Raw genomic sequence first — 57,671 nt, forward strand, 5'->3', positions numbered from 1 at the left:
ACGACGACCTTGGAGGCGATGTCCTTGGCCAGGTCCTTGCTGATGTACCTGCCGACGACGAACGCGGCAGCCCCGCCGATACCGGCCTTGACCAGGCAGTTCTGGACCGCCTTGGTCATCTTGTTGTTGTGCAGGAGCGAGGCGCACGCGTACTTGTCGTGGTAGACGGTGCACATCGACCGCACGTCTTCCCTCGGGTCGACCCCGACCACCGGCGTCGAAACCTTGGCGACGCGCTGCGACTGCGGAGCGGCCGACGCGGTCCCCGCACCCATCATGAGGGCGCCGCCGAGAAGGGTGACGGACAGCGTGCTCGATATCACGCGCTTCATGTTGAAAAGATCCCCGATTCGTCTGGTTTGGATAAGCGGACTCTGGTCAGGAGCCTCGCCTTCCGGTCACGCAGAACGCTACAAGCAAGATCACTCAGGGAAGAAGGGAGTTGAGGAAGATCTGAGTCTCTTTGCGGGTGGTTCTGAAATTCAACAGAATTGACCTTCGCCGAGGCGTCCCCCGGAGCGCCGTCCGACGTGCAGCCGCGCTGCCGGAGCGGACGAAGCCTTCGTCCTTGAGCTTCACTCGTAGGACTCAACCTGTCCTGTCCTGAGCTTGGTTGACGCTCCCGGTTCCTACTCTGCGATCACAGCGGGAACCCAGGAGGCGAGGCGGGGACGGAGTCGGGCGCGGATCCGGGCGCGGGTGTGGAGGCGGACTCCAACGGGGAGTTCCTGCGCTGCTTCGGCCGCCAGGTGGAGCTGTTCCGCGAGACCGCCGGGCTCACCCAGGCGCAGTTGGGCGAGCGCGTCGGGTACGGCGAGGCGCAGATCGCGGCGGTGGAGCAGGGACGGCGAATCCCGAGACCGGAACAGGTGGACGCGGTCGACCGGGAGGAGGAGACGATCGAGCAGGGGGCGGCCACGCGGACGGAGCGCCGGAAACCGTTCTCGCGCCGGCCCGAGCCGCTGCTGAGCCTCGTCATCGAGGAGCACGTACTGCGGAGGCCACTGGGCGGCCCGGAGGTGCTGCGGGGGCAGCTGGAACAACTGCTGCTCGACGGGCCCGTGCGGCACAACAGGTCCCCTGCCTTGCCGAGCAGGGGGCCGGTCCCTCGGGCGGTGCCTAGATCTCCAGCGCCTCCAGCGCCCCCAGTTGGCCCATCAGCCCCAGCTGGTCGTGCTGCCACCAGGTCTCGGCGATCTTCCCGTCGGCCGTGAACCTGAACAGCGTCATCCCGGTCATGGTGACTTGCTTGCCGGTGGAGGCGATCCCCAGGAACTCGCCCTTGTGCGTGGCGTTCCAGGTCCAGCGGGCGCAGACCCGGTCGCCCTGGGCGATCAGGTCCTCGATGGCGAAGGTGAAGTCGAAGGCGTCCCGCCACATCCGGTACTCGCGCCGGACGGCGTCCAGCCCGATGGTGTCCTGCGGGTTGACCGGGTCGTGGCTGTGGCAGTCCTCGTCCAGCAGGTCGTTGAGCGGCGGCAGTTCACCGGGGGCGGCGAGGGTCTCGAACAGGCGCCGCGCCGTCGTCGCGCACAACGGCTCGTCCCGTACGACGTCCAGGTCCGTGAAGGTCGGTTCCTCGTCGCAGAGGGCGACCAGGTCCTGGAAGATGCGGCCGGTCTCGGGCAGTTCCGAGTTCCGCATCGCCTCCTCGTACGAGGGGAACTCCACGATCTCCACGATGTGTGATCCGTCGGAGCGGTCCCTGCCGACCAGGTCGTGCGTCGCCGTCCGCTTCCCCCGGGTCTGCTCGACCCAGGCGTCCATCAGCCGGTTCATCTCGTCGAACCGGCTCGTCCTGCACTCGATGAGCTGTACGAAGGTCATCACGGCACCTCCGGCCCCCCTGGGTCCGGTACGTCAGGGCCCATTTTTCCACCGCAGCGGCGCCCTGACCTCCGTACCGGCGCCGCGGCCGGAACCGGTGGCGGGGGCGTCACTGGGGCCCGTACTTGCGGCCCGTCTTCGAGGAGATCCCGCCGAGCAGCGAGCGGGGCGTCACCTTCACCAGGCCCATGAGCGCCTTGTAGCGGGGGTCCGGGATCGACAGGGTCCGGCCGCGGGCGAGGTCCGCCAGCGCCGCCGCGACCAGTTTGTCCGCGTCCAGCCACATCCAGTTCGGGATGTTGTCCGTGCCCATCCCGGCCCGCTCGTGGAACTCGGTGCGGACGAACCCGGGGCACAGCGCCATCAGCCGTACGCCGCTGCCGGCCAGGTCCCGCGCCGCGCCCTGCGTGAACTGCACGACCCACGCCTTGGACGCGCCGTAGGTGCCCCGGGGCACGAAGGCCGCCACGGAGGCCACGTTGACGACCCCGCCGCGGCCCCGCTCCCGCATCGCCTCCGTCGCCGCCGACGTCAGCCGCAGCACCGCCTCGACGTGCACCTTGAGCATCCGCAGCTCGTCGTCCATCGAGACGTCCAGGTAGCGCCCCTTGTTGCCGAAGCCCGCGTTGTTGACCAGCAGGTCGACGGGGTGCTTGCGGTCGCCCAGGCGCGCGGCGACCGCCTCGATGCCCGCGTCCGTCGCCAGGTCGGCGGTCAGCACCTCCGCCTCGATGCCGTGCCGGTCGTGCAGCTCGGTCGCCTGCTCCGTGAGCCGCTCGGTGTCCCGCGCCACCAGCACGAGGTTGTGCCCGTCGGCCGCCAGCCGCCGCGCGAACGCGGCACCGATGCCCGCGGTCGATCCCGTAATCAGAGCCGTTGTCATGGCGAAAGATTAGTGGCCCGGACCGCCCGGTTCCGATCTCTGCACAGGTCCTCCCGATCGGTGCCGGTCGGATGCGGTGCGGACGGCTTCCTTCCGGCACCCTTCCGGCACCTTCTCAGCGTCCCTCCGGCGTCCTTCCCCGGCCCTCTCCGGCCCTCTTCCGACGTACAGCCGGTGGCCTTCCGGCGGTCACCAGGAACGACCGCGCGCTGACGTCCGCTCAGCCGCCGTGGGCCGCCGCGTACCTCCGTGCCGCCGCGAGCGACTCCGGGTGCAGCGCCCTGCCCGCCGCGAGCAGCCGGGGCAGCAGGGTGCGATCGGTCGTGGCGGCCCGGAACTCCAGGGCCACGGTCACGTCGTGGTCCGGCCGGTGCACCACCTCGATCGCGTCGCCCGCGCGGATCTCACCGGCCTCGATCACCCGCAGATACGCCCCCGGCGCGCCCCTGAGCGTGAACCGCTTCACCCAGCCCTTCTCCGCCAGATGACCCTGGAACGTCCGGCAGGGAATCCGCCCGCAGGTGACCTCCAGCACCACCGTGGGGCCCACCCGCCAGCGCTCGCCGATCAGCGCCCCCGATATGTCGAGGCCCGCCGTGGTGAGGTTCTCGCCGAACGCGCCGTCGGTCAGCGTCCGCCCCAGCTCGCGCTCCCAGGCGTCGAGGTCCTCCCGGGCCATCGCGTACACCGCCTGGTCGTCGCCGCCGTGGTGCCGCGTGTCGCACACCGCGTCCCCGGCCAGACCGCTCGCGCCCACGCCCTTCGGCCCGGGCGCCGCCACCCGCACCGCCCCGTCCGCCGGCCGCTTGTCGATGCCGGTCAGACCCTCCGGCTGGTCGGTGTACGGCACGGCGCGCGGTCGGCCCAGATTCACTGACAGAAGCTTCATGCCCGCACGGTAGGGGAGCAGGAGCCAAAGCGTCGACGCATTATCGGAACGAAGACCCAAGTCTGGCTTATGCTCAAGGGGTGATCGAGGCTCGTCATCTCCGAGTGCTGCGCGCCGTGGCCGCCACCGGCTCCTTCTCCGCGGCGGGGCGCGAACTGGGCTGCACCCAGCCCGCCGTCAGCCAGCAGATGAAGGCGCTGGAGGCCTCCGTCGGCACCCCGTTGCTCGTGCGCAGTGGCCGTGAGATGCGTCTGACCCAGGCCGGCGAGGCGCTCGTCCGGCACGCCAACGGGATCCTCGCCGGGCTCACCGCCGCCGAGGAGGAGGTCGCCGCCATCGCGGGCCTGCGGGCCGGGCGCGTCCGGCTCGTCTCCTTCCCCAGCGGCAGCTCCACCCTCGTGCCCACCGCGCTCGCCGCGCTCCGCGCCGCGCACCCCGGCACCCGGGTCTCCCTGGAGGAGGCCGAGCCGCCGAGCTCCGTGGAGCTGCTGCGCGAGGGCGACTGCGACGTGGCCCTCGCCTTCCGCTACGAAGGGGCCGCGGGCGCCGAGGAGTGGGAGGACCTGGTCGTACGGCCGCTGCTGACCGATCGGCTCGTGGCGCTGGTGCCGGAACGGCACCCGCTGGCCCACGCCGGTTCCGTCGCGATCGGGGAACTGGCGGGCGAGCCGTGGATCGCGGGCTGTCCGCGCTGCCGCGGGCAGCTGGTGGCGGCGTGCGAGAGCGCCGGCTTCACCCCCCGCATCGACTTCGCGACCGACGACTATCCGGCGGTGATCGGCCTCGTGGGCGCCGGGCTGGGCGTCGCCGTCCTGCCCCAGCTGGCGATCGAGTCCGTACGGCCGCGGGGCGCCTGCACGATGGCCCTGGAGCCGGCGGTGCGGCGCGAGATCGTCGCGCTCACCCTTCCCGACCTGGCCCAGGTGCCGGCGGTGGCGGCCACGCTGGACGAGTTGGCCCGTGCGGCGTCCCGCCAGGACCGGGAGACGTAGCGACCGCGGACGCGGGGCCGACGCGCGCGGGCGCGAAACACAAGGGCACGCGTGGGCGTGCCCTGCTGTGGCAGAAACGTTCCTTCAATTGTTCGAGGCGGAGTCCCCGCCGGTCGACGACGTCACCAGCCGGTTCCGTGCCCGCCCCATGAGCTCTTCGCGCTCGTCCTCGGTCAGGCCGCCCCACACCCCGTACGGCTCGCGCACCGCCAACGCGTGCGCCGCGCACTCCGCACGGACCGGGCACCTCATGCAGACCTCCTTGGCCGAGTTCTCCCGAGCGCTCCGAGCCGCACCGCGCTCGCCTTCCGGATGGAAGAAGAGCGAGCTGTCGACCCCGCGGCAGGCCGCCAGCAGCTGCCAGTCCCACAGGTCCGCATTCGGACCGGGAAGGCGCGAGAAATCTGCCATTACGTGACCCCTTGTAGCCGTTCGTGGCGGATACGGTGCCAACGACCGTACATCTCCGATCTAAGGAGATGAAAATATGACTCATTGCGAATCTAGCTCCAGACACCGTGAAACGGGAAGAAAAAGGGCCGAACGGGGCATTGCTTGTGATGAAAAGTTGAGGGCCTGGCGGGCATGTCTGCACTGTGTCCGCTTCCTCACGTAGAGTGCCGAAGATGGCACACAGCCCCGTAACTCTTTCGAGTGACCGTCGTTGAGAGTGCGGAGGCGGTTGAGAACACAAGCGCTCGGGCGGGCGTCCGAGACGGTCGACCGCACAGGTGACGATTTCGTACCAGCCTGGAGGCTCAAGGTGACGCGCATCAGCTGCGGAGGACGGCCATGACATCCGTCCTCGTCTGCGACGACTCCCCGCTTGCCCGAGAAGCGCTCCGCCGCGCGGTCGCCACCGTGCCCGGCGTCGAGCGCGTGACGACGGCGGCCAACGGCGAGGAAGTTCTCCGCCGCTGGGGCGCCGACCGCTCGGACCTCATTCTGATGGACGTGCGCATGCCCGGCCTGGGCGGCGTCGAGACGGTCCGGCGCCTGCTGTCCGCGGACCCCGGCGCGCGGATCATCATGCTCACGGTCGCCGAGGACCTCGACGGCGTGGCGCTCGCCGTCGCCGCCGGCGCCCGGGGATATCTGCACAAGGACGCCTCGCGCGCCGAACTGCGGGCCACGGTGACCCAGGCCCTGGCCGACCCCACCTGGAGGCTCGCCCCGCGCCGGCTGCGGTCCGCCGAGATGGGGGCCGCGCCCACGCTCACCGCGCGTGAGATCCAGGTCCTGGAGGGCATGAGCCACGGGCGGTCCAACGCGGAGATCGGCCGTGAGCTGTTCCTCTCCGAGGACACCGTCAAGACGCACGCCCGCCGCCTGTTCAAGAAACTCGGCGCCTCGGACCGTGCGCACGCGGTGGCGCTCGGCTTCCGGTGGGGTCTGGTCCGCTAGGGCCTTTCCTTCGGATCGGGCCGGCTCCGGGCGAGGGTGCCTTCTGAGGTGCCAGGGCCCGCGACCCACGGCAGGATCCGAAAGAGAGGACCTGGGAGCCGCACACGCGGCGACGCCCCCACGCGCGGCATCGAGCATCGAGCGTGGGGGGCGTCGGCCCGTACGGCACCCGGGTTCCGGGTCTTTGGCGCCCAGGGGCTGCACGCCCCCGGGGCTCCGAGTCCCCGGGTGCCCGGGGCCTCTGCCGTCCCCGGGCGACCTCCGGTGGGGGCAGGCCTCCCCGGGCCTGCGGGCCCCCGGACTCGCGCGTACGACAGAAGCGGACCCCCGGATTCCGCCCCCTGCGGCGCCGCCGGGTACTCTCCGGCGGCGGCCGGTTCGTGCGGTTCATGCATGCGGTCGATGCAGACGCCCGGACCGGTGGTGACCGGCGTCGCCGGCGGCCGATGCGGTCTGCCGGAGGGGGCCGCGGGCGGTCGCGGGGTGGTCCCGGACGGTCGTGACGGCGTGTCGTCGGGGGTTCCGCCGGGTGGTTCCGTCCGCAGTCCCCTCGAGGGGCGCGGCGCGCGGGAACCGCACGGTCCGTCGAGCGGCACGCACGGAGGCCGTACGGAGGTCGCCGAGAGGTCGGAGAGGTCGATTTGCCCGGGCAGGAAGCGCCGTTCGCCGTGGTGCCGGAAAGCGCTGGTGTCAGGGCCGCCCGCGCCGACGCCCGGTACCGGGCGAACGCCTGTGGCAAGGCGGCCCGCCGTGCGCGCGCTGCTCGTTTCGCCGCGGATGCCGCATCCTTGAGGTGTGGAGTTCCTCGGGGACAAGTCGGTCGAGCGGAAGAGGAGGGCGCAGGGGATGAGTTCCGGCGCACCTGCTCATAACGCTTCGGTGCACAACCACGGAGGCGGTGCCGCGGACGCTGCGCGGCCAAGGCACCATGGACCGATGCGTGACGACGAGGCGGCACTTGCCCAAGGGCAGATCGGTGCGCTCGTCCACCGCGCGGTCGACGGGGACGAGCAGGCCACGCACGATCTGCTCGCCCGCGTCCACCCGCTCGCGCTGCGCTACTGCCGCAGCCGTCTGACCCGGCTGCCGGGCGACGCGCGCCACTTCGTCGAGGACCTCGCGCAGGAGGTCTGCGTCGCCGTCCTGCTCGCCCTGCCCCGCTACCGGGACACCGGCCGCCCCTTCGAGGCGTTCGTCTTCGCCATCGCCTCCCACAAGGTCGCCGACCTGCAGCGCGCGGCGATGCGGCACCCCGGCTCCACGGCCGTCCCGTCCGACGAGATGCCCGAGCGGCCGGACGACTCACTCGGCCCCGAGGAGCGCGCCCTGCTCAGCAGTGACGCGGAATGGGCCAAGAAGCTGCTGGCCAACCTGCCCGAGAACCAGCGCGAGCTGCTCCTGCTGCGCATCGCCGTGGGCTTGACGGCCGAGGAGACGGGTCAGATGTTGGGAATGTCACCGGGAGCGGTGCGCGTGGCCCAGCACCGGGCGCTGAGCAGGCTCCGGGCGCTGGCGGAGCAGTAGCGCCGGCCGCTTCCCGCGCGGCAACCCCTTGCCCGCAACGGCCGATGGGGCGGCCGATGAACGGGCGTCCACCCGATCCCGTACGAACATACGAAGCCGTAGGCCTCCCCGGACCGTGGAATAAGCCTGCCGCGCTTCCCGCTAGCATGGACATCCGCACCGATCAGGGCCATTTGGGGAAGGTGTCATGACTGCCAACGTCGACGGAGTGCCCGGTAAATTCGCGACACTCGGGCTGACCTACGACGACGTGCTGCTGCTGCCGGGCGCATCCGAGGTGCTCCCCAACGCGGTCGACACCTCGTCCCGCATCTCCCGCAACGTCCGGGTCAACATCCCGCTGCTGTCGGCGGCGATGGACAAGGTGACCGAGTCCCGCATGGCGATCGCGATGGCCCGGCTGGGCGGCGTCGGCGTGCTGCACCGCAACCTCTCCGTCGAGGACCAGGTCAACCAGGTCGACCTGGTGAAGCGGTCCGAGTCCGGCATGGTCACCGACCCGATCACGGTGCACCCGGAAGCCACGCTCGCCGAGGCGGACGCCCTGTGCGCCAAGTTCCGCATCAGCGGCGTCCCGGTCACCGACCCGGCCGGCAAGCTGCTCGGCATCGTGACCAACCGCGACATGGCCTTCGAGTCCGACCGCAGCCGTCAGGTGCGCGAGATCATGACCCCGATGCCGTTGGTCACCGGCAAGGTCGGCATCTCCGGGCCCGAGGCCATGGAGCTGCTGCGCAAGCACAAGATCGAGAAGCTGCCGCTCGTCGACGACCAGGGCGTCCTCAAGGGCCTGATCACGGTCAAGGACTTCGTCAAGGCGGAGAAGTACCCGAACGCGGCCAAGGACGCCGAGGGCCGGCTGCTCGTCGGCGCCGCCGTGGGCGCGAGCCCCGAGGCGCTGGAGCGCGCCCAGGCGCTCGCCGAGGTCGGCGTGGACTTCCTGGTGGTCGACACCTCGCACGGCCACAACAGCAACGCCCTCAGCTGGATGTCGAAGATCAAGTCCAGCGTGAACATCGATGTGATCGGCGGCAACGTCGCCACCCGCGACGGCGCCCAGGCGCTCGTCGACGCCGGTGTCGACGGCATCAAGGTGGGCGTCGGTCCCGGCTCCATCTGCACGACCCGTGTGGTCGCCGGCATCGGCGTCCCCCAGGTCACCGCCATCTACGAGGCCTCCCTCGCCGCGCGCCCGGCCGGCGTCCCCCTGATCGGCGACGGTGGTCTGCAGTACTCCGGTGACATCGGCAAGGCGCTCGCCGCCGGTGCGGACACGGTCATGCTGGGCAGCCTGCTGGCCGGCTGTGAGGAGTCGCCGGGCGAGCTGATGTTCATCAACGGCAAGCAGTTCAAGTCGTACCGCGGCATGGGCTCGCTGGGTGCCATGCAATCCCGCGGCCAGGGCAGGTCGTACTCGAAGGACCGCTACTTCCAGGCCGATGTGACCGCCGACGAGAAGCTCGTGCCCGAGGGCATCGAGGGCCAGGTGCCCTACCGCGGTCCGCTGTCCAACGTGCTGCACCAGCTCGTCGGCGGACTGCGCCAGACGATGGGCTACGTGGGCGCCGCCACCGTCGAGGAGATGGAGTCCAAGGGCCACTTCGTCCGGATCACCTCCGCGGGCCTCAAGGAGAGCCACCCGCACGACATCCAGATGACGGTCGAGGCGCCGAACTACAGCAACAAGGACTGACGTACGCGCGCGTGCGACGCGTGAAGGCCGTTCAGGGGCGGCCCCGGGTCCTCCGGGGCCGCCCCTGTCGTGTCCGTCGGCGATACTGGAAGACGCTGAAACGCATCAGGGAAAGGCCACAGACGTGACTGAGATCGAGATCGGGCGCGGCAAGCGCGGCCGCCGGGCGTACGCCTTCGACGACATCGCCGTCGTCCCCAGCCGCCGTACGCGGGACCCGAAGGAGGTCTCGATCGCCTGGCAGATCGACGCCTACCGCTTCGAGCTGCCCTTCCTGGCCGCCCCCATGGACTCCGTCGTCTCCCCGGCCACCGCGATCCGCATCGGCGAGCTCGGCGGCCTCGGCGTGCTGAACCTCGAGGGCCTGTGGACGCGGCACGAGGACCCGCAGCCGCTGCTGGACGAGATCGCCGCGCTGCCCGCCGAGCGGGCCACCCGGCGCCTGCAGGAGATCTACGCGGCTCCCGTCAAGGAGGAGCTGATCGGCAGGCGCATCAAGGAGGTGCGCGACGCGGGGGTGGTCACCGCGGCCGCGCTCTCCCCGCAGCGCACGGCGCAGTTCTCCAAGGCCGTGGTGGACGCCGGCGTGGACATCTTCGTCATCCGCGGCACCACGGTGTCGGCGGAGCACGTCTCCTCCTCGCACGAGCCGCTCAACCTGAAGCAGTTCATCTACGAGCTCGACGTCCCGGTGATCGTCGGCGGCTGCGCCACGTACACCGCGGCCCTGCACCTGATGCGCACCGGCGCGGCGGGCGTCCTGGTCGGCTTCGGCGGCGGCGCCGCCCACACCACGCGCAACGTGCTGGGCATCCAGGTCCCCATGGCCACGGCCGTGGCCGACGTCGCCGCCGCCCGCCGCGACTACATGGACGAGTCCGGCGGCCGGTACGTGCACGTGATCGCCGACGGCGGTGTCGGCTGGTCCGGCGACCTGCCGAAGGCGATCGCCTGCGGCGCCGACGCGGTGATGATGGGCTCCCCGCTGGCCCGTGCCACGGACGCGCCCGGCAAGGGCCACCACTGGGGCATGGAGGCCGTGAACGAGGAGCTCCCGCGCGGTCAGAAGGTCGGCCTCGGCACGGTCGGCACCATCGAGGAGGTCCTCACGGGCCCGTCCCACACCCCCGACGGCTCCATGAACTTCTTCGGCGCCCTGCGCCGCGCCATGGCCACCACCGGCTACAGCGAGCTCAAGGAGTTCCAGCGGGTGGAGGTCACGGTCGCGGACTCGCAGCACCGGCGGTAGCCCGACAGCGCTCCCGCCAGGGGCCCGGACACTCCCAGAGGTGGGTGCCCGGGCCCCTTCGCATGCGGGGGCCTGCCCAGGTGGGGACGCGTGTCGCGGCACGGGGGCGCACGGTTGCCTTCGGGCCCGGATGCGCGAGGTGCGGCCGTGCCGGGTCGGTAACGTCGTGACCGGCGACCCGGTTTCTGGGGCGCCCCCTTCCAGGGACACGGTCCGGACCCCGCCCTCGGGGCCCGGCCCGAATTCCGACGGAGCCGCAAGGTACCCGACCCACTGGATCTACGACTGATGAGCGGCCGAGTGCCGGCAGCCCCTGGAGCCCGCTGCCGTACGCGCCCCCCTTCACAACCGGTGCGCCGCCCCCGTCGGCGCGGCTCCCCGGGTGTCCAGCAGGAGCTGGGCCTTCACCGACAGGCCCTGGAGGTCGTACGTGCGGTGGTGCTGGAGCAGGATCGTCAGGTCGGCGTCGGCCACCGCCTCGTAGAGGGAGTCCGCGCGGGGGACCGGGCGGTTCAGGACGCTCCAGGACGGCACGTACGGGTCGTGGTAGCTGACGGAGGCGCCGAGCTCCATCAGCCGGCCGGCGATCTCCTGGGCGGGCGTGCCCTGGAGGTCGGCCAGGTCGGGCTTGTAGGTGACGCCGAGCAGCAGCACACGCGCGCCGCGGGCGGACTTGCCGTGCTCGTTCAGCAGGGCGGCGGCGCGTTGGATGACGTAGCGCGGCATCCGGCTGTTGACCTGCTGGGCCAGCTCGACCATGCGCAGTCCGCGGCCCGCCGCCCCGGTCAGGTCCAGCGGGAGGCCGTGGCCGCCCACGCCGGGGCCGGGCCGGAAGGCCTGGAAGCCGAACGGCTTGGTCTCCGCGCACCGTACGACGTCCCACAGGTCGACGCCCAGGTCGTGGCAGAGCACGGCCATCTCGTTGACCAGGGCGATGTTGACGTGCCGGTAATTGGTCTCCAGGAGCTGCACGGTCTCCGCCTCGCGCGGCCCGCGCGCGCGGACGACCTTGTCGGTGAGCCGCCCGTAGAAGGCGGCGGCCGACTCGGTGCAGGCGGGGGTGAGGCCCCCGATCACCTTCGGCGTGCCGGCCGGGGTGAACTCGCGGTTGCCCGGGTCGACGCGGCTCGGCGAGTAGGCGAGATGGAAGTCGCGCCCCGCGCGCAGTCCCGACCCCTTCTCCAGCAGCGGCCGCAGCACGTCCTCCGTGGTGCCCGGGTACACGGGTGACTCCAGGATCACCGTGGTGTGCGGGCGCAGCTGTCCGGCGAGGGTGCGGGTGGCGGTCTCCACCTGGCTCAGATCGAGCCCGCCGTCGGCACCCCGCGGGGTCGGCGCGCAGATGACCGCGGTGCGCACCCGGCCCAGTTCGGCCGGGTTGCTGGCGTGCCGGAAGCCCCCCGAGAGCATCCGGCGCACCTCGGCGGGGCTCAGGGAGCCGGCCTCGGCGCCCGTCCGGTACCCGAGGGTCGGGATGCCGGCGGCGACGGCGGCCTGGGCCAGAGGCAGGCCGAAAGGACCGAGTCCGATGACGGCGAGATCTGCGGGCATGGCGTGGGCCGTCCTTCCCAATAACCGAGGCGGGGCAGGTGCGCAAGCCCTGTGGACAGAACGAGCGAGCGCAATGTCAGACTAGGAGTAAATATGACCGTTTTGTGGGATTGACCAGCGTGTTTCTCGGTGTGCCGGGGAGGGTTGTCCACAGGCTGGGGGCGCCTGGTGGCTGAAGTAGGGCGAGACGGTCAGAATTTGGGCATGGGGAGGAAGAGAACGGCAACCGGAACGGGAACAGCAGCGAAGAGAGCAACGGGAACGGGCTTCGCCCGCCGGGTGCGGCCGGCGCGACCGACAGCGGGAGGCGGCAGTGAGGACAGCGACACTCGGGCCGGCGCAGCGCGCCGAGTCCCTGGCGGGAATGGCCGAGCGCGAGCTGGACGTACTGGTCGTGGGCGCGGGCGTGGTCGGTGCGGGCACGGCCCTCGACGCCGCGACGCGTGGCCTGGACACGGGCCTGGTCGAGGCCCGCGACTGGGCCTCGGGCACGTCCAGCCGGTCCAGCAAGCTGATACACGGCGGACTGCGCTATCTGGAGATGCTCGACTTCGCGCTCGTCCGTGAGGCACTCAAGGAGCGCGGCCTGCTGCTGGAGAGGATCGCCCCGCACCTGGTCAAGCCCGTGCCGTTCCTGTACCCGCTCCAGCACAGGGGCTGGGAGCGCCTGTACGCCGGATTGGGCGTCGCGCTCTACGACGCCATGTCGATGGCCCGCGGACAGGGCCGGGGCCTGCCCCTGCACCGCCACCTGACCCGCCGTCACGCCCTGCGGGTCGCCCCCTGCTTGAAGAAGGACGCGCTCGTCGGCGCGCTGCAGTACTACGACGCCCAGGTCGACGACGCCCGCTTCGTGACCGCCCTGGTGCGCACCGCGGTGTCGTACGGCGCGAAGGCCGCCAACCGCGCCCGCGTCACCGGCTTCCTGCGTGAGGGCGAGCGCGTCGTCGGCGCCAGGGTGCGGGACGTGGAGGGCGGCGGCGAGTACGAGATCCGTGCCAAGCAGGTCGTCAACGCCACCGGCGTGTGGACCGACGACACCCAGGCGATGGTGGGCGAGCGGGGCCAGTTCCACGTCCGGGCGTCCAAGGGCGTCCACCTGGTCGTGCCGAAGGACCGCATCAACTCCACCAGTGGGCTGATCCTGCGCACCGAGGAGTCCGTGCTGTTCGTGATCCCGTGGGGACGGCACTGGATCATCGGCACCACCGACACCGACTGGGACCTCGACAAGGCGCACCCGGCCGCCTCCAGCGCCGACATCGACTACCTGCTGGAGCACGTGAACTCGGTGCTCGCGGTGCCCCTCGGCCGCGACGACGTCCAGGGTGTGTACGCGGGTCTGCGCCCGCTGCTCGCCGGCGAGTCCGACGCCACCAGCAAGCTGTCGCGCGAGCACACCGTCGCCCACCCGGCGCCGGGGCTCGTGGTGGTCGCGGGCGGCAAGTACACGACGTACCGGGTGATGGCCAAGGACGCGGTGGACGAGGCCGTGCGCGGGCTGGACATGTGCGTGGCCGAGTGCGTCACCGAGGACGTCCCGCTGCTCGGCGCGGAGGGCTACCGGCCGATGTGGAACGCGCGGGCGCGCATCGCCGCCGAGACCGGCATCCATGTGGTCCGCGTGGAGCACCTGCTGAACCGGTACGGGACCGCGGCGCGGGAGGTCCTGGACCTCATCGCCGGCGACCCGTCCCTCGGCGCGCCGCTGCGGGCGGCCGACGACTACCTGCGCGCCGAGGTCGTCCACGCCGCCTCGTACGAGGGCGCCCGCCATCTGGACGACGTGCTGACCCGGCGGACCCGCATCTCCATCGAGACGTTCGACCGCGGCACCCTCAGCGCCCGCGAGGCCGCCGAGCTGATGGCGCCGGTGCTGGGCTGGGACGAGGACCAGATCGAGCGCGAGGTCGAGCACTACGAGAAGCGGGTCGAGGCCGAGCGGGAGTCGCAGCGCCAGCCCGACGACCTGACGGCCGACGCGGCACGGCTGGGGGCACCGGACATCGTGCCGCTGTAGCGGTGTGAACGAAAGACGGCCGGGCAGATGTTGTCGTGTGCGGGACGACGGAGACGGCGCGGGGTATGGCCGGAAGTGTCCGAAGGGTCGGCACCCGTGGGTGCTTCCTTGTCACGGGCCGTCATCCCGCCTCGCGTGAACCGCCGTTCACGCGCGACTCGGGGCGTGTCCAGGGGCACCCTGGGCGCCGAGCACTTGTCGGGTGAGAGACAATGGGGGCTCTGTCAGGGCGGGTTGCATGAGGGGACGCATGTCGGAGCCGGAGCGGGCGGGGACATCCCGTCAGGACACTCGTCAGGACAACCACGGGCGTCTTCTCGCCGGGCGGTACCGGCTGGGGGACGTGCTGGGCCGCGGCGGCATGGGCACGGTGTGGCGCGCCGAGGACGAGACCCTCGGCCGTACGGTCGCCGTGAAGGAGCTGCGGTTCCCGACGAACATCGACGAGGACGAGAAGCGGCGCCTGATCACGCGCACCCTGCGCGAGGCCAAGGCGATCGCGCGGATCCGCAACACCAGCGCGGTGACGGTCTACGACGTGGTCGACGAGGACGACCGGCCGTGGATCGTGATGGAGCTCGTCGAGGGCAAGTCGCTCGCCGAGGTCATCCGTGAGGACGGCGTGCTGGAGCCCCGGCGGGCGGCGGAGGTCGGACTGGCGATCCTCGACGTGCTGCGCTCCGCGCACCGCCAGGGCATCCTGCACCGCGACGTGAAGCCGTCGAACGTGCTCATCGCCGACGACGGCCGCGTGGTGCTCACCGACTTCGGTATCGCGCAGGTCGAGGGCGACCCGTCCATCACCTCCACCGGCATGCTCGTCGGCGCCCCCTCCTACATCTCCCCGGAGCGCGCCCGCGGGCACAAGCCGGGCCCGGCGGCCGACCTCTGGTCGCTCGGAGGCCTGCTCTACGCGGCGGTCGAGGGCGTCCCCCCGTACGACAAGGGGTCGGCGATCGCCACCCTGACCGCGGTGATGACCGAGCAGCTGGAGGAGCCCAAGAACGCCGGGCCGCTGCGGGACGTCATCTACGGGCTGCTCAGCAAGGATCCGGCCCAGCGACTCGACGACGCGGGCGCCCGGGCGATGCTGAACCGCGTCCTGCGGTCGCCCGCGACGAAGCAGACCGAGCCGGAGCCCCCGGCGGACGCGACCAAGGTCGTACCGCTGCCGGAGCAGCCCGACGGGCCCGAGGGCGGGGTCGGCTCGAAGGCCTCCGGCGGCAAGCGCGGCGAGGAGGCGGGCGAGCGGCTGCGCGGGGCGCTGCGCTCCGTGCGCAAGGCCGCGGGGGCGGCCGGGGTGGCCACCTCGGCGGCCGCGGCCCGCACCAGGACGGGCACCGACGGCGCCGGTTCGGCGGGCTCCGGAGAGGGTTCCGCAGCTGAGTCGGCGAAGGCGGCCGAGCCGGCTGCATCGTCGAAGACGGCGGGTGCGGCCGGCTCGGCGGAGAAGGCGGAGCCCGGTACGCCGGGTGCCGTCGCGACCGGGGCCGCGGCCGGTGCCGGGAGCGCGACGACCTCCTCCGACGGTGCCCCCGCCCAGGGCGGGCGGACCAGTTCCGGGTGGCCCGTGGTGCCGCCGCCGGACCTGCCGCCGCGGCCGGCCCCCAGGGCGCCGCTCACCGACGTCGTCCCGCGGCGCACGCTGGTGATCATCGCGGTGGTCGTGGCGCTGGCCGTGATCGGCGCCGTCCTTTGGCTCACCCTCGGCGGCGGCGACGACGGCGGGAAGGGAGCCGGGGGCAGCGCGGGCCGCACGTCCGCGGGTGCCTCCGCCTCCGCCGGGCCCTCGACCAAGAAGGACCCGAGCGGTGGGACCCAGCCGGGTTCCGGGTCGGCGGGGGCCGGCACACCGAGTGCGAGCGGTGCCTCCGGCACCCCGGGCGACGGCAACTCCGGCTCGGGCGGCTCGGGCTCCAAGGGCGGCGACGGGGCGGTGTCGACGTACAAGAGCGCCCAGGGCTTCTCCCTCGGGCTGCCCGCGGGGTGGAAGTACGCGGCCACGGACTCCGCGGGCGTCCGCTTCACCGGCCCCGACGGGCAGAAGCTGCTGGTCGCCTACACCTCGACGCCCAAGGACGACCCGGTGGCCGACTGGAAGAACCAGGAACGGTACATGGCGCGTCCGCAGTACCACCGGATCCGTATCGAGAAGGTGGAGTACCGCGGCTGGAACACGGCCGACTGGGAGTTCACCTACTCCGACGGCGGGACCGGCTACCACACCATCGACCGCGGCTTCGTCGTCAACGACCATCTCGGACATGCCCTGATGTACACCGCGAAGGACGCGAACTGGGACAGCGGACTGCGCAAGAACACATGGCAGACGCTGACGAAGACCTTCGAACCGAAGTCCTGAGGCCGCCGGACCCCGGTTTGCGGTGCGAGATCCGGCATCCCCTCTCTGCGGGTTGCCCGGGGCACGTATCGTGAGTGGTTGCGGACCGTAAGCGGCGTGAACGGGACGCGTCACGAACGGAACTGACCGACCGTGGGGCCGGGGGAGGCAACGTGGACGACTATGCGGGCCGGGTGCTCGCCGATCGCTACCGCCTGCCGCTGCCCCCGTCCGACGAGTACGAACTCACCGAGACCCGGGCCTTCGACACCTACAGCGGACAGGAAGTCCTCGTCCGCCAGGTGCCGTTGCCGGAGGTGGTCGAGGCGGAGGTGCTCGACGCGGACGGGCTGCCCGCCGGGTTCACGGCCCGCGACGGTTCCCCGCGGCGGTCCCCGGCGCGGGCGGCGACACGGCGGCCCGCCGATCCCGTGGTGCGGCGGGCGGTGGAGGCCGCGCAGGCCGCGGCGCGCATCCCCGACCATCCGCGGCTCGACCAGGTCTTCGACGTGTTCGCCGAGGGCGGTTCGCTGTGGATCGTCAGTGAGCTGGTCGCCGCGCGGCCGCTGGCGGCCCTGCTCGCCGAGCGGACCCTGACGCCCTACCGCGCGGCCGAGGTCGCCTCCGACGTCCTCATGGCCCTGCGCGTGCTGCACGCCCACGGCTGGGTGCACCGCAACATCACCGCCCGCACGGTCCTCGTCTGCGACGACGGCCGGGTGATGCTGACCGGCCTCGCGGTCGGCGCGGCGGAGGAGGCGCTGTGCGGGTACGACCCCGTACCGGCGCCGGACGAGCAAGCCGACGGAGTCCCGGGGGGCGGCCAGGACCACTCGGACCACGCCGGCGACCCCGATCGCTTCGGCGGCTCGGACCGCTCGGACCGCTGGGGCGGTTCGGAGCGCTCGGGTGGCTCGGATCGCTTCGGCGGTGGTGTGCGCGGTCCGGACGGGCGCGGGGGTTTCCCCGGCGGTGGTGGCGGTGGCTCGGCGGGCCGCCCTGGCGGTGCCGGGGGCCCTGCGGGCGGCGGTGGATTCGCCGCCGGGGATCCCGAGGCCGCGCGGCGGGCGGCGATCGAGGCGCGGGCGGCAGGCGGGCTGCCCGGCACCGGGTCCGGCGCCGGGGCCGATCCGGCGGGCGGCGGCGGATCGTCGGGTGCGGTCGCCAGGCGCGCTGTGGAGAGCGGCGGGGACGTCCGGGCGGCGCGGGCCGGGGCGATCGCCGCGTACCGCGCCGGAGCACGGGCCGCGGCCCGGGTGCAGGAGGCGCAGGAGAGCACACGCGTCGCGCTGCCCTCCGCCCGGCCGCCCGCCGACGGCGGCGCCCCGGCCGGCACCCCCGGCGGGCAGCCGTACGCCCCGGGAGCGCCCGGGGAGCCGGGGACCGGCACCACGCCCCCCGGCCGGATCGCCGACCCCTACGGTGTGCAGCCCCCGCCCTGGAACGGCGCACGTCCCGGCAGTGGTCCTTACGTCCCCGGGGCCGGTACGGCCCCTGGGTCCGGCAGCGGTCCGTACGTGCCCGCTCCCGGTACGGCCCCTGGGTCCGGCAGCGGTCCGTACGTGCCCGTTCCCGGGTCCGGCAGGGGTCCGTACGGCCCCGCGCCCGGCGCAGCCCCCGCGCCCGGTGCCGCCCCGGCGGCCGGCGCTCTCGGGCACGGTTCCTCCTTCGGTACGGCCGGTCCCGCCGCCGGGGCCCTCCCCGTGTCCGGGGCGCCCGAGACCGCGAGCGGCGCCGCCCGTACCCCCGGCCAGGCGGCCGCCCGCTGGGACGACCTCGTGGACGGCACCGCCGCCGCGCGGCGCGGTCCCGCCACCGCGCTCGCCGCCGAGCGGGCGCGGCAGGCGCGGATGACCGTGGTGGGACCGGTCACCGAGCGCTGGGCGCCCGAACAGGCCGGCCCCGTGCACGAGAACTGGCAGCTCGCCGCGCCCATCGGGCCCGCGACCGACCTCTGGGCCCTGGGCGCCCTGCTGTTCCGGGCCGTCCAGGGGCACGCCCCGTACCCGGAGGAGTCGACGGCCGAACTGGTGCAGATGGTGTGCGCCGAGCCGCCCGCCTTCGCCGAGGAGTGCGGGCCGCTGCGGCCGGTGGTGGAGTCGCTGCTGCGTCAGGACCCCACCGAGCGGCCCGACTTCGAGGAACTGCGCGGCTGGCTGCGCTCCCTGGTGCGTTCCGCGCCCGAACCGGACGCCGGCGCGCACGTCGTCGCCGCCCCGCCCACCGACCCGAGCCGGCTGCCCATCGTCCGCCGTCGCGGCGAACTGGTGCGGCGGCGGCGCGCCGGGCTGCCCGCACCGCACGGGCGGCACAAGCGAGCCAGGCGGGAGGCCCGTTCGCCGCGCAGCCTCGGCCGTGCCCTGCTCCTGCTGATCCTGCTCCTGCTGGCCGCCGCGGTCGCCTACGCGACGCTGTTCATGCCGAAGTCGGGGGAGAACGGCGCGTCCGGGACCGACCGCACCTCGGCCGCGGGTGACGCGTCCCCCGCCCCGGCCCCCTCGGGCGGCGACGCGAGCGGCGCGCCCGGGGACGGCCCGTCCTCACCGGGCCCCGGCAACAGCCCTTCGCCATCCACCGGTTCGGCCGAGACGCAGACCACCGACCCCGGTGTCGCCGACGGCTTCGCCCTGCGCAAGGACGCCGAAGGCTTCCAGGTCGCCGTCGCCGAGGGCTGGAGCCGCACCCCACGGAACGACCGGGACCAGGTGGTGTACTCCCGCGGCGGCTTCGAGCTCATCGTCGTGCCCGGCCGGGACAGCGTCGCCGAGTTCGGCAGCGACCCCATGGCCTACCAGCGGGAGAAGGAGACCGAGTTGCGGGACTACCGCGACTCCAGCTGGGCCACCTCCTCCGGGATGCGGACCATCCAGGTGGGCGGACGGACCATGGCCGAGGGGCAGTTCACCTGGACCGACGCGAACGGACGGGCGCTGTTCGTGCGGAATCTGGCCATCCTCCAGGACGGCCGGTACCACGTGGTCCAGGTGCGCGGCCCGGAGAGCCAGAAGGACCAGGTGACCAAGCTGTACGAGCAGGCGTCCGCCACCTACCGGTTCACCGGCTGAGCCGAACGGTTCCCGCCGCCCCGGGAAGCGACAACCGTCACAGTGCGGTTTCCTTGGCACCCCTCAGGTTCCCAGTTCGAGAGCCTGTCCTTACGCTGACCCTGACAAGAACATTGCGGGGAAACGTGAATCAGATGCAGGGCCTGCTCCTCGCGGGCCGCTACCGGCTTGCCGACGCCATCGGCAGCGGCGGCATGGGCCGGGTGTGGCGGGCGCACGACGAGGTGCTGCACCGGGCCGTCGCCATCAAGGAGTTGACCGCCGCGCTGTACGTCTCCGAGAGCGACCGGGCGGTCCTCCTCGCGCGCACCCGGGCCGAGGCCCGCGCGGCCGCACGGATCAACCACTCCGCCGTCGTCACCGTGCACGACGTACTGGAGCACGACGGCCGCCCGTGGATCGTGATGGAGCTGGTCGAGGGCCACTCCCTCGCGGACGCGGTCAAGGAACAGGGCCGCCTGGAGCCCACGGAGGCCGCCCGGATCGGCCTGTGGGTGCTGCGTGCGCTGCGCGCCGCGCACACCGCCGGGGTGCTGCACCGCGACGTCAAGCCCGGCAACGTACTGCTCGGCCGGGACGGCCGGGTGCTGCTCACCGACTTCGGCATCGCCCAGATCGAGGGCGACACCACCATCACCCGCACCGGAGAGGTCGTCGGCTCGGTCGACTACCTCGCCCCCGAGCGGGTCCGCGGCCACGACCCCGGCCCGGCCTCCGACCTGTGGGCGCTCGGCGCCACCCTCTACACGGCCGCGGAGGGCCTGTCGCCGTTCCGCCGCACCTCTCCGCTGACCACCATGCAGGCCGTCGTCGACGAGGAGCCCCGCGAACCGCGGACCGCTGGCCCGCTCGCGCCCGTCATCACCGCGCTGCTGCGCAAGGATCCGGCCACCCGTCCCGGCGTCGACGAGGCGGAGCACATGCTCGCGGAGGCCGCGGAAGGGCGTCGGCCGGACGCCGCGCAGGCCTACGTCCCCACCCAGCGGGTCGGCGCCCAGTCGGCCGGCACGGTGCGGAACCCGGCCGGCCGTCCCGGGCCGGACCCGTCCGCCACGACGCCCCACTCCCCGGCGACCGGCCCGACCGCGGTCGGCCCCGGCCACGCCCCGGCGACCGCTTCCGGGCCGTCGAAGCACCGCCGGCTGCGCACTTTCGCGCTGGTGGTGGCGCTCGCCGCGGTCATCGGCGGCGGCACCGCGGTGGCGCTGCAGAAGTGGGCCGACACGCGCCGGCAGCCCGCCACCGCCACGTCCGGGTCACCCGCGCCGAGCTCCAAGTCCAGCCCCACGCCCCGCCCGAGCAACGTCTCGGGCGACAACCTCCCGGCCGGCTGGGTGCGCCGCGACGACCCCTACGGCTTCAGCGTCGCCGTGCCCGGCGAGAACTGGACACGGACGGTGTTCGACGAGGCGACCCACCAGGTCGACTACACGCCGGACGGCGGCGAGCACTTCCTGCGCATCGCCGTCGACACCTCGCCGGACTTCGCCGACCCGCACGACCACCAGAACGACCTGGAACAGCAGCTCCACCGGCTGGTCGACTACCGGCGGGTGACCCTGCGGCCCAACACCTACCGCGACCGGCGGGGCTCCCTGTGGGAGTACACCTGGACCGCGCTGTCCAAGGACACGCCCTACCCCGGGCCGCGCCATGCCGCCGAGGAGACCTACGTGTCCCGCGAGGGCGTCGAGTACGCGATCTACATGTCCTCGCCCGCGGCGGACTGGCCCACCGCGGAGAAGCAGTTCAGGTCGGTGCTGCAGAGCTGGCGACCGGACGCGGGCTGAGGCGGGCGGGGTCGCGTCCCGCGCCGGGGCGAGGCCGCCGGGCGGGCGTCGCGCGTCGGAGTGAGGCGGGCGGGCGGCTCGTTCACGTCGGTGGCTTGGCCGGTCAGCGCCCCGGAACCGGGTCGTCCGATGCGGCATGATGGGGCGCATGGGGACCGAGGGGGACGACTGCCGTGTCATCGCGGGCCGCTACCGCCTCCAGGCCCGGCTCGGGCGCGGGGGCATGGGTGTCGTGTGGCGGGCGACCGACCAGCTGCTCGGCCGTCAGGTGGCGGTCAAGGAACTGCCGTTCGACGAGACGCTGTCCGCCGAGGAGGCCCGACTCCGGCGCGACCGCACCCTGCGCGAGGCCCGCGCTGTCGCCCAGTTGCGCCACCCGCACATCATCGTCGTCCACGACGTCGTGGAGCAGGACGAACGCCCCTACATCGTCATGGAGTTGGTCGACGGCGGCTCACTCGCCGACCGGATCGCCGCACGCGGCCCCGTCGACGCGGGCGAGGCGGCCCGTATCGGCATCGCCCTGCTGAGCGCGCTGCGCACGGCGCACGCGGCCGGCGTGCTGCACCGCGACATCAAGCCGGCCAACGTGCTGACGGAGGCCGGCACCGACCGCGTCGTCCTCACCGACTTCGGCATCGCCCAGGTCGCGGGCGCCACCACGCTCACCGAGACGGGCTCCTTCGTCGGCTCCCCCGAGTACACCGCGCCCGAGCGGATGTCCGGGTCCCACACCGGCCCGGCGTCCGACCTGTGGTCGCTCGGCGCGCTGCTGTGCACGGCCCTGAGCGGCGAATCACCCTTTCGGCGCGACTCGTTGGGGGGAATTCTGCACGCGGTCGTCTCCGACGACATCCGCCCGCCGGCGCAGGCCGGGCCCATCCTTCCCGTCGTACGGGGGCTGCTGGAGCGGGATCCGGATCTGCGGCTGGACGCGGCCGAAGCGGAACGGATGCTGCGGGCCTTCCTCGACTCGGGGCGCACCCCGCAGCCGCCGGCCCGCTACACGGCCACCCAGCGCGACCTGCCCCGGCCGGGACCCGCGCCCACCGCCGAGGCCCGGACGGAGGAGGCCCCCGCCCGGCCCTCCACCCGGGGTGTGCTGGTCGCGGCGTTGCTGGTCGCAGCGATGGCCGGGGCGGGGGTGTCCGCCGCGGCCCTGCTGATGCAGGGGAGCGGGGGCGGGGGCGGCACTCCGACGAGTCCGGCACCGCGCCCGTCCGCGAGCGGCCCCGCGAGCACGGCGCCCTCGACCCCCGGTCAGCCCTCGCGGCCGACCACCCCCGCCTCCACGGTCACCGTCACACGGTCCGCCGCGCCCGCGGTCAACGCCCCCACCGCGCCCTCGGGTTACCACTCGGTCCGGGACCCCGCCGGCTTCTCGCTCGCCGTACCGGACGGCTTCAACCGCAGACCGCAGGGCGAGCGGATCTTCTACCTGTCCCCGGGGGAGATCTTCCGCCTCGGCATCAAGGTCACCGGCCCCGGCACCGGCGGCCCGCTCGCGGTGATGCGCCGGTCGGACGCACAGGGCCCGACCACCAACCCCGGGTACCACGACGGCCGGGTCACCGCCACCACGCACGCCGGACACCCTGCCGCCCTCTGGGAGTTCAGCTGGAACGGCTTCAGCGCGGCGGAGGGCCCCCGCCACACCTACGATCTGTGCTGGGAGCAGGACGGGCGGATGTACGACGTGTGGGTGTCGGCGCCGGTCGGGAAGGTGCGGGAGGCCAAGGAGCACTTCGACGTCGCCCTCGACACCTTCACCCCCGGGTAGGCCTTCCCCCGTTGGTCACGGGTGTGTGACCGCCGGGCCCACACGGTGGAGACGCCGGCGGCGGTCGCGATATGGATGGACCCATGAGCAACGACGGGGGAGCCCGCCACGAGTCCGAAGAGCCGACGAGTTTCGTTCTGCGGCCGCCCGACGCGCAGGTGCGGGTGCCTCACCCGCAGAACCCGTACGCCGCCCCGGTGCGGGGCAACAGCACCACGCGGTCCGGGGATCCCGGCGCCGGACGGCTGATCGCCGGGCGGTACCGGCTGCTCGCCAAGCTCGGACACGGCGGGATGGGGACCGTGTGGCGGGCCAAGGACGAGACCGTGGACCGCGAGGTCGCCGTCAAGGAGCCCCGCGTCCCCGACCACCTTCCCGAGCGCGAACGCGCCAACGCCTTCGAGCGGATGCGCCGCGAGGCCCGCGCCGCGGCCCGGCTCGACCACCCCGCCGTCGTCACCGTCCACGACGTCGCCGTCGTCGACGGACAGCCGTGGATCGTCATGGAGCTGGTGCACGGCCGCTCGCTGGGCAGCGCTTTGCAGGAGGGCACGCTGGACGCGCGTGAGGCGGCCCGGGTCGGCCTGGAGGTGCTCGGCGCGCTGGAGGCCGCGCACGCGGCGGGCGTCCTGCACCGGGACGTGAAGCCGGACAACATCATGCTGGGCCGGCACGGCCGGATCGTCCTCACCGACTTCGGCATCGCCCAGATCGAGGGCGAGACCAGCCTGACCGACACCGGCGGCTTCGTCGGCTCGCCCGAGTACATCGCGCCGGAGCGGGTGCTGGGCCGGCGCCCCGGCCCGGCCTCCGACCTGTGGTCGCTCGGCGTGGTGCTGTACGCGGCCACGGAGGGCGTCTCCCCGTTCCGCCGGAGCAACACCCCGGCCACGCTCCAGTCGGTGCTCAACGCCGTGCCCGCGGCGCCGGCCGCCGCGCGGGGGCCGCTCGCCGAGGCCGTCACCGGCCTCCTGCACAAGGACCCGGCGCACCGCCCGGACGCCGCCCGGGTGCGTGCCCTGCTGGAGGCGGCCGCCGCCCCGCCGGACCCGGTGCCGACCCAGGTGGTGGCGCACCCCGAGGGAGTGGGGGAGGCCGGGGGCGCGCGGCGCCGGCTCCGGTTCGGGCGCGGGGCGTGGCTCGGGCTCGGCGCGGCGGTCGTCGCGGCCGCGGTGACGGCGTACCTGCTGGTCGCACGGCCGTTCGCGGGTCCGCTGCCGGACGACTGGCGGACCCATCACGAGAAGGACGTGGCGGCCACGCTCGCGGTGCCCGGGGACTACCAGCGCACGGTGCCGGACCGGAAGACGGACAAGACCCACTGGGTGGCCTACAGCGACTGGAGCGGCAGCATCCGGGTCGCCCTGACGCTGGTGCGGAAGTCCGAGGACGACAGCCACACCATCAAGGGCTCCGCGGCCGCCCAGATGTACGACGACGACGGCACGTTCAAGCAGTCCGGCGACTACAACCTCGGGATGCCCGAGAACCCGCGGACCCGGCCCAGGGAGTCGGCGTACCAGGGCAGGAAGGCCGCCGAGAACACCGTCGTCTACACCACCACCGACAGCCAGAACCCGCTCCCGCGCGAGGTGCGGATCCTCTACTACAAGAGCTCGGCGGGCGACCTGTACAAGTTGGTCGTGAGCTACCCCGGCAAGGGCGACTTCACCGGGCGCGGGCGCGAGGTGGCGCAGACCGCGATCACGAACCTGGACGTCGACGCGCTCTGACCCGCACGGCTCGGCCGTCCCGGGCCGTTCAGGAGCGGGCGGCCCGGTAGCGCCCCGGAGTGATCCCGAACTCCCGGCTGAAGGCGTGGGAGAGGGCGTACGGGCTGCTGTAGCCGGTCTCCTGGGCGACCTTCACCAGCGGGGCGTCCGTGTCCCGCAGGCGGGCGGCGGCCAGGGTCAGCCGCCACCAGGTCAGATAGGCCATCGGCGGGCGGCCGACGAGCGCGGTGAAGCGGCGGGCCAGCGTGGCCCGGGAGACGCCCGCCGCGCCGGCCAGGCGGTCGTTCGTCCAGGGGGCGGCGGGGTCGGAGTGCAGGGCGCGCAGCGCCGCCGTCGTCACCGGGTCGTCGAGCACCGCCGGCCAGGCGCCGGCCGCCGCCTCGGTCATCCAGGCGCGGACCATGTAGATCAGCAGGAGGTCCAGCAGGCTCGGCAGTGCGAGGCAGGCGCCCGGGCGGCGCTCGTCCACTTCCCGGGCCAGCAGGTCGAGCGCGGAGCGCAACTCCGGGTGGACGCCGACCCGGTGCGGCAGATGCACCACCTGGGGCAGCTCGGCCAGCAGCGGGTGCGTCCGGCTGCGGTCGAGGCGGTACTTCCCGCACAGCAGCTCGACCACGGGCCCGCGCCCGCCCTCGTCCCCGCGGTCACCCTCGTCCGCGCCGCCGCCCACGCCCCCGTCCGCGCGCCGGGCGCCACCCCGTACGTCACCACCCCGGGCGGCACCCTCGCGCACCTGCTCGAACGGCACCGCACGCGCCACCTCCGCCGCGTCGGCGGGCCGGTCGGCCAGCACGTGCCCGGCGCCGTGCGGCAGCAGCACGACGTCGCCCGTGTTCAGCGTCACCGGGTCCCCGCCCCCGTCCGGCAGCAGCCAGCAGCCGCCCGCGAGCACGACGTGGAAGCCCGCACCCTCGTAGGGATCGAACCGGGTGCACCAGCGCCCGCTCACCCGCAGCCGGCTGGAGGAGGGCCGTCCGACCCGCACGGCGGAGATCGCGTCGCTCACCACGTCCATGACGGCAGGGTACGGCACTCTCCGGCACATGGCTGAGACGGTCTCGTATCCAATTGATCATTTCACGCATTGGAACGTTCATCGCCTCCGCCTAGGCTCCGGGACATGACTGAGGAGAACACGCAGCGTTTCGTGATCGGTGACCTCGAGGTGCTCCGGGTCGTCGAGTGGCAGGGCCCCTACGTCCCCGCAGGCACCCTTGTCCCGGACTGCGCCCCCGAGGTGTGGCGGGAGCACGAGGACGAACTCGTCCCCGACCACCGGGAGCCCGGCGGTGACCGGGCCGTGGTGACGCTCCAGACGTGGGTGGTGCGCGGCGGCGGGCGGACGGTGCTCGTCGACACCGGCGTCGGCAACGACCGGGAGCGCCCCGGCAGTGCGCTGTTCCACCGGCGGCAGGGGGACTTCCCGGGCCGTCTGGAGCGGGCCGGGGTCCGGCCGCAGGACGTCGACGTCGTCGTCAACACCCACCTCCACGGCGACCACGTCGGCTGGAACACCCGGGACGCCGGTGGGGAGTGGGTGCCGTCCTTCCCCCGCGCGCGCTACCTGGTCCCGGCCGCCGACGACCGCCACTTCGGCCCGGCGAACGGCTACGCGGGCGGGGCGCGGCCCGACGACCGGCTGATGTACGAGGACAGCGTGGCGCCGGTGCACCGCGCCGGGCAGTCCGTGCTGTGGGAGGGGGAGTACCGGATCGACGACCACCTCACCCTGGAGGCGGCCCCGGGCCACACTCCCGGCTCGTCGGTGCTGCGGCTGGAGTCGGGCGGCGAGCGGGCGGTCTTCGTGGGCGACCTGCTGCACAGCCCGGTGCAGATCCTCCGCCCCGAGTGCAGCAGCTGCTTCTGCCTCGACCCCCGGCAGGCGGCGGCCACCCGGCGACGGGTGCTCGAACGGGCGGCCGACGAGCGCGAGTTGGTGATCCCCGCGCACTTCGGGGGGTCCGGTGCGGTGGAGGTCCGGCGGAAGGGCGGGGGATTCGCCATGGCGCCCCGCCCGGTGGACCGCCCGGTGAACCCTCCGGCGTCCCGTCCGATGTCTCGTCCGATGTCCGGCCCAACGCCCTGATCAGCGCATTCGTTGCCAGTGATCGCTGGCGCCGTGTGAGCACTCGGTGAATCCCTATTACCGACGGGTACACAAAGCTTGCGGTCCGGCATACTCTGCGCGTCATGACGGACTCGCAGGCCCCGGAAATGACCGGAACGAATCCCCTGGCCCCCGCCCCCGCGGGTGCTCGCACCGCCGCCGACGTGGTGACCCCCGAGCTGGTCGCGCAGCTCACCAAGGGTGTCGTCGGATCCGGCCGGACCGCCAACCACTCGCCCTTCACCGGCGAGAAACTCGCCGACCTGCCCGAGTCCACCCCCGAGGACGTCGCCACCGCCTTCGAGCGGGCCCGCGCCGCCCAGGCGGTCTGGGAGCGGACCCCGGTCCGGCAGCGCGCCGCCGTCCTGCTCCGCTTCCACGACCTGGTGCTCGCCCGTCAGGCCGAGGTCCTCGACCTGATCCAGCTGGAGACCGGCAAGGCCCGTCTGCACGCGCACGAGGAGGTGCAGGCCGTCGCCGTGGCGGCCCGGCACTACGGCCGCAGGGCCGCCTCCTACCTGAGGCCCAAGCGGCACGCCGGCGCCATGCCCACCCTCACCCGCGTCACCGAACTGCGCCACCCGCGCGGCGTCGTGGGCCAGATCGCGCCCTGGAACTACCCCCTGGAACTGTCGGTCGGGGACGCGCTCCCCGCCTTCGCCGCGGGCAACGCGGTCGTCATGAAGCCCGACACGGAGACCTGCCTGACCGCCCTGTGGGCCCGGGACCTGCTGATCGAGGCCGGGCTGCCCGCCGAGGTCTTCCAGGTCGTCATCGGCGACGGCCCGGTCGTCGGCCCGGAGATCGTCCAGCACGCCGACTACGTCTCCTTCACCGGCTCCACCCGCACCGGCCGCGAGGTCGCGCAGGGTGCCGCCGCCCGCCTGGTCGGCGTCTCCCTCGAACTCGGCGGCAAGAACGCCATGCTGGTCCTCGAGGACGCCGACGTCGAGAAGGCCGCCGCGGGAGCGGTCCGCGCCTGCTTCTCCTCCGCGGGCCAGCTGTGCATCTCCATCGAGCGGCTCTTCGTCCACGAGTCTGTCGCCGACGCCTTCCTGGAGCGCTTCGCCGCCCGGACCAGGGCCCTGCGCCTGGGCACCTCCCTCGCCTACGGCGCCGACATGGGCTCGCTGGTCGGCGAGCGGCAGCTGGAGACCGTGACCCGGCACGTCGAGGAGGCCGTCGCGAAGGGCGCCCGGGTCGTCGCCGGAGGCGTCGCCCGCCCGGACATCGGCCCCTACTTCTTCGAGCCGACCATCCTGGACGGTGTCGAGGCGCCGATGTCGGTGTGCACGGAGGAGACCTTCGGACCGGTCGTCTCGATCTACCGGTTCGCCACCGAGGACGAGGCGGTCGAGCGCGCCAACTCCACGCCGTACGGCCTGAACTCGTCGGTCTGGACCACGAACGCCCGGCGCGGACGCGAGGTCGCCGCCCGGCTGCGGACCGGCACGGTGAACATCAACGAGGGCTACGCCCCCGCGTACGGCAGCGTGCAGTCCCCGATGGGCGGCATGAAGGACTCCGGCCTCGGCCGCCGGCACGGCTCCGAGGGCATCCTCAAGTACACCGAGGCCCAGACCGTCGCCCACCAGCGGCTGCTGCCCATGGCCCCCTCGCTCGGCATGGACGACGAGAAGTACGCGGCGTTCATGAGCCGGAGCCTGAGGCTGATGAAGACCTTGCGCTTCCGCTAGGACCGAGCGGCCCCGAGGGCGCACCCCCCTGGAGCGCACCCCCCACCGACAGCACCCGTTCTCAACGAGGAGAGCACGTGGCACAGGAGAAGTCCGTCCAGACCCGGGACGAGGACGGGTACGACTACGACGTCATCGTCGTGGGATCGGGGTTCGGCGGATCCGTCTCCGCGCTCCGCCTGACCGAGAAGGGGTACCGGGTCGGCGTCCTGGAGGCGGGCCGCCGCTTCACCCGCGAGTCGCTGCCGAGGAACTCCTGGGACCTGAGGAACTACCTCTGGGCCCCGAAGCTCGGCATGTACGGCATCCAGCGCATCCACCTGCTGGGCAATGTGATGGTGCTGGCCGGCGCCGGGGTCGGCGGCGGCTCGCTCAATTACGCCAACACCCTCTACGTACCGCCCCGGCAGTTCTTCGACGACCCGCAGTGGCGGGACATCACCGACTGGCAGGATGAGCTGGAGCCGTTCTACGACCAGGCGCGGCGGATGCTCGGTGTGCGGCTCAACCCCACGATGACCCCGTCCGACGTGCACCTGAAGGCGGCGGCGGAGCGCATGGGCGTGGGCGACACCTTCCACATGGCGCCGGTCGGGGTGTTCTTCGGCGACGGCGAGGACGCCGACGGCACCGCGAAGGCCCGGCCGGGGGAGAAGGCCGCGGACCCCTACTTCGGCGGCGCGGGACCGGAGCGCAACGCCTGCACCGAGTGCGGCGAGTGCATGACGGGCTGCCGGCACGGCGCGAAGAACACCCTCAACGAGAACTACCTCTACCTCGCCGAGAAGGCGGGCGCCGTCGTGCACCCCATGACCACGGTCGTCTCGGTCACCGGCGACTCCCGGGGCGGGTACGCGATCGCGACCCTGCCCACGGACGCCAAGAAGAAGGGCGAGGGCCGGATGTTCACGGCCCGCCGAGTGGTCCTCGCGGCAGGCACCTACGGCACCCAGACACTACTGCACCGCATGAAGGCCGGCGGCCAGCTGCCCTACCTCTCGCCCCGGCTGGGCGAGCTGACCCGCACCAACTCCGAGGCGCTGGTGGGCGCCCAGACCGACAACCGGCGCTACCGGAAGGCGACCGGCGAGGCGCGGGCGGACTTCACCCGGGGTGTCGCCATCACCTCCTCCATCCACCCCGACGAGAACACCCACATCGAACCGGTCCGCTACGGCAAGGGCTCCAACTCGATGGGCGGCCTGTCGATCCTCCAGGTCCCCTACGCCGAGGGCTCCTCCCGGGTCGCGGCCTGGCTGCGGAACGCCGCCCGGCATCCGCTGCTGGTCCTGCGCTCGCTGTCCAACCGCCGCTGGTCGGAGCGGACCATCATCGGCCTGGTGATGCAGTCCCTGGACAACTCCCTGACGACGTACCTGAAGCCGGACGGTGTGGGCAAGGGCCTGCTCACCGCCCGCCAGGGCCACGGGTCCCCCAACCCCAAGCAGATCAAGGCCGCGACGGAGGGCGCCTCGGCGCTGGCCGCGGAGATCAACGGCTTCGCGGGTTCGAACGTGGGCGAGCTGATGGGCACCCCGCTCACCGCGCACTTCCTCGGCGGCTGCCCGATCGGCGCCTGCGCCGACTCCGGTGTGATCGACCCGTACCACCGGCTCTACGGCCACCCCGGCATCTCGGTCGTGGACGGGGCCGCCGTCTCGGCGAACCTGGGCGTGAACCCGTCCCTGACCATCACCGCGCAGGCCGAGCGGGCGATGGCGTTCTGGCCCAACAAGGGCGAGGCCGACCGGCGTCCGGAGCAGGGCGCGGCATACCAGCGCCTCCGCCCGGTCGAGCCGAAGGCCCCGGCGGTCCCGGCGGACGCCTTCGGCGCGCTGCGGTTGCCGTTCCTCGGGATGCCGGCGGTACCGCCCAAGAAGTGACCCGCGGAAGTACCGCATCGAAGAAGAAGGACCTGCGCCCCCCTCCTGGCGCAGGTCCTTCTCCTCTTGCGGTGGCCTCAGGCCACGTCACGCACTACGCGTCACGCACCCGCCTTGCGGCGGCGCACCACGACCACGGTCCCGGCGCCGGCGACGACGGCGGCACCGCCGACCAGGCCGATCATCGGGAGCGCGGAGCTCGAACCGGTGGAGGCCAGGCTGCCGGTCGGCGGGATCTCCTTGGCGCCGCCCTGCGGCTCCTTGCCGCCGGCCGGCTTGTGACCCTTGCCCGGCTTGGCGTGACCGGGGTCGTGGTTGGGGCTGCCGGGGCTGAGGACGGTGAACTCGTAGTAGGCGAAGGAACTGTGGACGCAGTTCTTCTCCTGGTCGATGTAGCCGCCGAGGCCCACGGTGTAGCCGGCGCCGGCGGGGGCCTTGGCGGTGATGTTCACGCGCAGCTGGATGTCGACCGTCTGCCGGGGGCCGAGCGGCGTCTCACCGAAGTAGATGCCGTTGCCGATCTGGTCGGCGAGGGACTCCCACGCCCTGGTCGCCGGGTTGTAGTACTCGACCAGGGCGTAGGTGCTCAGCCAGTCCTTCTCGTTGTCGCTCATCGAGTCGTTGTCGACGACCGCGAGCCACTGCACCTGGCCGAGGGCCTGGCTGCTGTGGTTGGCCGCGGTGAGCGTGAAGTTGTGCCAGCCGCTGCCCGCGACGATCTTCCCGGGCAGGCCGGAGACCGAGAGGGACAGCTGCGAGTCGGGGTCCTCGAGCCCGTCCGTGCACGGCGTCGGCTCGGCGGTGGGCTCGGTGGACTCGCCGGCCGACGCCGACGCCGACGCGGACGCCGAGGAGGAGGCCGAAGCCGAGGAGGAGGCGGAGGACGAGGCGGAGCTGGAAGCGTCGGCGTCGGCGTGCCCGTCGGCCGGGGCGGACTGGCCGGCCTCGGCGGTCCCGGTCGTGTCGTCCGCGGGCGACTCCGTGGCGGTCGTGTCCGTGGCCGGCGACTCGCTCTCGGTAGCCGTCTCGTCGGCCCCGACGCTCGCGCTGGCCGAGGAGGTCGGATCGTCGGACGCGAACGCGGCCGGCGCCGAGAGCAGTGCGAGTGGGGCTATCGCGGCCGTCGCGGCTGCTGCGGCCATGACACGGCGGAGCTTCATGAAGACCTCGGAGAGTCCGGCGTACCGCTGCACCGCGGTACGTGCTGGGGGAGGCCTCCGCGTGTGGGGCGCGGGCGTGGCCCTTGGTTCTGCTGGTGTGACCCGGCAGGGCAGCAAAGGGTTGTGCCCCATTCGGCGACGGTTTTCTGTGGGCTGCGTCACAGGCGGTACGGCGAAGGGCCCCGCGGGGCGAGCCGCGGGGCCCTTCTTCTCGTCAGCACCGACGTCAGGGCAGCGCCGGTGCCTGAGGAGCGGCGCCGGGGGGTTGCGCCGCTGGTCTCGCGTGCCTCGGCCGGCTCCCCGGTCGCACCCGGGGGGTCGCGGCCGGTCTTGACCTCTGGCGGTCCTGCGGTGCACTGCAATGCGGTTGCCCGCACGGGGACTTGGGTTCGGGGGCTTGCTACGCATCGTGCTGGACGGACGCGGTGCCCGCAACCGTTTGACCCAGCCTCGTGCATTCTTCTGTTTTCCGCCGGCCGGCCCCGGGCGTCCCCGGGGCCGGCCGTCAGTTGGGTGACCGGGCTGCTGTCCCCTGCCGTCCGGCCACTTCCCCGGAGCGAGGTCCCACGACGCACGGCGCGATCCGCACGTCTCATCGCTCCGGAGAGCCACGCGTGGTTCTTTCGGGCCCGCCCCTGGCTGGCACGGACACCGGGACCAACGACCCACCGCCCGGGACGGTCACGCGCCGTACGGGTGAGGGCGGGCCCGAACTCAGATGCGACCCCGGCACAGTTCGAGCAGGGTCATGCCGAGGGAGGTCCCCGGCCTGCCCAGGGCCTCCCTGTAGTGCTCGAGGATCTCCATCTCGCGGGAGAGGCTCACGCGCCGCCCTCCGGAGGTGATGCGGGCCTCCTGGATCACGGCGGACACGGCGATCCGTTCCTGGATCAGCCCGATGATCCGGTCGTCGAGCGTGTCGATGCGCTCGCGCGCGCCGTTGATCACGTCGGTGGCCTCGTCGGTGCGGGCGCCGGTCTTCTCTGCGGGGGTGACGGACATCTCGGGGGCTCCTCGTCGGTTCGGACACGGTGCCCCGGTACGGCAGGACCCGGAGAACGACAGGCGCCCCGGGCCTTGTCGGCCCGGGGCGCCTGGTAAGTCGCTCGGCAATTCGCTCAAGCAGCACGACCATGGCAGCCGGCGGGCCGGTCGCCATAGGTAAAGAAGAAGGTCGTCTGCGCGAACATGCGGCCAGTATGTCACGGCGCCCCGGTGCCTTCATGCCCGAGCGGGTCGGGTGCTGGGTTGGTGTGGGCCGGGGGCCCGTGGGTGGCAGCCCCCGCGACGACGGCGAGGTCACCCACGGCCACCCCGGTAGACTCGGCCGCACAAGACCCCCGCCCGACCCGCCGGAAGGCACCCCGTGTCATCAGCGACCCCCGCTGCCGCCGCCACCGACACCGTCCTGGTCGTCGACTTCGGCGCCCAGTACGCCCAGCTCATCGCCCGTCGCGTCCGCGAGGCGCGGGTCTACAGCGAGATCGTGCCGAGCACCATGCCGGTCGCGGAGATGCTCGCCAGGAACCCCGCGGCGATCATCCTCTCCGGCGGCCCCTCGTCCGTGTACGAGGAGGGCGCCCCCCGCCTCGACCGCGCGCTCTTCGAGGCCGGCGTCCCCGTCTTCGGCATGTGCTACGGCTTCCAGCTGATGGCGCAGGTCCTCGGCGGCACCGTCGACAACACCGGCGCCCGCGAGTACGGCCGTACCGACCTGCACGTCTCGCGGACGTCCTCCACCCTCTTCGAGGGCACCCCGGCCGAGCAGCACGTGTGGATGTCGCACGGCGACGCCTGCTCCGCCGCCCCCGAGGGTTTCACCGTCACGGCCTCCACGGACGTCGTCCCGGTCGCCGCGTTCGAGAACGACGAGAAGAAGCTCTACGGCGTCCAGTACCACCCCGAGGTCATGCACTCCACGCACGGCCAGCAGGTGCTGGAGCACTTCCTCTACCGCGGGGCGGGCCTGACCCCGTCCTGGACCACGGGCAACGTGATCGAGGAGCAGGTCGCCGCCATCCGCGAGCAGGTCGGCGACCGGCGGGCGATCTGCGGCCTGTCCGGCGGCGTGGACTCCGCCGTCGCGGCCGCCCTGGTGCAGAAGGCCATCGGCTCCCAGCTGACCTGCGTCTACGTCGACCACGGCCTGATGCGCAAGGGCGAGACCGAGCAGGTCGAGAAGGACTTCGTCGCGGCCACCGGCGTGCAGCTGAAGGTCGTCGACGCCGAGGAGCGCTTCCTCACCGCCCTCAAGGGGGTCTCCGACCCCGAGGAGAAGCGGAAGATCATCGGCCGCGAGTTCATCCGGGTCTTCGAGCAGGCGCAGGCCGAGATCATCGCGGACCAGGGTCCCGCGGTCGAGTTCTTGGTCCAGGGCACGCTCTACCCGGACGTCGTCGAGTCCGGCGGCGGCACCGGCACGGCGAACATCAAGTCCCACCACAACGTGGGCGGTCTCCCCGAGGACCTCGAGTTCCAGCTGATCGAGCCGCTGCGCAAGCTCTTCAAGGACGAGGTCCGCATGGTCGGCCAGGAGCTCGGCCTGCCGGAGGAGATCGTCCAGCGCCAGCCGTTCCCCGGCCCCGGCCTCGGCATCCGCATCGTCGGCGAGGTCACCAAGGAGCGCCTGGACCTGCTGCGCGAGGCCGACGCCATCGCCCGCGAGGAGCTGACGGCGGCCGGCCTCGACCGGGACATCTGGCAGTGCCCGGTGGTCCTGCTCGCGGACGTGCGCAGCGTCGGCGTCCAGGGCGACGGCCGCACCTACGGCCACCCGATCGTGCTGCGGCCCGTCTCCTCCGAGGACGCGATGACCGCGGACTGGTCGCGCCTTCCGTATGACGTGCTGGCGAGGATCTCGACCCGGATCACCAACGAGGTCCGGGACGTCAACCGGGTCGTCCTCGATGTGACGAGCAAGCCGCCGGGCACCATCGAGTGGGAGTGAGCCCCCGGCTCACCTGCGCCTGAGCGTGCGCACCGGCGCTCCGGGCCGCCAGACCTCGGTGACCAGGTACGTGTCGTCCTCGACATGGGTTCGCACGACCTCGGTCAGCTCGGTGCGGAAGAGGTGGAACGGCTCCGGCGGTTCCACCTCCTTCACGTATGCGCCCTTCGTCTGCGGGTCCGTCGCCTCGACCGCCCGCCCGCCGACGCGCACGTCGCCGCCGCCCATCCCGGTGCCCGGCCCCGGATTGGCCTGCAGGGCGAACCGCGCGTCCCGGCGCAGATCGAGCGCCTTCATCGAGCCCGGCATCATGCCGAACCACAGCTCGCCGTCGAGGAAGCGAACCTCGAGACCGCAGGTGCGGGGGGAGCCGTCCTTGCGCAGGGTGGCGAGGACGTGGTGCGTGAACGCGCCGAAGCGCTCCTCCACGGTCGCGGCCAGTCCGGGTTCGGCGGCGGCGAAGGCCGCCCAGTTCGTTGCCATACGGCGAGTGTGGCGCCGAAACCGGACAACCTCTGTCGGGTATCGCGGCCGGACCCTCCCGGATGCGCGGCATCTTTACAAACGGGCGCTGTCATCCTGGCGCGACCGGGGGTACGTTCCGGCCCGTACGTCGATCCAGCGCCGGAGGACCCATGCACGGCCCCACGCCGCCCCCGCCCCTGCCCACCGACCGGCTGCGGTTCGCGATGCCGCCGAAGCACGAGTCGGTCGAGGACGAACGCCGCCACCGCAAGGAACGGCTCGCGGGCGCGCTGCGGATCTTCGGGCGGTCCGGACTCGAGGACGGTGTATCCGGGCACATCACCGCACGCGACCCCGAGTTCACCGACTGCTTCTGGGTCAATCCGTTCGGGATGTCCTTCCGGCACGTCACCGTGAGCGACCTCGTGCTCGCCAACCAGGACGGGCAGGTGATCGAAGGCCGCTACCACGTCAACCAGGCGGCGTTCACGGTGCACGCCCAGGTGCACGCGGCCCGCCCGGACGTCGTCGCGGTCGCCCACTGCCACTCCGTGCACGGCCGGGCCCTGGCGGCGCTCGGCGACCTGCTGGAGCCGATCACCCAGGAGAGCTGCGCCTTCTACGAGGACCACGCCCTCTACGACTCCTACTCCGGGGTCGCCGTCGACACCGAGGAGGGCCGCCGGATCGCGGCCGCGCTGGGCTCCGGCAAGGCGCTGGTGCTGCGCAACCACGGACTTCTGACGGTCGGGCACTCGGTGGACGCGGCCGCCTGGTGGTTCCTGTCCATGGAGCGCTCCTGCCAGGTGCAGCTCACCGCGCGGGCGGCGGGCCGGCCGGTCCTGATCGACCACAAACTGGCGGCGGCGACGCGGGAGCAGCTCGGCGGTGACCTGGTGGCGTGGATCAACTACCAGCCGCTCTGGCAGGAGATCAGCCGCAGCGAGCCGGACCTGCTCAGCTGAGGAGGCGCCGGTACGGAGCGGGGAGTGCGGGTGCGGATGGGGGGGCGGGTCCCGCCGGGGAGGCGCGGACGCGGCCGGAGGAGGTCAGAAGCCGCGCAGCACGACCGCCTTGGTCCGGGCGAACTCCTCGTCCGTGAGCACCCCGTCCCGGTGCAGTTCGCCCAGCTCGCGCAGACGGCGCAGCAGCACGTCGTGGTGGGCGGCGCGCGGCGCCCCGGCACCGGCGCGCTCGACCGGATCCGCGGCCGCGCTTCCGGTACGGGCCGACGGGTGCGGCAGCCGGGCGGTGACCGCAGTGGCGACCAGGGCCGTGAGCAGGTTCCGGCGGGCGTTGCCCCACAGGTCGAGGGCGTAGGGGTCCTTCTCGGGCGGCAGTTTGGAGAACGCGGTCTCGCGGGTCACGAAGCGCAGGAACCCGTCCTCGTAGCCGGAGCCGGGCAGCCACTCCACCTGCACGACGTCGTCGACCGCGATGATCCGGGGCCCGGTGGCGCGCTTGACCCGGTCGGAGGTGTCGGCCCAGTCGATGCGGACCTGGACGCCGTCGAAGGAGACGGTGCCGTCGGAGGAGCGGACCGAGACCGGCACCGGCGGCCCGGGCAGCAGATAGGTCCGGGCGGGGCCCTTGGGGATCTGGTCCAGGAGCAGGGCCCGGCGGATCTCCTCCGCGACGTACTCGGCGGCTCCGGCCCGGTCGAGGTCCACCAGCAGCCGGTACGGGTCGGCCGCGTCCGGCAGCCGCCCCCCGGTCGCCCGGAGCAGCGGATCGGCGCCCTCCCGCAGCCGCAGGCGCAGCCGGCAGCGCCTGCGTTCCGGCTCGTGGACCACGTCGGCCACGGCCTCCAGCGGCACCGCGACCTCGCCGTACGTCTGCCGGAACAGCGGCACGGAGCGGTGCAGTCCCGGCGTGATCCGGACCGTGCTGCCGTCGAAGGCCCAGGTCCCGTCACGCTGGATGATCTCGGCCATATGGGAATTCTCGCAGCCCGGTCAACCCGACGGTCCGAGCTTCACCCGCGCCCAGGGGACCTGGCGGCCGTGGGGGCCGGTGGTGTAGGGCACAATTCGCTTTCGGCGTAGGGGTGTTGTTCCGGGTGCGTTGGGGAAGGCGGGCGTCGCGCGTGGCGGTCCAGGAAGCGAGAGACGGCGCGGGGGCGGCCCACGAGGGCGGCTGCGCCTGCGGGGACTGCCCGCACGGGGCACGGGCGGGACATCGGCGCGCGGTCGCCGCGTTCCTGCTCAAGCGGGAGGAGTTCGCCGCCGGGCAGGGGCTGCCCGCGGCGGTGGCCCACTCGGTGTCGGCCTCCCGGCAGTGGGTCTCGGAGGAACTGACGCAGTCCGCGGAACTCGTCGCCGCACGCGGCCGCGCCGAGGGCGAGGCCTGGCTCGCGCGGCTGTGGCGCCGTACCGCGGGCGCGGTGTGGGCGGCGGTCGTGCTGCTGTTCCTGGCCCAGGCGCTCACCGCGATCGGCGCCGGCTGGACAGCGGCCCGGACGGCGGGGCTGCTGGCCGCGGTCCTGGTGGGCGGGGCGCTGACCGCCGCCTCGTGGTTCCACCGGGCGCGCGGCGGGGTGCTGGCTCCGGTCGTCGGCGAGGACAACCGGCTCTCCACCTCGCGGGTGGTGGCCGCGGTGTGGGTGCTGTTCGTCGTGTACGCGGTCCTGGTGCTGGTGGGCCGGCTGGCGGCGGCCTCGGACCACGCCGAGCGCGACGCGCTGATCTCCGGTCTGGAACTGGCCCGAGGGGCCGGTGTGGTGACCGTGCTCGCCGTGGCGTGCGGCATCGCGGTGCTGGTGCGCCGGGTGGTCGGACTGCGGGTGCAGGGGCAGCGGCTGCAGAAGGTGCGCGCGGACCGGCCCCGGGCGGCGGACCTGCTGACCGACGACGCGGGCCGGGGCACCTTCGCCGACATCCAGTACGTCGTGATCGGCGCGGTGGCGGTGGCCTTCGCCGCGGTACGGCTGGCCCGGCGGCCCGACCAACTCCCCGACCTGCCCTGGGGGCTGGCGGTGCTGGTGCTGGTGTCGGCGGCGACCTATCTGGCGGGCAAGTACGCCGAGGGCGGCCGGGCGGTGATCCTGTCGGTGGTGCGCGCCCGGGAGGCCGGCGACCTGGACGGGCCGATCCGCACCGGGGACGACATCGAGATCCGCGGGACCGGGTTCGTCCCGCCGGGCGCGCAGGGCGCCGACCGCCTGTCGCGGATGGTCGTCCGCATCGGCGCGGTGAACGTCCACGCCCCCCTGGTCCCGGTGGCGGGCGGCTTCAGCAACCCCACGGACACGGTGCTGACCGTGCCGGTGCCGGCGGACGTGGAGCCGGGCCGGGTGGAGGTGCAGGTGGTGACGGCCGCGGGCGTCGAGACCAACCGGTACGCGATCGACGTGCTGGACTGACGCGCGCCCGTCCGGCGGGCGGTACAGACGGCGACGAACGCCGCGTTCGCCGGAAAAAGGGTCCCGCGGAGGTGAGCCGGTCGCGCCTGCCGTCCGTATGGTCTGGTGAGGGCACTCCGCTCGGCGGTGAGAGGCGGCTGACAGCGATGACCTACGGCGTTCCCACGGACTCCCACACCTTCCCGGCGGACCACCGGGGCGAGAGCCGGCCGGAGGCCGCCGCCCGGTACGCCCTGCTGCCGCTCCGGATCTTCCTGGGCGTCACCTTCGTCTACGCCGGGCTCGACAAGCTCACCGACAGCGCCTTCATGAAGAGCGGCGGCTCGGGGTCGATCGGGGACACGATGCGCGCGGTCCGCGACTCCTCCGCCGTCCCGGCCCTGGTCGACCTGGCCCTCAGGAACCCCGTCGGCTTCGGCTACGCCATCGCCTTCGGCGAACTGGCCGTCGGCCTCGGCATCCTGGTCGGGCTGCTGGGCCGGCTGGCCGCGCTGGGCGGCGCGCTGATATCCCTGAGCCTGTGGCTCACGGTCAGCTGGGCGACCAGCCCCTACTACTACGGCAACGACCTCGCGTACCTGATGGCCTGGCTGCCCCTGGTCCTGGCCGGCACGCCGATGTACTCCCTGGACGCCGCACTGCGCGCCCGGCGCCGACGGCGGGCGGGCGACTGGTAGGCCTCCGGGGACCGAGGACCGGGGGCCGGTCCGGAGCCGGGGGTCGTCAGACCGCCCGCCCGGTCCGTCCGTCGACCCGTCACCCCGCCCCCTCCGTGCGGGGCGCCCCGCGCCCGCGCAGGCCCCGGTTCAGGACCGCCACCGCGCCCGCCAGACACAGGCCGCCCACCACGAGGGGGAGCGCCGCGAACCACGGGACCCGCCAGGCGTCCGCCGCGTCCCCGGCGTAGGCGACGCCCGCCGCGGTGACGAAGAGGCCGGCGACCAGCTTCCCGGGCTGAAACTCATGACGCAGCACGGCTCACCTCCGCCTGTCCCAGGCCGACCCGCAGGTCGAGGTCGAGTGTTCCGGCACGGCTCGCGCCGGCCGCCGGCGGCAGGATCACCCGCTGGCGCTTGTTCGGCGCGACGTCCACGTCCTGGGGGCGGTCGCCCGGCAGCTGGACGTCGCCGAGGCCCACCTCGATGGTCGCCCTGACGGTCACGCCCTCCGGGACGATCACGCGCAGCCGTCCCAGGCCCACCCGTGCCCGCGTGCTCACCGTCCGGTCCCTGCCCGGGTGCAGGCGGGTGAGGTCGAGGGTGCCCTCGCCGGTGCCGAGGTCGTAGCTCTGCCGTACGTCCGTCGTCGCGGCGGGCTGCCAGGTCCGGTGCGCCCACCGTGTGCCGATGTCCTGCGGGAGCACCGCCGACGCGGCGAGCAGGGCCGCCGTGACGATCGCCAGCAGGACCGAACCGGCGCCGGTGCGGCCGAGGAAGGCGCTCACCGCGATGCCCAGTCCGAGCACCACGAGCGCACCGGACAGACCGGCCTGGAGACTGGCGCCGAGCGCGTGGTCGTCCCAGGCCAGGCCCGTGCCGAGGCCCCCGGCGAGAAGGGCGAGCAGGAAGACCCAGCCGCCGATCCCGCGCGGGCCGCGCGGCCGGCTCGGCACGGGGCGCGGCGCGCCGGCCGTCCGGCCGTCTCCGGCGCCGCGGCCGAGGTCGGCGGCGGCCGCCACGTCCCGGTCCCGCGTGTCCGCCGGGCCCCACAGATAGCCCGTACCGCCCACGTGGGTGCCGTCCTTGACGATCGGGTCGCGCCACCAGGAGGGGTGGGCGGCGGGCACCGGCGGCGCCTGCGCCTCGGGCGGGGCGTCGGCGACGGCCTGCGCGGCCAGGGGGTCGGGGTCGGGGGCGCCGCGGTACCGCGACCAGTAGCCGGCGCCCGCGAGGAGCAGGGAGAGCACGACGGCGAAGGTCAGCACGCTGCCGTTGCTCAGCATCGACAGGAACACCCCGCAGCCGACCAGCGCGAACAGCACGGCCGCGAGCGCCGGGCCGTCGACCCGGCCGGTGAGGAGCTTGCGGACCTCGTTCTCGTCCTCGTCGTCGGAGGGGACGAAGAGCCAGGCGAAGCCGTAGAAGAGCAGGCCGATGCCGCCGGTCGCGGCGAGCACGGCCAGGGTGATCCGGAAGATCACCGGGTCCATGTCGCACTGCCGCCCGAGCCCCGCGCACACCCCGGCGATCAGCTTGTGCCGCCGGTCCCGCCGGAACCGCGCGGGGGACCGGGGGCCCGCCGCATCCTCCCCGGCCCCCGCCCGCCCGGCCGCCGCGCCCCCGCCGGGCACGGCGTCCGCGGGCCCGGCGCCGGGCCCCGGACCCGGCGCGGCGTGCTGGTGGTTCGTCATGGGTCCATGGTGACGGGCGTGCCGCCGCCGCGGCAGCCGGTACGACCCTGGTCGAACCCTGAATTCGCCCCTGATCCGGGACCGGCCGCCCGGGGGGACGGCCGCGGGGCGGAAGATCGGGGAGGGAGATCAGGGGAGTATCCGGGGCCGACCCTGATGCTCCGCTCCCGCGCGCGTGTGACCATCGGTGACATGCCGGAAGCCGCAGCCCTGCCCCTCGACGACCCGAGGCCGCCGCGCAAGCTCTACCGCAGCAGCGACGGACGCTGGCTCGGCGGTGTCGCGCGGGGCCTCGCCGGGCACCTCGGGCTGCCGGTGGTCTGGGTGCGGCTCGTCTTCGTGGGGCTGTTCCTGGCCGACGGCCTCGGCGCCCTGCTGTACGCGGCCTTCTGGTTCTTCGTCCCGCTCGGTGTCGGCGGGGTGGGCGGCGTGGGCGGCCGGCGGCCCCCGTCCCTCGTCGCCACGGAGACCTCGCCGGACGGCCGCCGCAGACTCGTCGCCCGCAAGCCGGACAAGGGCCAGATCGTCGCACTGCTCCTCATGGTCGTCGTGGCCATGGTCTTCGTCGGCAGCGTCGACCTCGGCAGCGGCGCCAAGGCCTACCTCCTGCCCGCCGTCCTGGTCGGCGCGGGCGTCGCGCTCGTCTGGCGCCAGGCGGACAACGCCCGCCGGGCCCGCTGGGTCGAGGTCGGCCGCCGCCGTCGTACGCTCACGCTGCTGCGCGCCGGCGGCGGCGTCCTGCTGGTCACGGCCGGCGTCTCCGGCATCTTCGTCCTCCAGGGCTCCACCGCCCACCTCGGCTCGCTGCTCCAGGCGGCGCTGGCGGTCCTCGTCGGCGTCACCCTGCTCGCCGGCCCGTATCTGGTGCGCATGACCCAGGACCTGTCCGAGGAACGCCTGATGCGCATCCGCGCCCAGGAGCGCGCCGAGGTCGCCGCCCACGTCCACGACTCCGTGCTGCACACCCTCACCCTGATCCAGCGCAACGCGGAGAACGCGAACGAGGTGCGCCGCCTCGCCCGCGCCCAGGAGCGCGACCTGCGCGCCTGGCTCTACCGGCCCGAGGGCACCGGCAAGGACGAGGCCGACGAACCGGACACCCTCGCCGACGCGGTCAAGCGCAACGCCGCCGAGGTCGAGGACAAGCACGGCGTGCCCATCGAGGTGGTCGTGGTCGGCGACTGCCCGCTGGACGAGCGCACCGGCGCGCAGATGCAGGCCGCGCGGGAAGCCATGGTGAACGCCGCCAAGTACGGTGGCGAGGGGGGTGCCGTACAGGTCTACGCCGAGGTCGAGGGCAGGACGGTGTTCGTGTCCGTCCGGGACCGCGGACCGGGGTTCGACCTCGACGCGATACCCGCCGACCGCATGGGCGTCAGAGAATCGATCATCGGCCGCATGGAGCGCCACGGGGGCACGGCGCGGCTGCGCGCGGTGCCGGACGGCGGCACGGAGGTCGAGCTGGAGATGGAGAGGGCGGAGAACACGTGATGAGCGACCCGACCGAGGCGAACGGTACGGCGGGAGCGGGGGAGACGGACGGCGGTGCGGGCGGGCGGCGCGTGCGCGTGGTCCTCGTCGACGACCACCGCATGTTCCGTACGGGGGTCCAGGCCGAGATCGGCCGGACCGAGGAGACCGGCGTGGAGGTCGTCGGCGAGGCCGCGGACGTGGACCAGGCGGTCACGGTGATCACCGCGACCCGGCCCGAGGTGGTCCTCCTGGACGTCCACCTGCCCGGCGGCGGCGGGGTCGAAGTGCTGCGCCGCTGCGCCGCGTTGACCGCCGACGCCGAGCGGCCCGTCCGCTTCCTCGCGCTGTCCGTCTCGGACGCGGCGGAGGACGTGATCGGCGTGATCCGCGGCGGCGCGCGGGGCTACGTGACCAAGACGATCACCGGCGCCGACCTCGTCGACTCGATCTTCCGCGTGCAGGAGGGCGACGCCGTCTTCTCCCCGCGGCTGGCCGGCTTCGTCCTGGACGCCTTCGCCTCCACCGACGCGCCGCCGGTCGACGAGGACCTCGACCGCCTCACCCAGCGCGAACGCGAGGTGCTCCGCCTCATCGCCCGGGGCTACGCCTACAAGGAGATCGCCAAGCAGCTCTTCATCTCGGTGAAGACGGTGGAGTCCCACGTCTCGGCGGTCCTGCGCAAGCTCCAGCTCTCCAACCGGCACGAGCTGACCCGCTGGGCTACGGCGCGCCGCCTGGTGTGAGCCCGGCTGGTTCCCGGCGGCCGGCCCGGACTGTCACACCACCCGGGTCGCCCCCGCGAACGGCATCTGGTCGATCGGGGCCACCCGGACCGGGGCCGAGGGGTTCGGGGCATGGATCATCAGGCCGTCGCCGATGTAGAGGCCGACGTGGCTGATGCCGGAGTAGAAGAACACCAGGTCCCCGGGGAGCAGCGCGGACCGCGACACCCGGCGGCCCGCGCCGATCTGGGCGTAGGTGGTGCGGGGGAGGGAGATCCCCGCCGAGCGGTAAGCCGCCTGGACCAGGCCCGAGCAGTCGAAGGAGTCGGGTCCGGTCGCGCCCCACACATAGGGGCTGCCGAGCTTCTGCCGGGCGTAGGCCACGGCCGCCGCCGCGCGGGAGTTGGGAGCCGCGACCGCTCCGGGGGCGGCCGGCGCGCCCCGCCCTCCGGTCGCGGCGCGCGAGGTCCGTTCCGTGCCCCCGTACCCGCCCTCGCCGAGTGCGGCTCGCTGCTCCGGGGACAGCCGGGTGAGCAGGCGCCGGGCCTCGGCCAGCTTGCCGCTGACCGTCCTCTTCTGCCGTCTGAGCTCCGTCTGCCGCGACCGGAGCGAGGTGAGCTGGACGTGCGCGGCCCCGCGCAGTTGCTCGATCTCCCGCAGTCGGCGGCGCACCCTGTTCACGGCCGCCGTCTGCCGGACGCCCGCCCGCTCGGTGAACTCGGCGCCGTCGAGGTACCGCTCGGGATCGTCGGAGAGCATCAGGCGCAGTGCGGGGTCGAAGCCGCCGTCCCGGTACTGCGCCGCGGCGACCGAACCGAGCGCGTCGCGCGCCGCGTTCAGGTCCTGCTGCCTGCGGGCGGCCTCGTCGCCCAGCGTCCTGATCCGCTTCTCGGCGGCGTCCGCCTTCTCCTTGGCGCCGTTGTACTTCTCGGTGGCCACCTCGGCCTGCTGGTACAGCTGCTCGACCTTGGCCCTGACCTGCTCCGGCGTCAGCTGCGGGGCGGCGTGGCCGGTCCCCTCGAAGCCCGTCGTGGTCGCCACGCCCGCCAGCGCGATCGTCACGGCCGTACGGACGGTGCGGGCCGGGCCGCCGCCGAGTGAGCGCTGTCGGGACTTGCGGTGCGCTGCCACCTGGACCGTCACGTCCCTTCGTCCGACCGCCGGACCGAGTCGCGTCCGGCGGCGGCTCACACGGGGGGAGCAGGCCGCCGCCGGACCTTCTCGGCGAAGGTGCCCGGCTGCCGCCCCAGGCCCGGGCGGCGGTGGGGAGCCGGTCACCTGGAGGAGGACGGTAAACCTCTCCGTAATGGGTCGGTGACGGAATGTACGGAAGTGGTGCGAGCGGATCGCCGGGTGACCGCATGTGACCGCCGGCCCGCCCCGGGGCCGCCGCCTTCACACGGAGCGATGACCGATTGCCGCGGTTCGTGGGCGGACGGTGCGGGCGGGGTGCTACGGGGCGGGCCGCACATGGCGCCGGGCGGCCCGGGAGCGCCCGCGCACCCCCGGCCCCCAAGGTCTCCCACGGGTGCCCTCCCCCGGTGCGCGGGGGTGACAGGGCCGCTGGCTAGGCTCCGGCCTCATGGACGTACTCATCCATTTCTTCGTCGGCCTCCACATCGTCGGCATCGCCGCGCTGCTCGGCGGATTCCTCACCCAGGTGAAGGCGATGGGCCGGGGCACCGCCCGGTTCGTGCCCGGAATGCTGCACGGCGCGCTGACCATGCTGGTCACCGGCGCCGTCCTGGTCGGCCTCCACCAGGCCGAAGGCCACCACGTCGACAACATCAAGATCGGTGTGAAGCTGGCGCTGCTGATCGTGATCCTCGGCCTGGTCTACGTGAAGCGGGACGAGGAGAAGGTGGACAAGAACCTGTTCGGCCTGGTCGGTCTGCTGACCACCGTCAACATCTTCATCGCGGTGCTGTGGACCTGAGCGGTAGCCGCCCTTCTTTCGGATCCGAGCGGTCGCCTTCCCCGCGCCCTCACGGGCGCGCCGGGCAGCGCGCGGCCCGCAGTTCGGCCCGTGCGGCCCTGACGGAACCCGTCCCGACGGCCAGCCACGCCGCCACCGCGACCCACAGCAGCAGCTCCCCGGGGATCTCCAGCGAGGGCACGCCGACCACGGCGGCGACGGACAGCGTCGCCGCCGCCGTCATGCCGAGGGGGAACACGGTCGCCCAGCGGCGCACGTCGTAGCGCAGGCGCGGCCAGGCCAGTTCGGCGGCGAGCAGGACGCCGTACCAGAACAGGTCGAGCACCAGCAGTGTGACGGTGACGGTGCGCAGGACGCCGCTGTCGTCCTTGTCCCACAGGTACATCCCCGACCCGGCGGCGGTCATCAGCCGCGTCCCGGCCAGCGCCGAGATCGCCGCCGCGCCACTCGCGATCCACTGGTCCCCGGCCCCCTCGATCACCTGCACCGGGTCGAACCGGGCGACCGCGAACACGTACAGCGCCAGCCCGAGCCAGAACAGCACCAGCGAGGCGTGCGCCAGCCACGCCGACGTCTCCGCCCCGGCCACGGTCGCGCCCAGCACGGCCAGCCCCTCGGTGGCCACGCAGCCCAGGAACACCGACCCGGGCATCCGGCGCCCGGCCTTGCGCAGCACCCGCAGCAGCAGCCCCGGCCACAGCACGACGGACAGCGCGAGCAGCGCCTCGGCCAGGATCCGCACGCCGAGCTCAGAGAAGCGGGTCCCCAGCACGGCCGTGGCGGCCACGGCAGTGAGCGCGCCCGGCGTCCCCGCCTCCGTGAGCCACTCCGACCGCTCGCGCACCAGACGCAGCACGAAGCCGGCCGCCAGCCCCAGCCAGGCGGCACACGCCAGGACCAGCGTGATCCAGGACAGCGCCTCGTAGCCCGTCGTGTGCAGGCCGACCGACAGGATGCCGGTCGCCATGACGGCGGACCCGGCCGTCGACGGACGGTGCACCCACCAGGCGCCGAAGGAGGAGGTGCGGGGCATGGCCCGATGCTAAGGATCTTCGCGCGCGCACACGCGGGGCACGCGCGCGGGCGCACGCGAAAGGGTGCGGGGCGGGACGGGGCGCGAACGGTGCGGGGCGGGGCGGGGGCGGCACGGTGTGCGCGCCGCCCGGCCCCGCCTCCAGGGCCGTGGGGCCTCAGGCGGGCCGCACCACGCTGTGGATCGCGGACTCGCCGTCGTAGTAGATCGACTCCTCGCGCACGTACGCGCCGGGCTTCGGAGCGTGGATCATCATGCCGTTGCCGATGTACACACCGACGTGGCTGATGTCGTCGTAGAAGAAGACCAGGTCACCGGGCTGCGCCTGGGAGAGCGACACCGTCGTCCCCGCGTTCACCTGGTCGTAGGTGGTGCGCGGCAGGGTGACGCCGGCGGCCTTCCAGGCGGCCTGGGTGAGGCCCGAGCAGTCGTAGGAGTCGGGGCCCGTCGCGCCCCACACGTACGGCTTGCCGATCTGGGCGCGGGCGAAGGCGAGCGCCTTGTCGGCCTTGGTGGCGTACGACGTGCCGGACGTCGAGGAGCCCGAGGTGTCCGTGGAGCCGGTGGAACCGGTGGAGCCGGTGGAGTCCGACGTGCCGGAGCCCGAGGCGGCGGCCTGCTGCCGGGCCGCGGCCTGCTCCGCCGCCTGCTTCTTCGCCAGCTCCGCCGCCTTGCGCGCGGCCTCCTCCTGCTTCTGCCGCTCGATCGCCGCCAGCCGCGCCTTCTCCTCGGCGTTCAGCTTCGACAGCAGTTCGCGGGCGTCGGCGAGCTTCTTCTGGACGGTGGCCTTGGCCGTCCTGATGTCGCGCTGCGACTCGGTCAGCGTCTCCAGGCTCCGGGTCGCCTCCCGCCGCTTCTCCATGGTCGCGGACTGCTGGGTGACGTAGTCGTCGACCATGCCCTTCTGCCGGTCGGTGAGCCGTCCCATCAGATGCGACTGGTCGAAGTAGTCCTGCGGAGTGTCCGCGAGCAGGAAGGTGGCGGTGCCGGAGGCGGCGGCACCGGTGCGGTACTGGGCCGCGGCGAACGAGCCCAGCTCCTCGCGCGCCTTGTTGAGCCGGTCCGTGCGCTTGGCGACGTCGTCGAGGAGCGAGGCCACCCGCGTGCGCTGCTTGCCGGTCTTCTCCTTGGCGTCGTTGTACTTCTCCGTGGCCGACTCCGCCTGGCGGTACAGGTCGTCGACCTTCTTCTCGACCTCTTCGATGCTCGGTCTGCCGTCCGGCGCGGGGGCGGCCTCGGCCGTCTGGGAGAGCAGGGCCACGGAGGTGAGGGCGGCCGTGGCCAGGGCCGGCGTGCGTATGCCTGCTACGCCCGGACCGACGGGGCGGGACTTGCGGTGCGACGCCAAGGGAGGCGACTCCTTCCATCGTCCGCCTACCGGGTTAGCTGTCGGGTTCGGGCGGGTGGTTCGGAAGGGTTGCCCTACGGTCCGCGCCCGCTGGGAGGCACGGACCGATTCACCCCAAGGTCGGTGTGGGTCCCCGGCTCCGGATCGCCTGGCGGCGGGACCGGACTCGGCGGAGGCCGCGCGGCCCGGCGTCGTTCGCCGGTGAGGTCGTGCGGCCTGACGGCACGCTAGCCAACTCGTGTGGCTCCTGTGAAGGTTGATGCGCGATATGCCCGATACATTTTCGTGACCTCGCATCACTTGTGCGGTGGACGTGACGGGGCTGCTCCGCAGCGTGAGGGAGCCGTCCCCGCCGCCCCGGGGCCAGCCTGCGAGACCTGCCCCGGGTCTGCCCCTCGCGTGGGGCGCGCCGCCGGGTGCCGGGATCGTGTGATGTTCCGCGGGCGGCCCCGGGTTGTCGGTGGGGCGCCCTAGACTCGTAGAGCGATGAGCAGCCTCTTTGACGACAGCTTCCTGGCGGACCTCCAGGCCCCCCGCGGCCACGAGGAGGGGCCCCCGCCCCCGCCCGAGGACGATCACGCTCCGGAACCGGTTCCGGACGATCTGTTCGGCGGGAAGTTCGACCTGCCTCCGGACCGGGACGCCCACTACCGCGACGGCGCGCCGCGCCCGGCGGTGGACCCGGCCGCCCTCCTGGAGGGGCTGAACGAGAACCAGCGCGCGGCGGTCGTCCACTCCGGCACCCCCCTGCTCATCGTGGCCGGCGCCGGCTCCGGCAAGACCCGCGTGCTCACCCACCGCATCGCCCACCTCCTCGGCGAGCGGGGCGTCCACCCCGGCCAGATCCTCGCGATCACCTTCACCAACAAGGCCGCCGGCGAGATGAAGGAGCGCGTCGAGCAGCTCGTCGGCCCGCGCGCGAACGCGATGTGGGTCATGACCTTCCACAGCGCCTGCGTCCGCATCCTGCGCCGCGAGAGCAAGAAGCTGGGCTTCACCTCCTCCTTCTCGATCTACGACGCCGCCGACTCCAAGCGCCTGATGGCCCTGGTCTGCCGCGATCTGGACCTCGACCCCAAGCACTACCCGCCGAAGTCCTTCAGTGCCAAGATCAGCAACCTCAAGAACGAGCTGATCGACGAGGAGGACTTCGCCGCCCAGGCCACCGACGGCTTCGAGAAGACCCTCGCCCAGGCCTACGCCCTCTACCAGTCGCGGCTGCGCGAGGCCAACGCCCTCGACTTCGACGACCTGATCATGACGACGGTCAACCTGCTCCGCGCCTTCCCCGACGTCGCCGAGCACTACCGCCGCCGCTTCCGGCACGTCCTCGTCGACGAGTACCAGGACACCAACCACGCCCAGTACGCCCTCGTGCGGGAGCTCGTCGGCACCTCCGAGCACCCCGTGGACGTCCCGCCGGGCCAGGACGACCTGCCGCCGGCCGAGCTGTGCGTGGTCGGTGACGCCGACCAGTCGATCTACGCCTTCCGCGGGGCGACCATCCGCAACATCCTCCAGTTCGAGGAGGACTACCCGAACGCCACCACGATCCTGCTGGAGCAGAACTACCGCTCCACCCAGACCATCCTGAGCGCCGCCAACGCGGTCATCGAGCGCAACGAGTCGCGGCGCCCGAAGAACCTGTGGACCAACGCCGGCTCCGGCGCCCGCATCACCGGGTACGTCGCCGACACCGAGCACGACGAGGCGCAGTTCGTCGCCGAGGAGATAGACCGGCTGACGGACGCGGGCGACGCGAAGGCCGGCGACGTCGCCGTCTTCTACCGCACCAACGCCCAGTCCCGGGTCTTCGAAGAGGTCTTCATCCGCGTCGGCCTGCCCTACAAGGTCGTCGGCGGTGTCCGCTTCTACGAGCGCAAGGAGGTCCGGGACGTCCTCGCCTACCTGCGCGTCCTGGCCAACCCCGAGGACTCGGTGCCGCTGCGCCGCATCCTCAACGTGCCCAAGCGCGGCATCGGCGACCGCGCCGAGGCGATGATCGACGCCCTCTCCCAGCGCGAGAAGATCAGCTTCCCGCAGGCGCTGCGCCGTGTCGACGAGGCGTACGGCATGGCCGCGCGCTCCACCAACGCCGTCAAGCGGTTCAACACGCTGATGGAGGAGCTGCGGACGATCGCCGAGTCCGGCGCGGGACCGGCGACCGTCCTGGAGGCCGTCCTCGAACGCACCGGCTACCTGGCCGAGTTGCAGGCCTCCACCGACCCGCAGGACGAGACCCGCATCGAGAACCTCCAGGAACTCGCCGCCGTGGCACTGGAGTTCGAGCAGGAGCGCGGCGAGGGTGAGTCGGGCACGCTGTCCGACTTCCTGGAGCGGGTCGCCCTGGTCGCCGACTCCGACCAGATCCCCGACGAGGAGGACGGCGACGGCGTCATCACGCTGATGACCCTGCACACCGCCAAGGGCCTGGAGTTCCCGGTGGTGTTCCTGACCGGCATGGAGGACGGCGTCTTCCCGCACATGCGCTCCCTCGGCCAGACCAAGGAACTGGAGGAGGAGCGGCGCCTGGCGTACGTCGGCATCACCCGCGCCCGGGAGCGGCTCTACCTGACCCGCTCGGCGATGCGCAGCGCCTGGGGCCAGCCCTCGTACAACCCGCCCTCCCGGTTCCTCGAGGAGATTCCGGCCATGCACGTGGACTGGAAGCGGACGGGTGCCGCGGCACCGGTGTCCTCCGGTCCGGCCTCGGGCCTGGCCGCCTCCCTGTCGTCCTCCCGCTCGCGCTCGTCGGCGTCCGGCGCGTCCGGCTTCGCCACCCGCCGGACCTCCGAGAAGCCGGTGGTCTCGCTCGCGGTCGGCGACCGGGTCACGCACGACCAGTTCGGGCTCGGCACCGTCGTCGCGGTCAAGGGCACGGGCGGGAACGCCGAGGCGACGATCGACTTCGGCGACGCCAAGCCGAAGCGGCTGCTGCTGCGGTACGCGCCGGTGGAGAAGCTCTGAGAGCAGGACCCGCGCCTGGTCGGGCCGGGTCGTGCCCGCGCCCGATCGGGTGGGTGCCGATTTGTCGGATCGGGTGGGGTGCCTGCTTGCCTGGTCAGGTGAGGTGGTGCTGCGTGGCCGCCTGGTGGGGTGAGGTGGTGCTGCCTGCCCGCCTGATCAGGTGGGGTCGAGGCCATGGCTGCGCAGCCACGGCAGTGGGTCGACCGCCGCACCGCCGCCCGGCCGCACCTCGAAGTGCAGGTGCGGGCCGGTGGAGTTGCCGGAGTTGCCCGAGTACGCGATCGGCGTGCCGGCCTTCACCACCGTGCCGGAGGGGACGCGGTAGCTGGAGAGGTGGCAGTACCACGTCTCCGTGCCGTCCTTCGCGGTCAGGATCAGCATGTTGCCGTAGGCGCTGTTCCACTGGGTGCGGACCGTGCCGTCGGTCGCCGCCATCACCGTGGTCCCGTAGGAGACGGGGAAGTCGATGCCGGTGTGCACGGACATCCAGTTCACGCCCGCCTGACCGAAATAGGCGCTGAGCCCTTTCTGCAGAACCGGGAGCACGAACTTGGGGCGCAGCCGCTCCTTGCGGGCCGCCTCCTCCGCCGCCTTCTTCGCCTCGGCCACCTGCTGCGCCTTGAGGTCGATGCGTTCCTGCGTGCGGCTGGCCCGGTCGGCGAAGTCGTCCGCGCCGGCGGACAGGCTCTGCAACTGGGTGTCCAGCTTGTTGTTGGCGGTGGCCGGCTGCACGGCGTGCGCCTCGGACGCGGAGGCGGTGGTCTCCGTGCTGTCGTCGGTCAGTCCGCCGACGGAGGCGGCGGCGATCCCGGCGACGCCCATCACACAGGCCGAGGGCACGGCCACGGTCAGCAGCGCGGAGCGCTTGGCCGGCGTGCGGCGCCGGGAACGGCCGGCGGCGCGGGTGGCCGAGCGCGGAGCCGGAGCGGCCTCTTCCTGGTCGTCGAGGAGCGGGCCCACCGGCGGCAGTGCGCCCGTGGTGCTCAACTCGTCGTCCGCGGCGGAGGGTTCGTCGTAGGCGACCTGGTCGAAGGTGGCGGTGGCCGGTGCGCCGGTGACCTCGTCGAAGCCGTCGGACCCGGATGCGTCCGCGGGGGTACCGGCGGTGTTCCACTGCGTGGCGTCGTACGCGCCGGTGTCGAAGGTCTGCGTGCCCCAGTCCCAGTGAGTCGTCCCGTCCGGGGCCGTCCCGTCCAGGGCGGTGCCGGTGCCGGGCTGGTCGGGACGGGGGGCGCCGGGCTGGAGCCAGGTGTTCGCGTCCCACTGGCCGGAGGCGTCCGAGAGGGCGTCGACGGGGGCGCTCTGCGGCGGCACGGCGGTCAGCGGCTGGTGGCCGGCCGTCCAGGCGGTGGCGTCGTAAGCACCGGTCTCGTAGGCGCCGGTGTCGTGGGCGGCGTGGTGCTGGGCGGCGTACGCGTCGTAGTACTGGGCCTGGTGGCTGCCCGTGGTCCAGTGGGCCGTGTCGTACGTACCCGTGGAGTGGCCGCCGTCCGGGAGTTCGCCGAAGAGGGGGTCGGACGCGAAGCCTGCCGTGCCGTGCGCGAGATGCGTACCGGTGTGGAAACCGGTGGCGTCGTAGTCGCCGTACGTGGTGAAGTCGCCATGGACGGCGTCCGGTCCGCCGTACGACGCGTACGGCGCCGAGGCGGCATCGGAGGCCGGAGCCGGGGTGGTCATGGTCCCCGACGGATGGCGGTCGTTCACCGACTTCTCTTTCGCCTCGACAACAGGGGCTGCCAGAGCAGTGCGGCGACTGTACCCGGCGGTACGCGGGCGCGACAATCTTCCGCAGGTTTCCCACGCGGGAAACGCGGGCAATCGCCCGTGTTTCGGGGGAGTGCGGACACGGCTTGGCTCTGTGTTCGGGCTTCGTTCGAGGTCGGGTCGGCGGTAGACGCCTTAAGTCGGCCGCCGCGGGCGGGGGTTGCGCCCCCCGGAGGCGACCCGCCGTCGGGTGCCGGCCTTGTTTCGCCGGCGGCGCATCGCGGTTCGTCCCGCGGTCGGATCGTGTTCTCCGAACGGTCGGGGCGTGCTCACCGCGGACTGCCCGCGTGTGCGCGGCACGGTCGACTCGTGCCGCGGCGCGGTCGGACCGCGCTCACGCCACGGTCAGACCGCCCCGGCGCCGGGCCGACCGGTCCCGCGGCCGGACGGTGTCGAGCGCCTGCCGTATGCCGGCCGCGACGGCCGGGTGCACCGGCATGGCGAGGTGTCCGATGCCGCTCACCCGCACGTTCTCCACCGACAGGTCGGGGTGCTCGATGCAGGCCGAGTCCAGCGGATCCATCAGGTGGTCGAGGTCGCTCCAGAAGCTCACGAAGTGCGTATGGCAGCCGGGCGCGGGCTGGGACAGCTCCTCGATCAGCTCCGAACCCGGGCGCATCTGGCGCACGATCGGATGGGCGTTGGCCAGCGGTGCCACCCGGGTGCCCGCGTGCGGGGTGCCCAGGGTGACCAGGGTGCGGACCCGGAGGTGACCGTCGAGCCGCTGCACGTAGTACCGCGCGATCAGTCCGCCGAGGCTGTGCCCGACGACGTCGACCTGCCCGCTTCCGGTGCGCTCGCAGATCTCCTCGATGTGCCGGCCGAGCAGTTCGGCCGCGGTGCGGATGTCGCAGGTCAGCGGGGAGTAGTTGAGGGACTCGATCCGCTGCCGGCCGTGCTGGGCGAGGCTGCGGCGCAGCAGGACGAACACCGAGCGGTTGTCGATGAACCCGTGCAGCAGGACCACCGGGGGCTTGGCCTCCGTCGGCAATTGCGCTGCGCCGTCGGGCGCGGGGAGCGGGGAGGCCGGTCCGCGGCGCTCCTGGATGATGCCCGAGGGATACAGCAGGAGGTGGCCGGCGAGGATCGCCAGCTCCAGGGCGGTCGCCTTCAGGAGGGACAGGGAGAGCCCCGCCAGCCGGATCGGGAGCAGGCGCTGGCAGAGCGGAACAATGGGATCTGCGACCCTGGTGACCTTCATGGCCGACCTCCTGTCGACACGCGGCAGGACGGCGTCGTCCCCCGTGTGTCCTCGTGGGAGGCCGCCACGAGGGTGCTCGGCCGGACAGACGAGGGCCACCCGGGGCGGATCCGGTGTGCGGCGCCGGTGACGCCGCCGGTCCGACGCGGCTGCCCGCCGGTGTGGCGGCGAGGCTCCCCGCTGTCGTGCCGTACCTGCCCTGTGTGCCCTTCCTGCCTTCGCCGATGCGTCGTACCGCCGCGGCGCGCGGCCTGCGGCGCGGTGGCACGACGACCTCGTTGCGGCTCCCGTGGAGCTTGTGCCCGCTGCGGGCCCCGTGCCGCGGAAGAGTGCGGCCCGTGGTCCGCGGGGACGCGGAGCTCCGCGCGGCGCGGGGGTCCCCCCGGCTCCACGAGCCCGAGGGAGTGTCCCACCGTGTGATTTCCCCCTCGGTGTGCACCGTGAAACTGCCGGTTGCGGGATGCTGGCGATAACGTTCGTTCACTTCCCCGGACGATGTGGTGCGGGGCGCCCGTGCCGTAGAGGCGCAACCGGTGCGATGAGCGGCGGAAGCCGTCGAACATGCGGTATGCCCGGCATGTTCGATGCGCTCGACATGTGCGGTACTTGACGGTACGGATGGATGTAGTCGCTTCATGGAGGCAGTGATGGGTGTGGCAGCCGGTCCGATCCGCGTGGTGGTGGCCAAGCCGGGGCTCGACGGCCACGATCGGGGCGCCAAGGTGATCGCGCGGGCGCTGCGCGACGCCGGTATGGAGGTCATCTACACCGGGCTCCACCAGACCCCGGAGCAGATCGTCGACACGGCGATCCAGGAGGACGCCGACGCGATCGGCCTGTCCATCCTCTCCGGCGCGCACAACACGCTGTTCGCCGCCGTGATCGACCTGCTCCGGCAGCGTGACGCCGAGGACATCGTGGTGTTCGGCGGCGGGATCATCCCCGAGGCGGACATCGCGCCCCTGAAGGAGAAGGGCGTCGCGGAGATCTTCACGCCCGGCGCGACCACCCAGTCGATCGTGGACTGGGTCCGGGCGAACGTGCGTCAGCCCGCCCAGGCGTAGGTCCTCCCGGGGCCGGGCGGGCGCCGTCGTCCCGTCCGGCGTCCGCGGGCGAGGCCGTCGGCGGTCCGGGGGCACCCGAGGCGCCCCGGCGTCCCGCTTCGCCCCGGCCGGTGCGGGGGTCGGTCGGCCCGTGGCGGGGCTTCGTCGGCACAGGGCGGAGTTCACTCCGCCGCCGGTGGCGGGGCTCAGCCGCCTGAGGACGGAGTTCAGCCCACCGGTGGCGGGGCTCAGTCGGTCGGGAGCGGGCCCAGCTCCTCGGTCATCACAGAACGCAGCCGCAAGGTGGTCACCAGGCGCTGGAACGCCTCCGCCCAGTACCCCCCGGCCCCCGGCGACGAGTCCTCCGCCTCTTCCGGCGCGGCCAGCAGTCCGTCCAGCCTGCTCGCCTCCGCGGGGTCCAGGCACCGCTCGGCCAGTCCCATTACTCCACTGAAACTCCATGGGTAACTCCCCGCATCCCGCGCGATGTCGAGCGCGTCGACGACCGCTCGTCCGAGCGGTGCGGTCCACGGCACCGCGCACACCCCGAGCAGTTGAAACGCCTCGGACAGACCGTGCGCCGCGATGAACCCGGCGACCCAGTCGGCCCGTTCTCCGGCGTCCAGCGTGCCGAGCAGCTTGGCGCGCTCGGCCAGGGACACCGCGCCGGGCCCGCCCGCCTCGGGTGCCGCGGGGGCCCCGAGGAGCGCCCGCGCCCACCGCGCGTCCCGCTGCCGCACCGTCGCACGGCACCACGCGGCGTGCAGCTCGTCCCGCCAGTCGTCCGCCACCGGCAGAGCCACGATCTCCCGCGGCGTGCGTCCGCCCAGCCGCGCCGGCCACGTCCCGAGCGGTGCCGCCTCCACCAGTTGCCCCAGCCACCACGACCGTTCGCCCCGGCCCGCGGGCGCCTTGGGCACGACCCCGTCGCGCTCCATCCCCGCGTCGCACTCGTGCGGGGCCTCGACCGTGATCGTCGGCGTCACCTGCGTGTGGTCGACGGCCACGCAGGCCCCGGCCCGGCCCGCCATCCGCGCGGCGAGCGCGGAGCCGGGCAGTGCCGACAGCAGTTCCGCCGCCGTCGCCCGTACGTTGCGGCTGCGGTCGGAGAGGGCCTGTTCCAGGAACGGCTCGTCGTCGGGGCCCAGGCCCGCCCGCAGCGAGTCGAGGAACATCAGCCGGTCCTCGGCCCGCTCCGCCGCCCAGCTGCCGGCGAGCAGCTCGCGCGCGACCGCGGGCCGGTGGGCGCGGACGGCTCCGAGCAGCGCGACCCGCTCCGCGAACAGGCCCTCCTCCCACAGCAGCCCGATCCGTTCCGTGTCCTCCGGGCCCGGCAGCGACGAACCGCCTCCGGGAGCCGCGCGCAGGGCGAAGCGCCAGTCCACGTTCAGCCGGGCGAGCCACAGGGCGCGCGGGCCCGCGAAGGCCAGCACCGCCGGCCGCAGGTCCGTACGGCCCCGGGCCGCGTCCAGCAGCGCGGGCAGCGTCTGCGGGGGCGCGGCGAACCCGCGTGCGTTCGCCGCGGCCAGCCACTGGGGCAGCAGCTCCATGAGGTCGGGCGCCGTGCCCCGGCGGCCGCCACCCGTGCCCGGCCGGTCGGCCAGCAGCATCGCGAGCCTGCGGGCCGCCGCGGCGGGCAGCGGCGGACGCGGGTCCACGGGCGGGGGCTGGGGGCGCTCGGCCGCCGGGGCGGGGAGCAGCCCCGCCCGCCGTCGTACGGTCGCCAGGGCCGCCGCGTCCAGCAGCGCCACCGGCGCCTCCCGGGGCGTCGCCGACGACTCACGGCCCTGGGTGCTCGGGGGCGTACGGCGGTCCGTACCGAGCAGGGCCGTCGTGACCAACTCCTCCCAGGCGCCCGACGCGGGCGCCTCCACAGGGCCGGAGGTCCTGATCATGAGCTTCCTTTCCGTGGCCGGGTGCCGGGGAGTGGTTGAAGGGTCACGCTGATCGAGTTTCCCGTGGTGCGTAACAAATGCGTGATTTCGGTGAGAAAGGGCTGATCGGTGGGCCCTGTGGGGTACACGCCCGGAGCGTTCGTGGCGGGTGTGGTGCGCGGAACGCTGGTGCTTGCCAATGTGCGCCCCACGCGGGGTGCGCACCGGTCCATGTGCTCCGGTCGGGTGAGGCTCCACGTCGTACGCGCCCGTACAGGCGGCTGTCTCGCGCCCTGTGCGGGTGGCGGCCGGGTGCGTGCTGTCATGGGTCCTTCTTTCGGGTTCCGGCGGCGTGGGGGTCTCGGCGGCCCCGGGGGCCGGCGCTCCCGGGGGGCCAGGCGGATCCCCGCGACCCGGGCCGGTCCCGCTGGTCCCGCCGGTCCCGCTGGTCCCGCTGGTCCCGCCGGTCCCGCTGGTCCCGCCGGTCCCGCTGGTCCCGCCGGTCCCCCTGGGTCCGCTGGTCCCGCTGGTCCCGCCGGTCCCCCTGGGTCCGCTGGTCCCGCTGGGTCCGCTGGTTCCCCTGGGTCCGCGCGGCCGGTGCAGGGCCGACCCGGGCGATGTCGCGGTGCGTACCCCAGTGATCAGCACAAGGTCACGGCCTCTCCCTCGCCCTCCGGCCAGGCGGTCAGCGGGGTGAAGCCCCGGTGGCCGCACTCGCCGAACACCGTGACCGGGGCGCCGCCCGACAGTGCGACCAGGCGCCACAGCCCGGGGCGGGCGCGGGCCGCCGGGGTGAGAGGCAGCGCGGAGTCGGCGTCGGCGTCCACCAGCTGCCAGGCGTCGCCGTCCGGCACCGGTATCACCCGGCCGAGGGTCACCGGGACCGACTCCAGCCACGGATCGTCCCGCAGGGCCTCGCCGTAGCGGGCGGCCGCCAGCGCCGTGGTCACCCCCGGCGGGCGGGCCCGCGTGGGGGCAGGCGGGGCGAACCGCTCTCCCAGCGCCCCGCGCACCTGGCCCGCGCCCGGATAGGCGGACACCTCGGCGTCCAGCGCCAGCCCCACCGGCAGCGTCTGCTCCGGTGCGCGGCCCGCGGCGCCGTAGGAGAGCAGCAGGGCCGTGCGGCCGGTCTCTGCCCCGTGCAGCCAGATCCGCCGGGTGACCAGCTTGGCGTCCGCCGTGTCGTACTGGGCGAGGACGAGCCAGCGGTCGCGCACCGGCGGGCCGTCCGCGGTGCCGGGCAGGCCGACCCGGGACCGGACCGTCGCCGCCAGCCCGTCCGGCAGCCGTTCACGGCGCAGCCAGCCCTGGTCGAGGAGGTGGAGCAGCGCGCACTCCTCCAGCAGACGCACCGGCCATCCGGGTCCGGACGACGGGACCGCTCCCAGTTCCCTCACGCGCGCGGCGAGCCCCGGCGCCTGCGCGTCGACCATGCGGGCCGCCGTCTCCTCCCACAGCCCGTACCCCGCCTGCTCGGCCCCGGCCAGGCCGCCGCGCAGCAGGTCGGCCAGGCGCTGCTCCAGCTCCGTGGCCCCCGCGGTGATCCGCTCGGCCCGGCGCTCGGCCCGGCGCCGGGCAGCCTGCGGATCGGCGGAGCCG

The 57,671-nt window shown here is 73.4% G+C and carries 44 protein-coding genes and 1 riboswitch (2 of these 45 only partly in view); of the genes, 24 read left to right on the top strand and 20 right to left on the bottom strand.

From position 1 onward, the window contains the following. Positions 1-332 carry the 5' portion of a hypothetical protein gene (locus ACF1A5_RS01455; protein WP_392190759.1) on the bottom strand. 37 nt of this gene lie to the left of the window's left edge, so only the first 332 of its 369 coding nucleotides appear in the window; the start codon lies at positions 330-332; its stop codon lies off the left edge, out of view. 417 nt (positions 333-749) lie between these two features. On the opposite strand from ACF1A5_RS01455, the gene ACF1A5_RS01460 reads away from it, so the two are divergent. Continuing rightward, positions 750-1,214 carry a Scr1 family TA system antitoxin-like transcriptional regulator gene (locus tag ACF1A5_RS01460; protein ID WP_392191189.1) on the top strand — a complete coding sequence of 155 codons (465 nt, stop codon included), beginning with the start codon at positions 750-752 and terminating at the stop codon, positions 1,212-1,214. On the opposite strand, the gene ACF1A5_RS01465 is transcribed toward ACF1A5_RS01460, so the two are convergent. From ACF1A5_RS01465 to ACF1A5_RS01475, 3 genes are all read right to left on the bottom strand, one after another. Beyond that, positions 1,120-1,827 (bottom strand): ester cyclase, encoded by a 708-nt coding sequence (locus ACF1A5_RS01465; protein ID WP_392190760.1) that lies wholly within the window; start codon positions 1,825-1,827, stop codon positions 1,120-1,122. The genes ACF1A5_RS01460 and ACF1A5_RS01465 overlap by 95 nt on opposite strands. 109 nt (positions 1,828-1,936) lie before the next feature. Continuing rightward, positions 1,937-2,710: an SDR family NAD(P)-dependent oxidoreductase gene (locus ACF1A5_RS01470; protein WP_392190761.1), complete on the bottom strand. Its 774-nt coding sequence runs from the start codon at positions 2,708-2,710 to the stop codon at positions 1,937-1,939. Positions 2,711-2,930: 220 nt separating this feature from the next. After that, positions 2,931-3,599 carry an MOSC domain-containing protein gene (locus ACF1A5_RS01475; protein ID WP_392190762.1) on the bottom strand — a complete coding sequence of 223 codons (669 nt, stop codon included), beginning with the start codon at positions 3,597-3,599 and terminating at the stop codon, positions 2,931-2,933. A gap of 80 nt (positions 3,600-3,679) precedes the next feature. On the opposite strand from ACF1A5_RS01475, the gene ACF1A5_RS01480 reads away from it, so the two are divergent. After that, positions 3,680-4,591, top strand: a complete 912-nt coding sequence (locus ACF1A5_RS01480; protein WP_392190763.1) for a LysR family transcriptional regulator — start codon at positions 3,680-3,682, stop codon at positions 4,589-4,591. A gap of 84 nt (positions 4,592-4,675) precedes the next feature. Here ACF1A5_RS01480 and ACF1A5_RS01485 read toward each other — a convergent pair whose 3' ends face one another. Continuing rightward, on the bottom strand, positions 4,676-5,002 hold the full coding sequence (locus ACF1A5_RS01485) for a WhiB family transcriptional regulator (protein WP_392190764.1): 327 nt from the start codon (positions 5,000-5,002) through the stop codon (positions 4,676-4,678). Between the two features lie 381 nt (positions 5,003-5,383). Here ACF1A5_RS01485 and ACF1A5_RS01490 point away from each other — a divergent pair, with 381 nt between their 5' ends. The 4 genes from ACF1A5_RS01490 (at position 5,384) to ACF1A5_RS01505 (ending at position 10,461) form a co-directional block, all read left to right on the top strand. After that, positions 5,384-5,995: a response regulator transcription factor gene (locus ACF1A5_RS01490; RefSeq protein WP_003948568.1), complete on the top strand. Its 612-nt coding sequence runs from the start codon at positions 5,384-5,386 to the stop codon at positions 5,993-5,995. 936 nt (positions 5,996-6,931) lie between these two features. Beyond that, the gene (locus ACF1A5_RS01495; RefSeq protein ID WP_356182230.1) at positions 6,932-7,519 is read left to right on the top strand and encodes a sigma-70 family RNA polymerase sigma factor; all 588 of its coding nucleotides are present in this window, start codon (positions 6,932-6,934) and stop codon (positions 7,517-7,519) included. Positions 7,520-7,706: 187 nt separating this feature from the next. After that, entirely contained in the window at positions 7,707-9,212 is a 1,506-nt protein-coding gene (guaB, locus tag ACF1A5_RS01500; protein WP_392190765.1) for an IMP dehydrogenase, read from the top strand. Positions 9,213-9,336: 124 nt separating this feature from the next. Further along, positions 9,337-10,461 (top strand): GuaB3 family IMP dehydrogenase-related protein, encoded by a 1,125-nt coding sequence (locus ACF1A5_RS01505; protein WP_392190766.1) that lies wholly within the window; start codon positions 9,337-9,339, stop codon positions 10,459-10,461. Positions 10,462-10,803: 342 nt separating this feature from the next. On the opposite strand, the gene ACF1A5_RS01510 is transcribed toward ACF1A5_RS01505, so the two are convergent. Further along, complete coding sequence (locus ACF1A5_RS01510) at positions 10,804-12,012, bottom strand: nucleotide sugar dehydrogenase (protein WP_392190767.1); 1,209 nt, start codon at positions 12,010-12,012, stop codon at positions 10,804-10,806. A gap of 313 nt (positions 12,013-12,325) precedes the next feature. On the opposite strand from ACF1A5_RS01510, the gene ACF1A5_RS01515 reads away from it, so the two are divergent. From ACF1A5_RS01515 to ACF1A5_RS01540, 6 genes are all read left to right on the top strand, one after another. Next, entirely contained in the window at positions 12,326-14,032 is a 1,707-nt protein-coding gene (locus tag ACF1A5_RS01515; RefSeq protein ID WP_392190768.1) for a glycerol-3-phosphate dehydrogenase/oxidase, read from the top strand. Between the two features lie 250 nt (positions 14,033-14,282). Continuing rightward, entirely contained in the window at positions 14,283-16,394 is a 2,112-nt protein-coding gene (locus ACF1A5_RS01520; RefSeq protein ID WP_392190769.1) for a serine/threonine-protein kinase, read from the top strand. 152 nt (positions 16,395-16,546) lie between these two features. After that, positions 16,547-19,438 (top strand): protein kinase, encoded by a 2,892-nt coding sequence (locus ACF1A5_RS01525; protein WP_392190770.1) that lies wholly within the window; start codon positions 16,547-16,549, stop codon positions 19,436-19,438. Positions 19,439-19,572: 134 nt separating this feature from the next. Further along, the gene (locus ACF1A5_RS01530) at positions 19,573-21,228 is read left to right on the top strand and encodes a protein kinase (protein WP_392191190.1); all 1,656 of its coding nucleotides are present in this window, start codon (positions 19,573-19,575) and stop codon (positions 21,226-21,228) included. Between the two features lie 148 nt (positions 21,229-21,376). Continuing rightward, positions 21,377-23,008: a protein kinase gene (locus tag ACF1A5_RS01535; protein ID WP_392190771.1), complete on the top strand. Its 1,632-nt coding sequence runs from the start codon at positions 21,377-21,379 to the stop codon at positions 23,006-23,008. A gap of 83 nt (positions 23,009-23,091) precedes the next feature. After that, positions 23,092-24,741, top strand: a complete 1,650-nt coding sequence (locus ACF1A5_RS01540; RefSeq protein ID WP_392190772.1) for a serine/threonine-protein kinase — start codon at positions 23,092-23,094, stop codon at positions 24,739-24,741. Positions 24,742-24,769: 28 nt separating this feature from the next. Here the strand turns inward: ACF1A5_RS01540 and ACF1A5_RS01545 are convergent, their stop codons facing one another. Further along, a complete protein-coding gene (locus ACF1A5_RS01545; protein WP_392190773.1) occupies positions 24,770-25,756 on the bottom strand; it encodes an AraC family transcriptional regulator in 987 nt (328 codons plus the stop codon). Positions 25,757-25,861: 105 nt separating this feature from the next. Here ACF1A5_RS01545 and ACF1A5_RS01550 point away from each other — a divergent pair, with 105 nt between their 5' ends. The 3 genes from ACF1A5_RS01550 to ACF1A5_RS01560 all read left to right on the top strand — a co-directional run bounded on the left by ACF1A5_RS01550 (position 25,862) and on the right by ACF1A5_RS01560 (position 30,428). Further along, complete coding sequence (locus ACF1A5_RS01550; protein ID WP_392190774.1) at positions 25,862-26,827, top strand: MBL fold metallo-hydrolase; 966 nt, start codon at positions 25,862-25,864, stop codon at positions 26,825-26,827. 104 nt (positions 26,828-26,931) lie between these two features. Continuing rightward, positions 26,932-28,545 (top strand): succinic semialdehyde dehydrogenase, encoded by a 1,614-nt coding sequence (locus tag ACF1A5_RS01555; RefSeq protein WP_392190775.1) that lies wholly within the window; start codon positions 26,932-26,934, stop codon positions 28,543-28,545. Between the two features lie 77 nt (positions 28,546-28,622). After that, positions 28,623-30,428: a GMC family oxidoreductase N-terminal domain-containing protein gene (locus ACF1A5_RS01560; protein WP_392190776.1), complete on the top strand. Its 1,806-nt coding sequence runs from the start codon at positions 28,623-28,625 to the stop codon at positions 30,426-30,428. Between the two features lie 101 nt (positions 30,429-30,529). Here the strand turns inward: ACF1A5_RS01560 and ACF1A5_RS01565 are convergent, their stop codons facing one another. Continuing rightward, the gene (locus ACF1A5_RS01565; protein ID WP_392190777.1) at positions 30,530-31,570 is read right to left on the bottom strand and encodes a hypothetical protein; all 1,041 of its coding nucleotides are present in this window, start codon (positions 31,568-31,570) and stop codon (positions 30,530-30,532) included. Positions 31,571-32,302: 732 nt separating this feature from the next. Continuing rightward, positions 32,303-32,590, bottom strand: coding sequence for a chorismate mutase (locus ACF1A5_RS01570; protein WP_392190778.1), 288 nt, complete (start codon positions 32,588-32,590; stop codon positions 32,303-32,305). Between the two features lie 364 nt (positions 32,591-32,954). On the opposite strand from ACF1A5_RS01570, the gene guaA reads away from it, so the two are divergent. Continuing rightward, positions 32,955-34,535, top strand: a complete 1,581-nt coding sequence (gene guaA, locus ACF1A5_RS01575; protein ID WP_392190779.1) for a glutamine-hydrolyzing GMP synthase — start codon at positions 32,955-32,957, stop codon at positions 34,533-34,535. 9 nt (positions 34,536-34,544) lie between these two features. Here the strand turns inward: guaA and ACF1A5_RS01580 are convergent, their stop codons facing one another. Next, a complete protein-coding gene (locus ACF1A5_RS01580; RefSeq protein ID WP_392190780.1) occupies positions 34,545-35,018 on the bottom strand; it encodes a pyridoxamine 5'-phosphate oxidase family protein in 474 nt (157 codons plus the stop codon). Between the two features lie 152 nt (positions 35,019-35,170). Here ACF1A5_RS01580 and ACF1A5_RS01585 point away from each other — a divergent pair, with 152 nt between their 5' ends. Beyond that, complete coding sequence (locus ACF1A5_RS01585) at positions 35,171-35,965, top strand: class II aldolase/adducin family protein (protein ID WP_392190781.1); 795 nt, start codon at positions 35,171-35,173, stop codon at positions 35,963-35,965. 84 nt (positions 35,966-36,049) lie between these two features. On the opposite strand, the gene ACF1A5_RS01590 is transcribed toward ACF1A5_RS01585, so the two are convergent. Then, entirely contained in the window at positions 36,050-36,934 is an 885-nt protein-coding gene (locus tag ACF1A5_RS01590; RefSeq protein WP_392190782.1) for a DUF4429 domain-containing protein, read from the bottom strand. A 152-nt stretch (positions 36,935-37,086) separates the two neighbouring features. Between ACF1A5_RS01590 and ACF1A5_RS01595 the strand changes: the two genes are divergently transcribed. Further along, a complete protein-coding gene (locus ACF1A5_RS01595) occupies positions 37,087-38,361 on the top strand; it encodes a hypothetical protein (protein ID WP_392190783.1) in 1,275 nt (424 codons plus the stop codon). A gap of 146 nt (positions 38,362-38,507) precedes the next feature. Then, the gene (locus ACF1A5_RS01600) at positions 38,508-39,038 is read left to right on the top strand and encodes a DoxX family protein (protein WP_392190784.1); all 531 of its coding nucleotides are present in this window, start codon (positions 38,508-38,510) and stop codon (positions 39,036-39,038) included. Positions 39,039-39,117: 79 nt separating this feature from the next. Here the strand turns inward: ACF1A5_RS01600 and ACF1A5_RS01605 are convergent, their stop codons facing one another. Next, positions 39,118-39,336, bottom strand: a complete 219-nt coding sequence (locus ACF1A5_RS01605; RefSeq protein ID WP_392190785.1) for a hypothetical protein — start codon at positions 39,334-39,336, stop codon at positions 39,118-39,120. After that, the gene (locus ACF1A5_RS01610; protein ID WP_392190786.1) at positions 39,323-40,711 is read right to left on the bottom strand and encodes a PspC domain-containing protein; all 1,389 of its coding nucleotides are present in this window, start codon (positions 40,709-40,711) and stop codon (positions 39,323-39,325) included. The genes ACF1A5_RS01605 and ACF1A5_RS01610 overlap by 14 nt, the downstream gene beginning before the upstream one ends. A 192-nt stretch (positions 40,712-40,903) precedes the next feature. Here ACF1A5_RS01610 and ACF1A5_RS01615 point away from each other — a divergent pair, with 192 nt between their 5' ends. Then, positions 40,904-42,202, top strand: coding sequence for a PspC domain-containing protein (locus ACF1A5_RS01615; protein WP_392190787.1), 1,299 nt, complete (start codon positions 40,904-40,906; stop codon positions 42,200-42,202). After that, a complete protein-coding gene (locus tag ACF1A5_RS01620; RefSeq protein WP_392190788.1) occupies positions 42,202-42,927 on the top strand; it encodes a LuxR C-terminal-related transcriptional regulator in 726 nt (241 codons plus the stop codon). The genes ACF1A5_RS01615 and ACF1A5_RS01620 overlap by 1 nt, the downstream gene beginning before the upstream one ends. A 33-nt stretch (positions 42,928-42,960) precedes the next feature. Here the strand turns inward: ACF1A5_RS01620 and ACF1A5_RS01625 are convergent, their stop codons facing one another. Next, on the bottom strand, positions 42,961-44,037 hold the full coding sequence (locus tag ACF1A5_RS01625; RefSeq protein ID WP_392191191.1) for an NlpC/P60 family protein: 1,077 nt from the start codon (positions 44,035-44,037) through the stop codon (positions 42,961-42,963). A gap of 451 nt (positions 44,038-44,488) precedes the next feature. Here ACF1A5_RS01625 and ACF1A5_RS01630 point away from each other — a divergent pair, with 451 nt between their 5' ends. Further along, on the top strand, positions 44,489-44,842 hold the full coding sequence (locus ACF1A5_RS01630; RefSeq protein WP_392190789.1) for a hypothetical protein: 354 nt from the start codon (positions 44,489-44,491) through the stop codon (positions 44,840-44,842). A gap of 49 nt (positions 44,843-44,891) precedes the next feature. On the opposite strand, the gene ACF1A5_RS01635 is transcribed toward ACF1A5_RS01630, so the two are convergent. Both ACF1A5_RS01635 and ACF1A5_RS01640 read right to left on the bottom strand, forming a co-directional pair. Next, on the bottom strand, positions 44,892-45,875 hold the full coding sequence (locus ACF1A5_RS01635) for a tellurite resistance/C4-dicarboxylate transporter family protein (RefSeq protein WP_392190790.1): 984 nt from the start codon (positions 45,873-45,875) through the stop codon (positions 44,892-44,894). A 157-nt stretch (positions 45,876-46,032) separates the two neighbouring features. Then, positions 46,033-47,223, bottom strand: a complete 1,191-nt coding sequence (locus tag ACF1A5_RS01640) for an NlpC/P60 family protein (protein WP_392190791.1) — start codon at positions 47,221-47,223, stop codon at positions 46,033-46,035. Positions 47,224-47,230: 7 nt separating this feature from the next. After that, a riboswitch (cyclic di-AMP (ydaO/yuaA leader) is annotated at positions 47,231-47,390 on the bottom strand. A gap of 319 nt (positions 47,391-47,709) precedes the next feature. Here ACF1A5_RS01640 and pcrA point away from each other — a divergent pair. Continuing rightward, complete coding sequence (pcrA, locus tag ACF1A5_RS01645; RefSeq protein WP_392190792.1) at positions 47,710-50,190, top strand: DNA helicase PcrA; 2,481 nt, start codon at positions 47,710-47,712, stop codon at positions 50,188-50,190. 156 nt (positions 50,191-50,346) lie between these two features. Here the strand turns inward: pcrA and ACF1A5_RS01650 are convergent, their stop codons facing one another. Beyond that, positions 50,347-51,894 carry a peptidoglycan DD-metalloendopeptidase family protein gene (locus ACF1A5_RS01650; protein ID WP_392190793.1) on the bottom strand — a complete coding sequence of 516 codons (1,548 nt, stop codon included), beginning with the start codon at positions 51,892-51,894 and terminating at the stop codon, positions 50,347-50,349. A 394-nt stretch (positions 51,895-52,288) separates the two neighbouring features. Then, positions 52,289-53,155: a lipase family alpha/beta hydrolase gene (locus tag ACF1A5_RS01655; protein ID WP_392190794.1), complete on the bottom strand. Its 867-nt coding sequence runs from the start codon at positions 53,153-53,155 to the stop codon at positions 52,289-52,291. A 647-nt stretch (positions 53,156-53,802) separates the two neighbouring features. On the opposite strand from ACF1A5_RS01655, the gene ACF1A5_RS01660 reads away from it, so the two are divergent. Next, on the top strand, positions 53,803-54,219 hold the full coding sequence (locus ACF1A5_RS01660; protein WP_392190795.1) for a cobalamin B12-binding domain-containing protein: 417 nt from the start codon (positions 53,803-53,805) through the stop codon (positions 54,217-54,219). Positions 54,220-54,446: 227 nt separating this feature from the next. Here the strand turns inward: ACF1A5_RS01660 and ACF1A5_RS01665 are convergent, their stop codons facing one another. Together ACF1A5_RS01665 and ACF1A5_RS01670 are read right to left on the bottom strand one after the other, a co-directional pair. Next, positions 54,447-56,093 carry a DUF5691 domain-containing protein gene (locus ACF1A5_RS01665; protein WP_392190796.1) on the bottom strand — a complete coding sequence of 549 codons (1,647 nt, stop codon included), beginning with the start codon at positions 56,091-56,093 and terminating at the stop codon, positions 54,447-54,449. A gap of 620 nt (positions 56,094-56,713) precedes the next feature. Beyond that, positions 56,714-57,671: the 3' portion of an SWIM zinc finger family protein gene (locus tag ACF1A5_RS01670; protein ID WP_392190797.1), read on the bottom strand. It continues 398 nt past the right edge of the window; 958 of the gene's 1,356 nt are visible here — the last part of the coding sequence; its start codon lies off the right edge, out of view; its stop codon occupies positions 56,714-56,716.

The sequence above is a fragment of the Streptomyces sp. NPDC014864 genome (assembly GCF_043081525.1).
In the GTDB taxonomy this organism is placed as follows: domain Bacteria; phylum Actinomycetota; class Actinomycetes; order Streptomycetales; family Streptomycetaceae; genus Streptomyces.

Excerpts from the sequence above, each read along its gene's own strand:
- ACF1A5_RS01465 (WP_392190760.1), bottom strand. The coding sequence starts at position 1,827 with ATGACCTTCGTACAGCTCATCGAGTGCAGGACGAGCCGGTTCGACGAG.
- ACF1A5_RS01565 (WP_392190777.1), bottom strand. The coding sequence starts at position 31,570 with ATGGCCGCAGCAGCCGCGACGGCCGCGATAGCCCCACTCGCACTGCTC.
- ACF1A5_RS01600 (WP_392190784.1), top strand. The coding sequence starts at position 38,508 with ATGACCTACGGCGTTCCCACGGACTCCCACACCTTCCCGGCGGACCAC.
- ACF1A5_RS01485 (WP_392190764.1), bottom strand. The coding sequence starts at position 5,002 with ATGGCAGATTTCTCGCGCCTTCCCGGTCCGAATGCGGACCTGTGGGAC.
- ACF1A5_RS01540 (WP_392190772.1), top strand. The coding sequence starts at position 23,092 with ATGAGCAACGACGGGGGAGCCCGCCACGAGTCCGAAGAGCCGACGAGT.
- ACF1A5_RS01570 (WP_392190778.1), bottom strand. The coding sequence starts at position 32,590 with ATGTCCGTCACCCCCGCAGAGAAGACCGGCGCCCGCACCGACGAGGCC.
- ACF1A5_RS01635 (WP_392190790.1), bottom strand. The coding sequence starts at position 45,875 with ATGCCCCGCACCTCCTCCTTCGGCGCCTGGTGGGTGCACCGTCCGTCG.
- guaB (WP_392190765.1), top strand. The coding sequence starts at position 7,707 with ATGACTGCCAACGTCGACGGAGTGCCCGGTAAATTCGCGACACTCGGG.
- ACF1A5_RS01580 (WP_392190780.1), bottom strand. The coding sequence starts at position 35,018 with ATGGCAACGAACTGGGCGGCCTTCGCCGCCGCCGAACCCGGACTGGCC.
- ACF1A5_RS01665 (WP_392190796.1), bottom strand. The coding sequence starts at position 56,093 with ATGATCAGGACCTCCGGCCCTGTGGAGGCGCCCGCGTCGGGCGCCTGG.
- ACF1A5_RS01660 (WP_392190795.1), top strand. The coding sequence starts at position 53,803 with ATGGGTGTGGCAGCCGGTCCGATCCGCGTGGTGGTGGCCAAGCCGGGG.
- ACF1A5_RS01470 (WP_392190761.1), bottom strand. The coding sequence starts at position 2,710 with ATGACAACGGCTCTGATTACGGGATCGACCGCGGGCATCGGTGCCGCG.
- ACF1A5_RS01555 (WP_392190775.1), top strand. The coding sequence starts at position 26,932 with ATGACGGACTCGCAGGCCCCGGAAATGACCGGAACGAATCCCCTGGCC.
- ACF1A5_RS01550 (WP_392190774.1), top strand. The coding sequence starts at position 25,862 with ATGACTGAGGAGAACACGCAGCGTTTCGTGATCGGTGACCTCGAGGTG.
- ACF1A5_RS01620 (WP_392190788.1), top strand. The coding sequence starts at position 42,202 with ATGAGCGACCCGACCGAGGCGAACGGTACGGCGGGAGCGGGGGAGACG.
- ACF1A5_RS01520 (WP_392190769.1), top strand. The coding sequence starts at position 14,283 with ATGTCGGAGCCGGAGCGGGCGGGGACATCCCGTCAGGACACTCGTCAG.
- ACF1A5_RS01510 (WP_392190767.1), bottom strand. The coding sequence starts at position 12,012 with ATGCCCGCAGATCTCGCCGTCATCGGACTCGGTCCTTTCGGCCTGCCT.
- ACF1A5_RS01535 (WP_392190771.1), top strand. The coding sequence starts at position 21,377 with ATGGGGACCGAGGGGGACGACTGCCGTGTCATCGCGGGCCGCTACCGC.
- ACF1A5_RS01490 (WP_003948568.1), top strand. The coding sequence starts at position 5,384 with ATGACATCCGTCCTCGTCTGCGACGACTCCCCGCTTGCCCGAGAAGCG.
- ACF1A5_RS01655 (WP_392190794.1), bottom strand. The coding sequence starts at position 53,155 with ATGAAGGTCACCAGGGTCGCAGATCCCATTGTTCCGCTCTGCCAGCGC.
- ACF1A5_RS01585 (WP_392190781.1), top strand. The coding sequence starts at position 35,171 with ATGCACGGCCCCACGCCGCCCCCGCCCCTGCCCACCGACCGGCTGCGG.
- ACF1A5_RS01530 (WP_392191190.1), top strand. The coding sequence starts at position 19,573 with ATGCAGGGCCTGCTCCTCGCGGGCCGCTACCGGCTTGCCGACGCCATC.
- ACF1A5_RS01545 (WP_392190773.1), bottom strand. The coding sequence starts at position 25,756 with ATGGACGTGGTGAGCGACGCGATCTCCGCCGTGCGGGTCGGACGGCCC.
- pcrA (WP_392190792.1), top strand. The coding sequence starts at position 47,710 with ATGAGCAGCCTCTTTGACGACAGCTTCCTGGCGGACCTCCAGGCCCCC.
- ACF1A5_RS01590 (WP_392190782.1), bottom strand. The coding sequence starts at position 36,934 with ATGGCCGAGATCATCCAGCGTGACGGGACCTGGGCCTTCGACGGCAGC.
- ACF1A5_RS01475 (WP_392190762.1), bottom strand. The coding sequence starts at position 3,599 with ATGAAGCTTCTGTCAGTGAATCTGGGCCGACCGCGCGCCGTGCCGTAC.
- ACF1A5_RS01495 (WP_356182230.1), top strand. The coding sequence starts at position 6,932 with ATGCGTGACGACGAGGCGGCACTTGCCCAAGGGCAGATCGGTGCGCTC.
- ACF1A5_RS01630 (WP_392190789.1), top strand. The coding sequence starts at position 44,489 with ATGGACGTACTCATCCATTTCTTCGTCGGCCTCCACATCGTCGGCATC.
- ACF1A5_RS01615 (WP_392190787.1), top strand. The coding sequence starts at position 40,904 with ATGCCGGAAGCCGCAGCCCTGCCCCTCGACGACCCGAGGCCGCCGCGC.
- ACF1A5_RS01610 (WP_392190786.1), bottom strand. The coding sequence starts at position 40,711 with ATGACGAACCACCAGCACGCCGCGCCGGGTCCGGGGCCCGGCGCCGGG.